The 53,915-nt window shown below is 67.7% G+C and carries 63 protein-coding genes and 2 tRNA genes (2 of these 65 running past the window's edge); 31 read left to right on the plus strand and 34 right to left on the minus strand.

Annotation, left to right across the window (positions count from 1 at the left end; all coding sequences use genetic code 11):
• The 3 genes from rpsA to FHY50_RS08115 all read left to right on the plus strand — a co-directional run.
• Positions 1-71: the 3' end of a 30S ribosomal protein S1 gene (gene rpsA / locus FHY50_RS08105; RefSeq protein WP_140047971.1), read on the plus strand. 1,639 nt of this gene lie to the left of the window's left edge; only the last 71 of its 1,710 coding nucleotides appear in the window; the start codon falls outside the window, past its left edge; it ends in the stop codon at positions 69-71.
• A gap of 196 nt (positions 72-267) precedes the next feature.
• On the plus strand, positions 268-546 hold the full coding sequence (locus FHY50_RS08110; RefSeq protein ID WP_140047972.1) for an integration host factor subunit beta: 279 nt from the start codon (positions 268-270) through the stop codon (positions 544-546).
• A 78-nt stretch (positions 547-624) separates the two neighbouring features.
• Positions 625-709 (plus strand) — tRNA-Leu (locus tag FHY50_RS08115).
• Positions 710-714: 5 nt separating this feature from the next.
• On the opposite strand, the gene FHY50_RS08120 is transcribed toward FHY50_RS08115, so the two are convergent.
• The 3 genes from FHY50_RS08120 to FHY50_RS08130 are packed head-to-tail and all read right to left on the minus strand — an operon-like array spanning position 715 to position 2,652.
• Positions 715-1,434, minus strand: coding sequence for a DUF1223 domain-containing protein (locus tag FHY50_RS08120; RefSeq protein ID WP_140047973.1), 720 nt, complete (start codon positions 1,432-1,434; stop codon positions 715-717).
• 56 nt (positions 1,435-1,490) lie between these two features.
• Positions 1,491-2,126: an NrsF family protein gene (locus FHY50_RS08125; RefSeq protein ID WP_140047974.1), complete on the minus strand. Its 636-nt coding sequence runs from the start codon at positions 2,124-2,126 to the stop codon at positions 1,491-1,493.
• A 1-nt stretch (position 2,127) separates the two neighbouring features.
• Positions 2,128-2,652, minus strand: coding sequence for a sigma-70 family RNA polymerase sigma factor (locus FHY50_RS08130; RefSeq protein WP_140047975.1), 525 nt, complete (start codon positions 2,650-2,652; stop codon positions 2,128-2,130).
• 149 nt (positions 2,653-2,801) lie between these two features.
• Between FHY50_RS08130 and FHY50_RS08135 the strand changes: the two genes are divergently transcribed.
• The 4 genes from FHY50_RS08135 to FHY50_RS08150 are packed head-to-tail and all read left to right on the plus strand — an operon-like array spanning position 2,802 to position 5,884.
• A complete protein-coding gene (locus FHY50_RS08135) occupies positions 2,802-3,200 on the plus strand; it encodes a thioredoxin family protein (protein WP_140047976.1) in 399 nt (132 codons plus the stop codon).
• Between the two features lie 3 nt (positions 3,201-3,203).
• Complete coding sequence (locus FHY50_RS08140; protein WP_140047977.1) at positions 3,204-3,929, plus strand: cytochrome c biogenesis CcdA family protein; 726 nt, start codon at positions 3,204-3,206, stop codon at positions 3,927-3,929.
• Between the two features lie 45 nt (positions 3,930-3,974).
• Positions 3,975-5,429 (plus strand): ABC transporter substrate-binding protein, encoded by a 1,455-nt coding sequence (locus FHY50_RS08145; protein WP_140047978.1) that lies wholly within the window; start codon positions 3,975-3,977, stop codon positions 5,427-5,429.
• A 5-nt stretch (positions 5,430-5,434) separates the two neighbouring features.
• Complete coding sequence (locus FHY50_RS08150) at positions 5,435-5,884, plus strand: DUF4112 domain-containing protein (RefSeq protein WP_140047979.1); 450 nt, start codon at positions 5,435-5,437, stop codon at positions 5,882-5,884.
• Here the strand turns inward: FHY50_RS08150 and FHY50_RS08155 are convergent.
• Both FHY50_RS08155 and nadC read right to left on the minus strand, forming a co-directional pair.
• Entirely contained in the window at positions 5,864-6,583 is a 720-nt protein-coding gene (locus tag FHY50_RS08155) for a ribonuclease T2 family protein (protein ID WP_243846600.1), read from the minus strand. The genes FHY50_RS08150 and FHY50_RS08155 overlap by 21 nt on opposite strands.
• A 38-nt stretch (positions 6,584-6,621) precedes the next feature.
• Complete coding sequence (nadC, locus tag FHY50_RS08160) at positions 6,622-7,467, minus strand: carboxylating nicotinate-nucleotide diphosphorylase (RefSeq protein ID WP_140047980.1); 846 nt, start codon at positions 7,465-7,467, stop codon at positions 6,622-6,624.
• A 324-nt stretch (positions 7,468-7,791) separates the two neighbouring features.
• On the opposite strand from nadC, the gene FHY50_RS08165 reads away from it, so the two are divergent.
• A complete protein-coding gene (locus tag FHY50_RS08165; RefSeq protein ID WP_140047981.1) occupies positions 7,792-10,017 on the plus strand; it encodes a M10 family metallopeptidase C-terminal domain-containing protein in 2,226 nt (741 codons plus the stop codon).
• Positions 10,018-10,083: 66 nt separating this feature from the next.
• Here FHY50_RS08165 and FHY50_RS08170 read toward each other — a convergent pair whose 3' ends face one another.
• The 7 genes from FHY50_RS08170 to ccmC are packed head-to-tail and all read right to left on the minus strand — an operon-like array spanning position 10,084 to position 14,840.
• A complete protein-coding gene (locus FHY50_RS08170; protein WP_140047982.1) occupies positions 10,084-10,722 on the minus strand; it encodes a tetratricopeptide repeat protein in 639 nt (212 codons plus the stop codon).
• Positions 10,722-11,129, minus strand: a complete 408-nt coding sequence (locus FHY50_RS08175; protein ID WP_140047983.1) for a cytochrome c-type biogenesis protein — start codon at positions 11,127-11,129, stop codon at positions 10,722-10,724. The genes FHY50_RS08170 and FHY50_RS08175 overlap by 1 nt, the downstream gene beginning before the upstream one ends.
• The gene (locus FHY50_RS08180) at positions 11,126-11,653 is read right to left on the minus strand and encodes a redoxin family protein (protein ID WP_140047984.1); all 528 of its coding nucleotides are present in this window, start codon (positions 11,651-11,653) and stop codon (positions 11,126-11,128) included. Before FHY50_RS08180 ends, FHY50_RS08175 begins: the two co-directional genes overlap by 4 nt.
• Complete coding sequence (locus FHY50_RS08185; protein ID WP_140047985.1) at positions 11,650-13,608, minus strand: heme lyase CcmF/NrfE family subunit; 1,959 nt, start codon at positions 13,606-13,608, stop codon at positions 11,650-11,652. The genes FHY50_RS08180 and FHY50_RS08185 overlap by 4 nt, the downstream gene beginning before the upstream one ends.
• Entirely contained in the window at positions 13,605-14,039 is a 435-nt protein-coding gene (gene ccmE, locus FHY50_RS08190; protein WP_140047986.1) for a cytochrome c maturation protein CcmE, read from the minus strand. The genes FHY50_RS08185 and ccmE overlap by 4 nt, the downstream gene beginning before the upstream one ends.
• The gene (locus FHY50_RS14470) at positions 14,036-14,164 is read right to left on the minus strand and encodes a hypothetical protein (protein WP_280524718.1); all 129 of its coding nucleotides are present in this window, start codon (positions 14,162-14,164) and stop codon (positions 14,036-14,038) included. Before FHY50_RS14470 ends, ccmE begins: the two co-directional genes overlap by 4 nt.
• Before the next feature lie 16 nt (positions 14,165-14,180).
• Positions 14,181-14,840, minus strand: coding sequence for a heme ABC transporter permease CcmC (ccmC, locus tag FHY50_RS08195; protein WP_243846784.1), 660 nt, complete (start codon positions 14,838-14,840; stop codon positions 14,181-14,183).
• A gap of 221 nt (positions 14,841-15,061) precedes the next feature.
• On the opposite strand from ccmC, the gene FHY50_RS08200 reads away from it, so the two are divergent.
• The 3 genes from FHY50_RS08200 (at position 15,062) to FHY50_RS08210 (ending at position 18,390) form a co-directional block, all read left to right on the plus strand.
• Positions 15,062-15,847 carry a DUF1206 domain-containing protein gene (locus tag FHY50_RS08200; protein WP_140047987.1) on the plus strand — a complete coding sequence of 262 codons (786 nt, stop codon included), beginning with the start codon at positions 15,062-15,064 and terminating at the stop codon, positions 15,845-15,847.
• A 111-nt stretch (positions 15,848-15,958) separates the two neighbouring features.
• Positions 15,959-16,291 (plus strand): DUF6481 family protein, encoded by a 333-nt coding sequence (locus FHY50_RS08205; protein ID WP_140047988.1) that lies wholly within the window; start codon positions 15,959-15,961, stop codon positions 16,289-16,291.
• A 71-nt stretch (positions 16,292-16,362) separates the two neighbouring features.
• Positions 16,363-18,390: a TonB-dependent receptor gene (locus FHY50_RS08210; protein WP_244935313.1), complete on the plus strand. Its 2,028-nt coding sequence runs from the start codon at positions 16,363-16,365 to the stop codon at positions 18,388-18,390.
• A 5-nt stretch (positions 18,391-18,395) separates the two neighbouring features.
• Here the strand turns inward: FHY50_RS08210 and FHY50_RS08215 are convergent.
• Positions 18,396-18,486 (minus strand) — tRNA-Ser (locus FHY50_RS08215).
• A 123-nt stretch (positions 18,487-18,609) separates the two neighbouring features.
• On the opposite strand from FHY50_RS08215, the gene hspQ reads away from it, so the two are divergent.
• The 4 genes from hspQ (at position 18,610) to FHY50_RS08235 (ending at position 20,520) form a co-directional block, all read left to right on the plus strand.
• Complete coding sequence (hspQ, locus tag FHY50_RS08220) at positions 18,610-18,990, plus strand: heat shock protein HspQ (protein ID WP_140047990.1); 381 nt, start codon at positions 18,610-18,612, stop codon at positions 18,988-18,990.
• Between the two features lie 138 nt (positions 18,991-19,128).
• Positions 19,129-19,506 carry a 50S ribosomal protein L21 gene (gene rplU, locus FHY50_RS08225; protein ID WP_140047991.1) on the plus strand — a complete coding sequence of 126 codons (378 nt, stop codon included), beginning with the start codon at positions 19,129-19,131 and terminating at the stop codon, positions 19,504-19,506.
• Between the two features lie 24 nt (positions 19,507-19,530).
• On the plus strand, positions 19,531-19,800 hold the full coding sequence (rpmA, locus tag FHY50_RS08230; protein WP_140047992.1) for a 50S ribosomal protein L27: 270 nt from the start codon (positions 19,531-19,533) through the stop codon (positions 19,798-19,800).
• A 168-nt stretch (positions 19,801-19,968) separates the two neighbouring features.
• Positions 19,969-20,520: a GNAT family N-acetyltransferase gene (locus tag FHY50_RS08235; protein WP_140047993.1), complete on the plus strand. Its 552-nt coding sequence runs from the start codon at positions 19,969-19,971 to the stop codon at positions 20,518-20,520.
• 37 nt (positions 20,521-20,557) lie between these two features.
• On the opposite strand, the gene FHY50_RS08240 is transcribed toward FHY50_RS08235, so the two are convergent.
• Positions 20,558-21,409 carry a metal-dependent hydrolase gene (locus FHY50_RS08240; RefSeq protein ID WP_180345100.1) on the minus strand — a complete coding sequence of 284 codons (852 nt, stop codon included), beginning with the start codon at positions 21,407-21,409 and terminating at the stop codon, positions 20,558-20,560.
• 65 nt (positions 21,410-21,474) lie between these two features.
• Between FHY50_RS08240 and FHY50_RS08245 the strand changes: the two genes are divergently transcribed.
• From FHY50_RS08245 to lptG, 9 genes are all read left to right on the plus strand, one after another.
• On the plus strand, positions 21,475-22,065 hold the full coding sequence (locus tag FHY50_RS08245) for a TetR family transcriptional regulator (RefSeq protein ID WP_140047994.1): 591 nt from the start codon (positions 21,475-21,477) through the stop codon (positions 22,063-22,065).
• 69 nt (positions 22,066-22,134) lie between these two features.
• Complete coding sequence (obgE, locus tag FHY50_RS08250) at positions 22,135-23,181, plus strand: GTPase ObgE (RefSeq protein WP_140047995.1); 1,047 nt, start codon at positions 22,135-22,137, stop codon at positions 23,179-23,181.
• A 150-nt stretch (positions 23,182-23,331) separates the two neighbouring features.
• Positions 23,332-24,438, plus strand: a complete 1,107-nt coding sequence (gene proB, locus FHY50_RS08255; RefSeq protein WP_140047996.1) for a glutamate 5-kinase — start codon at positions 23,332-23,334, stop codon at positions 24,436-24,438.
• Entirely contained in the window at positions 24,435-25,340 is a 906-nt protein-coding gene (locus FHY50_RS08260) for an NAD-dependent epimerase/dehydratase family protein (protein WP_140047997.1), read from the plus strand. The genes proB and FHY50_RS08260 overlap by 4 nt, the downstream gene beginning before the upstream one ends.
• Before the next feature lie 60 nt (positions 25,341-25,400).
• Positions 25,401-25,646 carry an acyl carrier protein gene (locus FHY50_RS08265; RefSeq protein ID WP_140047998.1) on the plus strand — a complete coding sequence of 82 codons (246 nt, stop codon included), beginning with the start codon at positions 25,401-25,403 and terminating at the stop codon, positions 25,644-25,646.
• A 7-nt stretch (positions 25,647-25,653) separates the two neighbouring features.
• Positions 25,654-26,922, plus strand: a complete 1,269-nt coding sequence (gene spt, locus FHY50_RS08270; protein ID WP_140047999.1) for a serine palmitoyltransferase — start codon at positions 25,654-25,656, stop codon at positions 26,920-26,922.
• 49 nt (positions 26,923-26,971) lie between these two features.
• Entirely contained in the window at positions 26,972-28,939 is a 1,968-nt protein-coding gene (locus FHY50_RS08275) for an ATP-binding protein (RefSeq protein WP_140048000.1), read from the plus strand.
• Between the two features lie 93 nt (positions 28,940-29,032).
• Entirely contained in the window at positions 29,033-30,226 is a 1,194-nt protein-coding gene (locus tag FHY50_RS08280; protein WP_180345101.1) for an LptF/LptG family permease, read from the plus strand.
• Positions 30,223-31,320, plus strand: a complete 1,098-nt coding sequence (gene lptG / locus FHY50_RS08285) for an LPS export ABC transporter permease LptG (RefSeq protein ID WP_140048001.1) — start codon at positions 30,223-30,225, stop codon at positions 31,318-31,320. The genes FHY50_RS08280 and lptG overlap by 4 nt, the downstream gene beginning before the upstream one ends.
• 4 nt (positions 31,321-31,324) lie before the next feature.
• Here the strand turns inward: lptG and FHY50_RS08290 are convergent, their stop codons facing one another.
• Positions 31,325-32,422: a fatty acid desaturase family protein gene (locus tag FHY50_RS08290; RefSeq protein WP_140048002.1), complete on the minus strand. Its 1,098-nt coding sequence runs from the start codon at positions 32,420-32,422 to the stop codon at positions 31,325-31,327.
• Between the two features lie 88 nt (positions 32,423-32,510).
• Between FHY50_RS08290 and FHY50_RS08295 the strand changes: the two genes are divergently transcribed.
• The gene (locus FHY50_RS08295; protein WP_140048003.1) at positions 32,511-33,656 is read left to right on the plus strand and encodes an N-acetyltransferase; all 1,146 of its coding nucleotides are present in this window, start codon (positions 32,511-32,513) and stop codon (positions 33,654-33,656) included.
• A gap of 86 nt (positions 33,657-33,742) precedes the next feature.
• Here FHY50_RS08295 and xth read toward each other — a convergent pair whose 3' ends face one another.
• The 5 genes from xth to FHY50_RS08320 all read right to left on the minus strand — a co-directional run bounded on the left by xth (position 33,743) and on the right by FHY50_RS08320 (position 39,535).
• A complete protein-coding gene (gene xth / locus FHY50_RS08300; protein ID WP_140048004.1) occupies positions 33,743-34,513 on the minus strand; it encodes an exodeoxyribonuclease III in 771 nt (256 codons plus the stop codon).
• A gap of 21 nt (positions 34,514-34,534) precedes the next feature.
• Positions 34,535-34,861 (minus strand): iron-sulfur cluster insertion protein ErpA, encoded by a 327-nt coding sequence (gene erpA / locus FHY50_RS08305; protein ID WP_140048005.1) that lies wholly within the window; start codon positions 34,859-34,861, stop codon positions 34,535-34,537.
• A gap of 73 nt (positions 34,862-34,934) precedes the next feature.
• Entirely contained in the window at positions 34,935-36,122 is a 1,188-nt protein-coding gene (locus FHY50_RS08310; protein ID WP_140048006.1) for a M23 family metallopeptidase, read from the minus strand.
• 258 nt (positions 36,123-36,380) lie between these two features.
• Positions 36,381-36,851: a peroxiredoxin gene (locus FHY50_RS08315; RefSeq protein ID WP_180345102.1), complete on the minus strand. Its 471-nt coding sequence runs from the start codon at positions 36,849-36,851 to the stop codon at positions 36,381-36,383.
• Positions 36,848-39,535, minus strand: coding sequence for a bifunctional [glutamine synthetase] adenylyltransferase/[glutamine synthetase]-adenylyl-L-tyrosine phosphorylase (locus FHY50_RS08320; protein ID WP_140048007.1), 2,688 nt, complete (start codon positions 39,533-39,535; stop codon positions 36,848-36,850). Before FHY50_RS08320 ends, FHY50_RS08315 begins: the two co-directional genes overlap by 4 nt.
• A gap of 71 nt (positions 39,536-39,606) precedes the next feature.
• Between FHY50_RS08320 and FHY50_RS14215 the strand changes: the two genes are divergently transcribed.
• Positions 39,607-39,783: a hypothetical protein gene (locus FHY50_RS14215; RefSeq protein ID WP_166745403.1), complete on the plus strand. Its 177-nt coding sequence runs from the start codon at positions 39,607-39,609 to the stop codon at positions 39,781-39,783.
• 25 nt (positions 39,784-39,808) lie between these two features.
• On the opposite strand, the gene FHY50_RS08325 is transcribed toward FHY50_RS14215, so the two are convergent.
• From FHY50_RS08325 to FHY50_RS08330, 3 genes are all read right to left on the minus strand, one after another.
• Positions 39,809-40,450, minus strand: a complete 642-nt coding sequence (locus tag FHY50_RS08325; protein WP_140048008.1) for a sigma-70 family RNA polymerase sigma factor — start codon at positions 40,448-40,450, stop codon at positions 39,809-39,811.
• A gap of 108 nt (positions 40,451-40,558) precedes the next feature.
• The gene (locus FHY50_RS14220) at positions 40,559-40,696 is read right to left on the minus strand and encodes a hypothetical protein (RefSeq protein ID WP_166745404.1); all 138 of its coding nucleotides are present in this window, start codon (positions 40,694-40,696) and stop codon (positions 40,559-40,561) included.
• A gap of 42 nt (positions 40,697-40,738) precedes the next feature.
• Positions 40,739-41,539 carry a response regulator gene (locus FHY50_RS08330; protein WP_140048009.1) on the minus strand — a complete coding sequence of 267 codons (801 nt, stop codon included), beginning with the start codon at positions 41,537-41,539 and terminating at the stop codon, positions 40,739-40,741.
• Positions 41,540-41,885: 346 nt separating this feature from the next.
• On the opposite strand from FHY50_RS08330, the gene FHY50_RS08335 reads away from it, so the two are divergent.
• The 3 genes from FHY50_RS08335 to FHY50_RS08345 all read left to right on the plus strand — a co-directional run bounded on the left by FHY50_RS08335 (position 41,886) and on the right by FHY50_RS08345 (position 44,040).
• The gene (locus FHY50_RS08335) at positions 41,886-42,050 is read left to right on the plus strand and encodes a NepR family anti-sigma factor (protein ID WP_244935314.1); all 165 of its coding nucleotides are present in this window, start codon (positions 41,886-41,888) and stop codon (positions 42,048-42,050) included.
• A gap of 38 nt (positions 42,051-42,088) precedes the next feature.
• Positions 42,089-43,639 (plus strand): sensor histidine kinase, encoded by a 1,551-nt coding sequence (locus FHY50_RS08340; protein WP_243846601.1) that lies wholly within the window; start codon positions 42,089-42,091, stop codon positions 43,637-43,639.
• 275 nt (positions 43,640-43,914) lie between these two features.
• Positions 43,915-44,040 (plus strand): entericidin A/B family lipoprotein, encoded by a 126-nt coding sequence (locus tag FHY50_RS08345; RefSeq protein WP_140048012.1) that lies wholly within the window; start codon positions 43,915-43,917, stop codon positions 44,038-44,040.
• A 67-nt stretch (positions 44,041-44,107) separates the two neighbouring features.
• Here FHY50_RS08345 and tatC read toward each other — a convergent pair whose 3' ends face one another.
• From tatC to FHY50_RS08395, 10 genes are all read right to left on the minus strand, one after another.
• Positions 44,108-44,872 (minus strand): twin-arginine translocase subunit TatC, encoded by a 765-nt coding sequence (gene tatC, locus FHY50_RS08350; protein WP_140048013.1) that lies wholly within the window; start codon positions 44,870-44,872, stop codon positions 44,108-44,110.
• Positions 44,869-45,276 carry a Sec-independent protein translocase protein TatB gene (gene tatB, locus FHY50_RS08355; RefSeq protein ID WP_140048014.1) on the minus strand — a complete coding sequence of 136 codons (408 nt, stop codon included), beginning with the start codon at positions 45,274-45,276 and terminating at the stop codon, positions 44,869-44,871. The genes tatC and tatB overlap by 4 nt, the downstream gene beginning before the upstream one ends.
• A gap of 59 nt (positions 45,277-45,335) precedes the next feature.
• Complete coding sequence (locus FHY50_RS08360) at positions 45,336-45,566, minus strand: twin-arginine translocase TatA/TatE family subunit (RefSeq protein ID WP_140048015.1); 231 nt, start codon at positions 45,564-45,566, stop codon at positions 45,336-45,338.
• Between the two features lie 28 nt (positions 45,567-45,594).
• On the minus strand, positions 45,595-46,173 hold the full coding sequence (gene scpB, locus FHY50_RS08365; RefSeq protein ID WP_140048016.1) for an SMC-Scp complex subunit ScpB: 579 nt from the start codon (positions 46,171-46,173) through the stop codon (positions 45,595-45,597).
• Complete coding sequence (locus FHY50_RS08370) at positions 46,170-46,904, minus strand: segregation and condensation protein A (RefSeq protein WP_140048017.1); 735 nt, start codon at positions 46,902-46,904, stop codon at positions 46,170-46,172. Before FHY50_RS08370 ends, scpB begins: the two co-directional genes overlap by 4 nt.
• A gap of 38 nt (positions 46,905-46,942) precedes the next feature.
• Entirely contained in the window at positions 46,943-47,947 is a 1,005-nt protein-coding gene (gene nagZ / locus FHY50_RS08375) for a beta-N-acetylhexosaminidase (RefSeq protein WP_140048018.1), read from the minus strand.
• Between the two features lie 44 nt (positions 47,948-47,991).
• Complete coding sequence (locus tag FHY50_RS08380) at positions 47,992-48,732, minus strand: SPOR domain-containing protein (protein WP_140048019.1); 741 nt, start codon at positions 48,730-48,732, stop codon at positions 47,992-47,994.
• A complete protein-coding gene (gene argS / locus FHY50_RS08385; RefSeq protein WP_140048020.1) occupies positions 48,732-50,459 on the minus strand; it encodes an arginine--tRNA ligase in 1,728 nt (575 codons plus the stop codon). Before argS ends, FHY50_RS08380 begins: the two co-directional genes overlap by 1 nt.
• Before the next feature lie 39 nt (positions 50,460-50,498).
• A complete protein-coding gene (gene rarD, locus FHY50_RS08390; protein ID WP_243846602.1) occupies positions 50,499-51,425 on the minus strand; it encodes an EamA family transporter RarD in 927 nt (308 codons plus the stop codon).
• 99 nt (positions 51,426-51,524) lie between these two features.
• Positions 51,525-51,695 carry a CsbD family protein gene (locus FHY50_RS08395; protein WP_140048021.1) on the minus strand — a complete coding sequence of 57 codons (171 nt, stop codon included), beginning with the start codon at positions 51,693-51,695 and terminating at the stop codon, positions 51,525-51,527.
• A 104-nt stretch (positions 51,696-51,799) separates the two neighbouring features.
• Between FHY50_RS08395 and FHY50_RS08400 the strand changes: the two genes are divergently transcribed.
• Positions 51,800-52,489 (plus strand): class I SAM-dependent DNA methyltransferase, encoded by a 690-nt coding sequence (locus FHY50_RS08400; protein WP_218975207.1) that lies wholly within the window; start codon positions 51,800-51,802, stop codon positions 52,487-52,489.
• On the opposite strand, the gene thiS is transcribed toward FHY50_RS08400, so the two are convergent.
• Entirely contained in the window at positions 52,450-53,457 is a 1,008-nt protein-coding gene (thiS, locus tag FHY50_RS08405) for a sulfur carrier protein ThiS (RefSeq protein ID WP_166745405.1), read from the minus strand. The genes FHY50_RS08400 and thiS overlap by 40 nt on opposite strands.
• 152 nt (positions 53,458-53,609) lie before the next feature.
• Between thiS and aroQ the strand changes: the two genes are divergently transcribed.
• Positions 53,610-53,915, plus strand: the 5' portion of a protein-coding gene (aroQ, locus tag FHY50_RS08410; protein WP_140048023.1) for a type II 3-dehydroquinate dehydratase. The gene runs 129 nt beyond the window's last position; 306 of the gene's 435 nt are visible here — the first part of the coding sequence; its start codon is at positions 53,610-53,612; its stop codon lies beyond the right edge, outside the window.

Raw genomic sequence — 53,915 nt, forward strand, 5'->3', positions numbered from 1 at the left:
CGTCGGATTCGGGAGCGTCGCTCGGCGACATCCTCGGCGAGGCGCTCAAGGCGCGCAACGAGCAGAAGTAATCGGATCGGCCGGGAGCGGCGACGACGCTGCCGCTCCCGGCCAGTTTCGACCCCGGCGCTGTCAAGTCGTTCTGTCTAATCGAAACTCCGTATGATTGCGGACTTGATGGAAGTTAAGCTTTGCGCGTAGAACGGAAGCGCGAGAGGGGACTCGCGGGGTGCCGTACTGGCCTTCGTCCATACTGGGGAAACGCCGATGATCCGTTCCGAACTCGTACAGATGCTGGTTCGCGACAATCCCGACCTTTCGGTGCGCGAAATCGAGCGCGTGGTCACGACCTTCTTCGACGAAATCTCCGGCCGTCTGAGCGCCGAGGGCCGGGTCGAGCTGCGCGGCTTCGGCGCGTTCTCGACACGGGCGCGCGACGCGCGTGTCGGGCGCAATCCGCGTACCGGCGAGCCGGTCGAAGTGACCGCCAAGCGCGTGCCCTATTTCAAGCCCGGCAAGGAAATGCGCATCCGCCTCAACGTATGAGCCGCGCTTGACGTAGCTGCCGCGATCCGCTTGTCGTTCGCAGATGCGGACGGCATCGGGCCTTGTCCGCCGGCCAGTGCGGACGTGGCGAAATCGGTAGACGCAGCGGACTTAAAATCCGCTTCCCCAGGGAGTGCGGGTTCAAGTCCCGCCGTCCGCACCAGCCCTTCAGATATAGCGCGCGGCGAGGATCGGTCCGGCTGCGCCTTGGCGAACCAGCACGGCGTAGCGGTCAGCGCCGGGGACCTTGATGGCGTCGGTCGGCACTGCCGCGCGCTGCGCGCCGCCGGTCCAGCGGCCGATCGGGCGCTCGTCAACGAAGACGTTGCTGTAGCGCAGCCTGCGCCCGCCATTCTCGCCCGTGCCTATCGCGACATCGACGCTGCGGCGCAGTGCCACCACGCTGACGCGGGCGTCGGCCGGAGCAGTGCCCGAGACGGCGACCGTGACCCCCGCCGAATCGCGCACGATTCCGACGCGCGGTTGCGGCAGGCGCGACGCCTGGTCGATCAGTGCGCGGATTGCCGGACCGCGCCCGCCGACCGTGCCGCTGCGCCCCTGCACCACCGATTGCGGCGTGTAGTTGCCGGCGCCGGGAATGCCGCGCGCGGAATAGGCGGCCTGCAGCGCGGTGTTGCGCGGGCTGGCGAGCGTATCCTTCCAGCCGAGCCGGTCCCAATAGGTCACCGGACGCGTGATCGCGACGACCCCGGGATCGGCGGCGAGCTGCGCCATGATCCTGTCGGCGGGCGGGCATGACGAACAGCCCTGGCTGGTGAACAGTTCGACGGCGACCGGGCGGGCCGGCGTCTGCGAGCTGCCGATGCCGTGCAGCGCGGCGGCGGCGGTGCCGGCGAGGATCAGGGCGACGAGCGGGCGACGGATCATGATGCAACTCCCGTGGTGATGCCCCGCGGTTCGCTCCGCCGCGGCCGCAGGTTACATCACCAGCGCAGCATCCGGGGCACCAGCAGGCGTCCGGCGATCGCGCTCAAGCCGATCGCCAGCGAATACCACACCGCGACATAATGCAGCGACAGGCTGGGACAGTGGAGATTATAGGCGAACGCGCCGAATGCGCCTGCGGCGAGGCCTACCAACAACCCGGCCCGGGGCAGTTCGGTGACCGCGCCGCGCCGCAGCCAGGCGGTCAGCACGCCGCCGATCACCCCCGCCCCCGCCAGGCTGATGCCGAGACACGCCAGCGGATCGGGCCCCATCACCAGATCGGCGGGAAGCTGGCCACTGCGCAGCATCAACACCGCGCTCGACAGCGGGAACAGCGCTCCCGCCGCGACTGCCCAGCGCCAGCCGTCGCGACGCTCGCCGATCGATGGCCGCACGCTGGCGGCGATCGCGGCGAGCGCCGCCGCCCCCAGCAGCAAGAGTGCACCCGAGCGCATCATCACCATTTCGGGCGGGCGCAGTTCGGTCACGTCGCCGCGCAGCCCGAACAGCGCCGCGACCGCGGCGATCGTCCCGGCCATCGCGGCCAGGACCAGCGCAATCCCGTGGCGCGGCGCGATCGGACGCACCGGCGAGCAATCCGCGACCAGCGCGTCGATGGTGGAAGAGGACATATCAGTCACTTTCGATCGAACTGGCGAGCCGCCTGAGCCCGCGATGGATGTTGACCTTGATCAGCGATTCGGACTGGCCCACGCGCTGCGAGGCCTCGGCGACGGAAAGCCCCTCAATCTTGACCAGGCGGATCGCATCCGCCTGCCCGGCCGGCAGCAATGCCAGCAAGCGGGCGATGCCCAGCCTCGCGCCGACCTCGTCCTCGAAGCCCGCGACCGCGTGATCGCCGCCCAGCGCATCCTCACGGCGGCGATATTCGGTGCGCAGCGCATCGACCCAGCGATAGCGTGCGATCGCCGCCAGCCACGGCAGGAACGGGCGCGCCGGATCATAGGTCGCGCGCTTGGCGTGGATCGAGGCGAGCGTTTCCTGGACGAGATCGTCGACGGCATGCGGCGCGATACGGCGCGCGAAATAGCGCGCCAGCCAGGTCTGGCTCGCGACCAGCACCGCGCGATAGGCGGCACCGTCGCCCGCCTGCGCCATCGCCATCAACTGGGCGAGCGATTGCTCGCTGGGCGTCATGGCTCCCCCTGACCGATTGCACGCATCGCGACCCATTCGCGCCATCTGGCGATTTGGTTACGACCGCCGCCTTTGTAACCGATCACAGCCGCATGGCGAACCGATGGCGCCGCGCCGATCCCGGCCGCGCCCCTCGATCGGAGCCCGCCATGCAACACCGTGTCCCAGCCTTCCTTGCCAGCGTTCTTGCCGCCAGCATGGCCGTCGTCGCCGCTCCCGCTTCGGCGACCGAGCGCGTCGCCTATAGCGACGCTGCGTTCGCCGCCGCGCAGCGCGCCGGGCGCCCGATCCTGGTCGAGGTCCACGCGCCATGGTGCCCGGTCTGTGCGGCGCAAGGACGAATGCTCGACAAGCTCACCGCCAAGGGCGACCGCGACCTGATCGTCTTTCGCATCGATTACGATTCGCAAAAGCCGCTGTGGAAGAAGTTTGGAGCGCAAAAGCAATCGACGATGATCGCGTTTCGCGGCGCCAAGGAAACCGGGCGGATCGCGTATGTCAGCGATGAAGCGTCGATGACGCGCCTGCTCGCCTCGATGCGAGGCTGATCGGTGAATCCCGCGCTCAACCCGCTGCTCGGCTATGTCGCAGGCGTGCTGACGATCCTGTCGCCGTGCGTGCTGCCGCTGGTGCCGATCGTGCTGGGCAGCGCGGCGCAGCGCAGCCGCTGGGGTCCCTTTGCGCTCGCGGCGGGCCTGGTGGCGGCGTTCACTGTCGCCGGCTTCGCGCTCGCCACGGTCGGCGTCGCGGTCGGACTCGATGCCGAGGCGCTGCGCATGGCCGGGGCCGCGATGCTGGCGCTGATCGGCATCGTCCTGCTGGTCCCCCGCGCGCAAGTCGTTGCCGAGCGCGTCGCTGCGCCAGCGGCGCGCTGGGCGGGGACGCGCCAAGCCGGTCTAGAACGACACGGACTGGCCGGGCAGGCGGCGATCGGGGCGCTGCTCGGGCTCGTGTGGGCACCCTGCGTCGGCCCCACGCTGGGCGCGGCCACGGTGCTCGCATCGCAAGGACAGGATCTCGGCGCCGCCGCTTCCGTGATGCTCGCGTTCGGAACCGGCATCGCCAGCGTATTGCTGGCCATCGCGCTGGCCGGGCGCAGGCTGATGACGCGCTGGCGCGCCCGGCTGCTGCGCACCGGCAGCGGTGGCCGCCAGTTGCTCGGCGCCCTGCTGCTTGCAGTGGGCGTCCTGATCGGCACCGGGGTGGACCGAATGCTGGAAGCGGCGATCGTCGCGGCGTCGCCCGACTGGCTGGTGGCGCTGACGACCTCGGTGTGACGGCGCGGGGTTGGCAGTCGCGGCGGCGCTGCATAGACCGGCGCGATGGTCCGTTCGCTGTTGCCGCTGCTGCTCGTCCTGTTCGTCGCAGGCTGCGAACGCCGTCCCGACGACGTTCCGGTGGTCGTCAGCGCGATCGGCGGCCCGGCACGGCTGGTCGATCCGGGACGCGGGCAGCCGTCGCTCGCCAGCCTGCTGCTCGCCGACGCGACGGCGCAGGGGCTGGTACGGTTCGATGCCAATGGCCAGGTCGAGCCCGGCCTTGCCGAGCGCTGGATCGTGATCGACGACGGCCGCAGCTATATCTTTCGCCTGCGCGCCGCCGAATGGGCCGATGGCAGCCCGGTAACCGCCGAGCAGGTCGTCGCCCGGCTGCGGCGCGCCACTGCGCCTGAAGCGCGCAACGCGGTATCGCCGTATCTGAGCGCGATCGACGAGATCGTGGCGATGACGCCGCAGGTGATCGAGGTGCGATTGTCGCGGCCGCGCCCCAACCTGCTGACGCTGTTCGCGCATCCGGCGCTGGCGATCTACGGAACCGGCCAGCGCGTCGGATCGGGACCGTTCCGCATCGCCGAGCGCGGCGCCGAGGACATCGTGCTGCAACCCGCCTTCGATCCCAGCCAGGCGAGTGACGAGGTCGAGGAACCGGCGCCTGAGGACTTCGTACGGCTGCGCGGCGAGCGCGCGGCGATGGCCATCCTGCGGTTTGCCGAGCGCGAATCGGACCTGGTGACGGGCGGCAGCTTCGCCGACTGGCCGCTGATCGAGATTGCCGATGTCGCGCCCAACACGCTGCGCATCGATCCGGCGATAGGACTGTTCGGGCTGGCGATCGTCGAGCGCACCGGATTTCTGGCAGACGCCGCCAACCGGGCCGCGATCGCGATGGCGATCGATCGCGGCACCCTGACCGCCGCGTTCCGGCAGGCCTGGACGCCGGTCCAGTCGGTGCTGCCCGACCAGCTCGATTCCGCCGACGTCCCGGCGCTGCCCGACTGGACCGCGTCCGACCTGACCGAGCGCCGGGCGGTTGCACAGGCGCGTGTCGCGATCTGGCGGGCACGCAATCCGGTCGCGCCGCCGCTGCGGGTGGCGCTGCCGCCGGGGCCGGGATCGAACCTGGTGTGGGGCAGCCTGGCCGAGGCGTTCGCCGCGATCGGGCTGCCGATCCGCCGTGTCGCGGTTCGCGAGGATGCCGACCTGCGCCTGATCGATGCGGTGGCGCCGTACGAAAGCGCGCGCTGGTTCCTGGTGACCGCCTGCCGCCTGTGCAGCGCCGAAACCATCGCGGCGATCGACGCCGCCCGCGATGCGCCCGATGCCGCGGCCCGGTCGGCCCTGCTGGCGCAGGCGGACATCGCCGTCGCGCGCGAAACCCCCTTCATCCCAATCGCGCCGCCGCTGCGCTGGTCGCTGGTGGCGCCGCGGCTGGCGCAGTGGCAGGCCAACCCCTATGCGTGGCATCCGTTGAATCGGCTGCGGCGCGAGCCCAATTAAGCGTCATGGCCAAACCTTCCCGCATCAATCCCGAGACCTTTGCGCGCATCGCCGACCAGTTGCCGATCGCCAAGGATGCCGCGTCGGTGCGGCAGCGCGTCGAACTCCTCGAACGCCTGCTCGAGCGCAGCCTAGTCATTCCCGGCATCAACCGGCCGATCGGGCTCGACGTGCTGCTCGGCCTGCTGCCGGTCGGCGGCAGCTTCGTCGGCGCGGCGTTCGGCGGCTATATGGTGTGGGAAGCGCGCAATCTGGGCATGTCGAAAGGCGCGATGGCGCGGATGGCGGGCAATGTCGGCTTCGACTGGCTGCTCGGGTTGATCCCCGGCATCGGCATCATCCCCGATTTCTTCTTCCGGTCGAACACGCGCAACCTGCGCATCATCCGGCGCCATCTCGACAAACACCACCCCGCGACCGTCACGCTGGAAGGGTCAGCGCCCGCCGCGCCATAATTTGAGGCGCGTGGCTGGCGCAAGGCTTGCCTGATGCGTCGGGCAGCGGCGGTATTTGAAGTTGGTGTCGAGGCAGATCCACACCTCGTCGAGCCAGCCGTCGCGCGTCGCGGTCAGTCGCAGCGAGCGAGGATTGAGCCCGCGATTGGCGCGCGCGAACGCGACCGCGAATTGCCCGGCGGTCAGGTTGGCGCGGCGCGACAGCGCGTCCATGTCGGGATAGCGCACCTGCGCGAACAGGCGCCCCGACTGCGCGAAATAGCGCGCGGGCGTCAGGTTCATGCAGGTACCATGCTTGGCATATTCGTGCTGGAGCAGTTGCGGCGACGGAGTCGTGCACAGGTTGCGGCGGATCACCGCCTGCGGAACGATCGCGGCGGGGCGGCAATATTGCGGCCAGGTCTTGCCGACGCCATCGGGCCACAAGCCGTGCAGCGTGAAGCCGAAGCGATTGCCGCCGCCGCATTGAAACCGCGCCGAGCGCGTGTCGCCGGCAGTGCGGCAATATTGCGGGCTCCACGTCAGCGCCAGCGTATAGCCGCCGGTGGCGACGCGGCGCACCGGATCGCGCGCATCGGGCGTGTCGGGGCGCGGGGTGTCGATCGCCTGCGGCACCGAACAGCGATAGGCCTGCGCCTGCGCCGCCAGCGGTGCGAGCATCGCCGCGCCTGCCACTATCACCCGCATTCCGATCCGCATTGCCGGCCCCCGCCCCCTGTCGCATCGCCAACCTGCCCTTAGCCGACCGTGAAATCCAGCCCGATATCGGCCGCGGGCGCCGACTGGGTGAGCCGGCCGACGCTGACATAGCTGACGCCGGTCCGGGCGATGTCACGGATCGTGTCGAGCCGCACGCCGCCCGAAGCCTCGGTTGGCACGCGCCCGGCCACGATGCCGACCGCCTCGCGCAGCACCGGCGGGGGCATGTTGTCGAGCAGCAGATGCGTCGCGCCCGCCGCCAGCGCCGGTTCGATCTGATCCAGCCGGTCGACCTCGACGATGATGCTGGCGATCCCCGCCGCCACTGCCCGTGCGGTCGCGGCCTCGACCGAGCCTGCCACCGCGACGTGGTTGTCCTTGATCATCGCGGCGTCCCACAGTCCCATGCGGTGATTGGTCGCGCCACCCATGCGCGTCGCGTATTTCTCGAGCGCGCGTAGCCCCGGGATCGTCTTGCGCGTATCGAGCAGCACCGCGCCGGTGCCGGCAATGGCATCGACATAGGCGCGCGTCAGGGTGGCGACCCCCGACAGGTGCTGGACGGTGTTGAGCGCCGAACGCTCGGCAGTGAGCAGCGCGCGCGCCGATCCGCGCAGGCGCATCAGGTCGGTGCCGGGCAGGACGCTGGCCCCCTCCTCCACCAGCACCTCGATCGTGGCGGCGGGATCGAGGGTACGGAAGAATTGCGCGGCGACGTGAAGCCCCGCGACGACGATCGCGTCGCGGCTGTCCATCACCCCGGCAAAGCGCGCATCCGCCGGTATCACCGCCGCCGAGGTGACATCGCCGCCATCGCCGAGGTCCTCGGCAAGCGTTGCGGCGACGAAGGCGTCGAGATCGAAGCGGTCCAGGGAAAAGCGCATCCCGCTCCCCTATCGTGTCGCGGCGCCGCCGCCAATTGTGCAGGCATTTCGCAAAAAGGTTCCACACCGTACGAAAACACCCCTTGCGGATCGCCCCGGATGTGGCATGCTACCCCCTTGGGGAGAGTGCAAGTTGTTGCAGTGTTATGGTTTTTCGGGTGTGGCGCCCGCAGGCTCCGGCCCGCGGGGGGATGCATCCACTCCGACCACGATCGTATCCTTTGGCGATCGGCTGCAATTGCAGGTCCATAGCGGTATCGAAGGCCAACCGGCCCGCCGCTGACAATCTCGCCTCAATCGTTACAATTCGGGGAAGGTCGCATCATGGCAAGAATGATTGAATATGGTACCGGCATGGCATCGACGGGTGGGCTTCGGCCGTCGCCGTTCACGGTCGATGTTTCGACGCATGCGATGGGCTGCGCCTGCGGCGCGCATGGCTTCGACGGCGAAAATGACGTGCGCGATCCGCGCCTGTTCGTCGAGATCGGCGACGCGTCGGTCGACGATCAGGCCGGCACCGTCGCGGGCAACGGCAAGGACATCTGGAGCGAGGACGAAATCGCTGCCTATCTGAACCGCAGCGACACCAGCTGGGTACCGGGTCCGGGCCACACGCCGCAGACCGACAACGTCGCCGATGTGATCAACTTCGGTTTTCACGAGAGCCTGACCGAGCTCGAGAACAACGGCTATGTGTTCGAATATCAGGGCGGCTATTACGGCGCCCAGGAATATTTCAATTTCGCCCCGTTCGAAGCCGAACAGCGCGAAGCCGCGCGCGACGCGATGGAATATTGGGATGACCTGGTCGCCGTGTCGTTCCAGGAAACCGCGAGCGGCGATGCCGATATCAATCTCGCCAATCTCGCCGACGCGCCCCAGACGCAGGCCTATGCCTATCTGCCCGGCGACACGCTGTACGGCATCCCCGAAATCGACGCGCAGACCGTCGGCGTGCTCGGCGACGTGTGGGTTTCGGCCAGCCAGGCGAGCAACTTCCAGCTCGAGGTCGGCGGCTACGGCCTCAACACGCTGACCCACGAAATCGGCCACGCTATCGGCTTGTCGCATCCGGGCAACTATAATTTCGGCCCGGGCTTTGCAGTCAACTATGCCAACGGCGCGGAATATTTCCAGGACGCGCGCAACTACACGATCATGTCGTACTGGAACCCGCGCGACATCGGCGCACGCGATTTCGACTTCAACATCATGACGATCTCGTACGGCGGCACGCCGATGGTGCATGACATCCTGGCGGTCCAGAACATGTACGGCGCCGATACGACGACGCGTACCGGCAACACCACCTATGGCTTCAACAGCAACGCCGGCCGCGACGCGCTCGACTTCACGATCAATACCGCGCCGACCACGGCGATCTGGGATGCCGGCGGCAACGACACGCTCGACGTGTCGGGCTACAACACCGACCAGATCATCGATCTCAACCCGGGCTCGCTGTCGAGCATCGGCGGCGTCACGGTCGAGGAGGCACGCGCCGAGCTGACCTTCGAGCAGGTCAACGCCAACCGCGCTGCGGCCGGCTATGCGCCGACGCTGCTGGCGACCTATCTCGCCAACATGGCCGCGCTCGAAGCCAACCCGCTGCTGGGCCGGATGACCGACAATGTCGGCATCGCCTATGGCGCGTGGATCGAGAATGCGGTCGGCGGCGGCGGCGACGACGTCATCGTCGCCAATGCGGTCGCCAACCGCATCAACGGCGGTGCCGGCAACGACGTCGTCAGCTATGAATCGGCGACGTCGGGCGTGCTGATCAGCCTGCTCGCCAACTCCGCGTCGGGCGGTGCCGCTGGCGATCGTCTGACCTCGATCGAGGGTCTGATCGGCGGTGCGTACGACGACACGCTGATCGGCAACAACGCCGACAACGTCATCGGCGGCGGCAGCGGCGGGCGCGATACGCTGCTCGGCAATGGCGGCATCGACACCGTGACCTATTTCGACGCCACCGGCGGCGTGCAGGTCAATCTGGCGACCAACGTCGTCGGCGGTGCCGCGGCGGGCGACCGCATCAACGGGTTCGAGAACGCCACGGGATCGGCGTTCAACGACACGCTGCGCGGGTCGACGCTGGGCAACGAGCTGCGCGGGATGGACGGCAACGACACGCTGCTGGGCCTGAACGGCAACGACACGCTGTACGGCGATGCCGGCAACGACACGCTCGACGGCGGCGCCAACAACGACTGGCTCGACGGCGGCGCGGGTGCCGACATGCTGACCGGCGGGCTGGGCATCGATGTCTTCGCCTTCTCGGTGGCCGATGGCAGCACCGACCGGGTCGTCGATTTCCAGCGCGGCGTCGATGATCTCGACCTGTCGGCGATCGACGCCGACACGACGGTGCTCGGCAACGACAGCTTCACGCTGATCAACGGCGCCGCATTCTCCGGCAGCGCCGGTGAATTGCGGATCGCGGGCAACATGATGCAGGGCGATGTCAACGGCGACGGCGCCGCGGACTTCTCGATCCTGTTCGAGAACAACGCCGTGCCGCTGGCGAACGACATCATCCTCTGATCGTTCGATAGCGACGCATTGGGGGTCGGTCGGCATCTGCCGGCCGGCCCCTTTGCTTGTCCGCGGTTAAGGCCGGGAGGGCGGCGTGCCGGCCATCATCGCGATGAAGCGATCCGCCATCAGCACGCGCGTGGCGACGTCGTCGCGATACGGCGCGTCGGCCGGGACGAGCGCCAGTGCCCGGTGCCACGCGGTTCGCGCGGGTTCGAGCTCGCCGCTGTTGAGCAGCGCCAGCCCGAGGAAGAAAGGCGGCCCCGGCGCGTGCGGGTCGAGCCGGATCGCCTGCGCAAAGGCGAACCGGGCCGAAGGCGAGAGCTGCTGGCCGTCATGGATGGCGAGCCCGGTGCCGAGCGCGGTCCATGCCGAAGCGTCGCGCGGCGCGCGGCGTACGGTATCGATCAGGATCGCCACCGATTCGCGGGCATCGCCCCGGGCCAGCGCAGCATCGGCGAGCGACCAGGGCGCGCGATGCGCATCGCCCAGGATCGCCGACCGGAACGCGACCATGCCGGGTTCGATCGTGAGGCCTTGCGCCGCGGAGGTGGCAGGCTGTCCGGCAAGGCGCGGCCTGCCCTGCAGCGCATAGCCCGTCGCCCCGAGCATCAACGCCGCCGCCGCGATCGCCGCCAGTCCGCGCGGCATGCGGCCGAGCCACAATGCTGCGCCTGCCGCCGCCCCGACCAGCGCCAACGCCAGCCACCCCATCAGCGGCGGCGCCGACGAAAGCTGCGCGCCGCGATCGCGCCGCCGATCAGCAACAGCGCAAGCGGTGCGATCCACAGCGGCGCGGTCGCCGTGCTCATCGGCGGATCGTAGCTGACATAGTCGCCATAACGCGCGATCAGCCACGCGCGGATCTGGTCGGCACTCTCGCCCGCGGCGATACGCTCGCGCACCAGCGCGCGCATATCGCCCGCCATCTCCGCGTCCGAATCGGAAATCGCCTGGCCCTGGCAGACGATGCAGCGCAGCGTCGCCATCAGCTCCGCCGCTTCCGCCTCCTTGGCGGGATCGGCAAGCTGCTTGTTGGCATATTCGGCGGGCGGCAATTGCGACTGCGCGGCCAGCGGGCTCGCCGCAGCCAACGCCAGCAATGCTGCCGTCCGCCTCACCGCGCGTCCCTGAGCGCCTCCAGCAGATCGGCGACGTCATCCTCGCGGATGTCGCCGATATGCTGCGCGACGATGCGGCCCTTGCCGTCGATCACGAAGGTTTCCGGCACGCCCGACGAACCGAGCGCGAGCTGCACCGAGCTTTGCCGATCGTCGCCGATCCGTTCATAGGGATCGCCGTTGCGCGCCAGGAATTGCCGGATCGCCGGCGCGGTGTCGCGGATCGCGATCGCGTCGATCTTCGCGCCCGCTGCTTTCAGCCGCAGCAGCTGCGGCGCTTCGGCGATGCAGGGAATGCACCAGCTGGCAAAGACGTTGAGGAGCCGCGGCTCGCCGGTCCTGAACGCGGCGGTGTCGAGCCCCGGCTTGCCCGGCACGATCGGCTTGAGCGCGAATTGCGGGAGCGGCTTGCCGACCAGCGCCGACCGCACTGTCGGATCATTGGGGCGATAGAGGCCGTGCAATGCGATCCCGGCGAGCAAGGCGAACACCGCCAGCGGCAGCCAGAGCAGCCAACGCTTCATGCCCATGCCTCGCGCAGCGCCGCCTTGCGCTCCCGCCGGACGCGGCCGACCAGCGCCAGCATGCCGCCCAGCGCGATCAGCACCCCGCCTGCCCAGATCAGCGTCACCAGCGGCTTCCACCACAGTCGCAATTGCCACCGGCCATTGCCGTCGGGCTGGCCGAGCACGGTGTAGAGCTGGCCGTCGAATACCGTGTCGATCGCCGCTTCGCTGGTCACCGTCGGCGGCGCGGAGAAATAGCGGCTCTGCGGCAGCATGACGAAGGGTGCGTCGTCGCCACGCTGCACCCGCAGCCGCGCTTCCAGCGCCGACCAGTTGGGGCCGATGCGCGGGGCGATGCCCTCCAGCGTGACGGTAAACGGCCCGATCTGCGTCGGCTGACCGACCCCGACCGCGACCAGGCGCTCCCTGGTGAACGCGCTTTCACTGGCCATGCCGGCGAGGCTGACGGCGATGCCGAGATGCGCGAGCACCATGCCATAGGTGAATAGCGGCGTGCGCAGCAGGTTGCGCTTCCACAAGGGTGCGACGCTGGCGACCGCGAGCGCGATCGCCAATGCCAGGCCGAGCAGCGGCAGGATGCCGGTGCCCGGCGCGAGCAGCAGGATCGCCAGCATGGCGAGCAGCGCGACCGCGATCGGCGCGCGCAGCTTGACCGCCAGCGGCCCGAGATCGTCGCGCCGCCAGCGCAGCAGCGGCCCCGCCGCCATCGCCGCGACCAGCGCCAGCGCGATCGGCCCGGCGGTCTTGTTGAAGAACGGCGGCCCGACCGACAATTGCGTGCCCATCGCCTGCGCGACGATCGGATAGAGCGTGCCGATCAGGACGATGCCGAGAATCACGGACAGCAGCAGGTTGTTGAGCACCAGCCCGCCCTCGCGGCTGACCAGTTCGAAGGTCGTGCCCTGCTTGACGCTGCCGATGCGCCAGCCGAACAGCGCGAGCGCGCCGCCGATGTAGAAGATCAGCAGGCCGAGGATGAAGCTGCCGCGTTCGGGGTCTACCGCAAAGGCGTGGACGCTGGTGAGGATGCCCGAGCGGACAAGGAAGGTGCCGATCATCGACATGCTGAACGCGACCACCGCGAGCATGATCGTCCATGATCGCAGGCCGTCGCGGGTCGCCAGCACCGTCACCGAATGAAGCAATGCGGTCGCCGCCAGCCACGGCATCAGCGACGCGTTCTCGACCGGATCCCAGAACCACCAGCCGCCCCAGCCCAGCTCGTAATAGGCCCAGTAGCTGCCCGCGGTGATGCCGAGCGTCAGGAAGATCCAGCTGCCCAATACCCACGGCCGCATCGCGCGGGCGAACGCCGGACCGACGTCGCGCATCACCAGCGCGCCGACCGCGAACGAAAACGCCACCGACAGCCCGACATAGCCGAAATAGAGCGTCGGCGGGTGGAAGGCGAGACCGGGGTCCTGCAGCAGCGGGTTGAGCCCCTGCCCCTCCGCCGCGGCGGGCACCAGCCGCGCGAACGGGTTCGAGGACAAGAGCAGGAAGCCATAGAAGCCAAGCGCGATCAGAGCCTGCGCACCCATCGTCGCGATCAGCGTGGCTTCGTTCAGCCGCCTCTCGATCAGCGCGATCGCCCCGCCGGCAATGGCGAGCACCGTCACCCACAGCAGCATCGACCCTTCGTGATTGCCCCATGCGCCGGCGATCTTGTACATCAGCGGCTTGGCCGAATGGCTGTTGGAGGCGACCAGCAGCACCGACATGTCGGAGCGTACGAACACCAGGATCAGCATCGCGAACGCGAACGCAACCAGCAGTCCCTGGACGATCGCGACCGGGCGCACGCCGGCGATCAGCTGCGCGGCGGTGGCGATGCGTTCGTCCGTCCGGCGCGCGTCCCGCCCCAGCCACAATCCGCCTGCGCTGAGCACCAGTTGCAGCAGCGCCAGCGCCGCGGCGAGCCACAGCGCCGCCAATCCGGCTTCGGCAATCATTGCTCGAGCGTCTTTGCGGCAGCCATCTTACCCGCCATTTCGGGAGGCATGTAGCGTTCGTCATGCTTGGCGAGCAGATTGTCGGCGACGAAGCTGCCGTCGGGCTGGAACCGCCCTTCGGCGACGACGCCCGAATTTTCCTTGAACAGATCGGGCGCGATGCCGGAGAAGCGCACCGGTACCTGCGCCTTGCCGTCGGTGACGGTAAACGCGATCGACACGCCGTCGCCCTGCGGCACGATCGAGCCGCCCGCGACCATACCGCCCAGCCGCACCGCCTTGCCGAGCGGCGGCGGTTTGCCGGCGACATCTGCGGGGGCGTAGAAAAACGCCGCCTCGTCCTTCAATGCGGACAGCGCGAGGCCGCTGGCGCCGAGCACCGCGACGAGTGCCAGCGCGGCGAGACCGAGCCGTTGGTGCTTTGGCTTCATCGGCGGGTCAGTTCCTCGGCAGCGCGTTCGGCGCGGCGCATCGCGGCATAGCTGCCCCACGCGATCGCGCCGGTCGCGGCAAGGGTCACGGCATAGGCCGCGATCACGAACGCCCATTGGTTCACGTCGACACCCGGTGTTTCATGCCGCCGCGATCCGGCGCATCCGTGCCTCGACCTTGGCACTGGCGAGCAGCGCGCGCATCCGCATCAGCACGATCCCGGCGAACAGAAGGGTAAAGCCCGACAGCGTGAATGCCAGCGGCCACAGGATGGCATTGTCGATCGTCGATTTGGTCAGCGTCAGGCTCTGCCCCTGGTGCAGCGTATTCCACCAGATCACCGAATAGCGGATGATCGGCAGCAGTACCGTTCCGGCGATTCCGAACAATGCCGGGATGCGGCCGTCGCCGCCGCGCTGCGCATCGGCGCGGCCGAGCGCGATATAGGCGAGATAGACGAAGAACAGCAGCAGCATCGACGTCAGCCGGCCGTCCCATTGCCACCACGTTCCCCAGGTCGGACGTCCCCAGATCGATCCGGTGGCGAGACACACCGCAGCGAACAATGCGCCGGGCACCGCGCAGGCGCGTGCCGCCACCGCTGCCAGCGGATGTCGCCAGACGAGATAGGCGATGCTGGAGATGGCGATGCCGCTCCACCCGCCCATCCCCAGCCAGGCGGCGGGGACGTGGATGTAGAGGATGCGCACCGTTTCGCCCTGCAGATAATCGGGCGGCGTCTGGGTCAGCCCCGCCCACCCGCCGAACAGCGCAAGCGCGATCCCGCCGAGCACCAGCATCGGGGTGAGCGGCCGGGCGATCCTGAGGAAACGGGCTGGATTGGCGAGCGCGTGGATCACGATTGCCCGACAATAGGCGATTGATCGGCGAAATCCACCGATCGTTTGCGCTGCGCCTGCGAAGGTCTCTGCCATCTCGGTTCGGCGCTTCGCCATCACGGCCCCGCAACGAAATCGCCGATCGTCCGTTCGGTGCCGCAACGAAAACAAGGGGGAACGCCATGCCGGATATCGGCAAACTCGAAGCGATGACACGGCTGGGCTTCGCCGCACGCGGCCTGCTCTATTGCTTGATCGGCTATCTGGCGATCCGTGTCGGCCGCACCGAAGACGCCGCAGGCGCACTGGAATTCGTCGAGAGCGGGGCCGGTCGCGTGCTGCTGGTGGCGCTGGCGATCGGGCTGCTCGGCTACAGCATCTGGAGGATTTCCGAAGCGTTCATCGATACCGAAGGGCATGGCAGCGATGCCAAGGGCTATGCCGTGCGCGGCGGCGGTGTCGCCAGCGGACTGTTCCATTTGGGGCTGTTCTTCGCCGCCTGCCAATTGATCGTCGGCATCGACCCCAGCGACGACAGCGCTGTCACCGGGGCGCGCACTGCGCTTGAGTTTCCTGGCGGGGCGAGCGCGCTGATGCTGTTCGCGGTGATCCTGGTCGGCACCGGGGCGTATCAGGCGATCAAGGCGGTCAAGCTCGGCTTTCTGCGCTACCTCGACCCCGAGGCTGCGCGGATGGAGTGGGTGCGCTGGGCCGGGCGGCTCGGCTATCTGGCGCGCGGCACGGTGTTCGTGCTGATGGGATATTTCCTGTGGCAGGCCGGCATGGCGGCGCAAGCGAGCGAGGCGGGCAGCATGGACAAGGCGCTCGACGCGCTGCCGCCGACCGCGCAGGTCGTCGTCGCGGCGGGGCTGTTCGCCTTCGGCATCTTCAGCTTCGTCGAAGCGCGCTATCGGCGCATCACCGATCAGAAGGTGGTCGAGCGGCTCAAGCGGCTGGCTCCGGGATGAGCACCTCGCGCCCATTCGACTGCCCCGCTTTGCGTCGATCGCGATGCATCGCTACAGGGGCGGCGGATCGCGCCGATGACGGCGCCGCCATCAATGGAGATTCGCACTCGCATGTCAGCCTATAAGGCCCCCGATTTCAAGGAGCGCGCCGCGCTCGCGCAGCAGGCCAAGCAAAAGGCGCTCGACCGGCTCAAGGCCAAGCCCCCGATCGATCCCGCCGTCGTCGCCGAACGTGCCGCGGCGCGAGTACGGCGCGAAGAAGCCGCCGCTGCCAAGCGCGTCGCCAAGCGCGAAGCCGAGGAAGCTGCGCGCCTCGCCAAGATCGAGGCCGCTCGCCTCGCGGCAGAACAGGAAGAACAGGCGGCCAAGGCCGCCGAGCAGAGCGAAGCCGAGAAGAAAGCGGCGCGCGACGCCCGCTACGCCGCGCGCAAGAAGCGGAAATAGCTTTGCCCAGTGCGGGGCGCCGCCGGGGCCCGCGCCTCTGCCCTTTGGCCGGGTTGGGAATCGGCGCCGCGTTGATCGCGCATCCGGGGGTGGCGCAGGACAGCGCCGATCCGAGCGGCGACATCGTCGTCACCGGCCGCGGCCTCGCCGATCCCGAGCCGCGATCGACGGGCATCGCCGTGATCGATCTCGACCGGCTGACCGCCACCGCCAGCAACCGGCTGGAGGATGCGCTGGCCGATATCGCCGGGCTGCAATCGTTTCGCCGCGCCGATTCGCGTTCGGCCAATCCGACCAGCCAGGGCATCACCCTGCGCGGCATCGGCGGCAGCGCGTCGAGCCGCGCGCTGTTGATCCTCGACGGCGTTCCGCAGGCCGATCCGTTCGCCGGCTGGGTGGCGTTCCCCGCCTATTCGGTCGCGCGGCTGGGCCAGGTCCGCGTCGCCCGCGGCGGCGGTGGCGTGCGCTGGGGTTCGGGCGCTTTGGCGGGAGTGATCGACCTGCGCAGCGCGACGCCGGATCAACTGCCGCCACTGTCGGCGAGTATCGCCTATGGCAGCCGTAACAGCGTCGATGCGCAGGCCAGCGCCACGTTCGAGCGCGGCAGCGGCTTCGCAACGCTCGACGCCGGCTATGCCCGCGGCGACGGCTTCGTGCCGATCGTCGCGGAAGATCGCGGCCCGGCCGATCGCGCCGCGCCGTACGAACAGTTCAACGCCTCGGCGCGCGCCGTCGTACGCGTCGCCCCCCACACCGAGCTCCAGGCGACGGTGCAGGGCTTTTCCGACCGGCGGGAGCGCGGACTGGCGAGCACGGCGATCGCCAGCGACGGTGCGGATGCCAGCCTGCGCGTCGTCGGCAACGGTGCGTGGCGCTATTCCGCGCTCGCCTATGTCCAGGCGCGGCAGTTCGCCAGCCAATTCGCCAGCATCGACGATGCCCGCACCGTCGCGAGTCAGGTGCTCGACCAGTACAGCGTTCCTGCGATCGGGCTGGGCGGGCGCCTCGAAGTGGCTCCGCCGATCGGCGAAGCGATCGAGCTTCGCTTCGGCAGCGACGTGCGATCGACCGGAGGGACGACGCACGAGTTCTACAGCTATGTTGACGGGGCACCGACCCGGCGGCGCGAGGCGGGAGGAACGACTCGCACGCTGGGCGGATTCGCCGATCTCACCTGGTCTCCGGGCGCGATCCGCCTCGACGCCAGCGCGCGCATCGACCGCTGGTGGATCGAGGATGGCCGCCTGTTCGAACAGATGCTCGGCGGCGGAGCGCCCATCACCGACACCGGCTTTGCCGATCGCAGCGGCACCGAGCCGACCGGACGGATCGGCGCGGCCTGGTCGCTTGCCGCCGCGGTCACGCTGCGCGGCGCGGCGTATCGCGCGTGGCGATTGCCCACCCCCAACGAGCTGTACCGGCCGTTTCGTGTCGGTGCCGACGCGGTCGCGGCCAATGCCGAGCTGCGCCCCGAAACGCTGGACGGCGTCGAGGCGGGCGTCGATCTCGCGCTGGGGGAGCGGATGACGCTGGGGGCGACGCTGTTCGCCAATCGCCTGAACGACGCCATCGCCAATGTCACGATCGCGCGCGGGCCGGGCAACTTCCCGGGTGTCGGGTTCGTGTCGGCAGCAGGCTTCTATCGCCAGCGCCGCAACCTGGGCGCGATCGATGCGCGCGGGATCGAGGTCGATGGGGAGGCGCGGCTCGGTGCGGTGCGGATGGCGCTGTCCTATGCCTATGCCGACCCGGTCGTGCGGGCGGCCGAGGCGGCGCCAGCGCTCGACGGCCTGCGTCCGGCGCAGGTTCCGCAGCATCAGGCTTCGGCGACATTGGCCTGGCAGCGCGGTGCGTGGCGCGCCGGCACGACACTGCGCTACGCGTCGCGGCAATATGAGGACGACCAGAACAGCCGTTCGCTGGCGCAGGCGCTGACGCTGGACGCGATCGCCGCGCTGCCGTTGACCAAAGCGGTCGCGATCGAGGCGCGCGCCGAGAATCTGTTCGATGCCCGCGTCGAAACCGGGTTCAGCGGCGATGCGATCGAGCGCGCCCGTCCCCGCCAGCTATGGATCGGCCTACGCGCGTCGCTGGAGTGAGCGAATGGCGGAGAGGGTGGGATTCGAACCCACGGTGCCCGCTAGGGCACGCCGCATTTCGAGTGCGGTACAATCGACCAACTCTGCCACCTCTCCGCGGGCCATCCGGTTGGCCGCAAGCGGCCCGGTCGATCGGATGAGGGGGCGCGGGTAGCCCAAAGGCACAGTGTCCGCAAGCCCCGCCTTGCACGGCCGCGAATTGCCACTAGGTTCATCGCCATGCACCGTCTTTCCGCCACTCCCGACGCGCACGAAACCGGCATCCCCATGCCGCCCGTCGCGCATGCCCGCTTCGATGTCGGCGCGGTGGTCCGGCACCGGCTGTTTGATTTCCGCGGCGTCGTGTTCGATGTCGATCCGGTGTTCGCGAACACCGACGAATGGTATGAGGCGATCCCCGAAGGCGTGCGTCCGGCCAAGGACCAGCCCTTCTATCACCTGCTCGCCGAGAATGCCGAATCGACCTATGTCGCCTATGTCAGCCAGCAGAACCTGATCCCCGACGACAGCGAGGAGCCGGTCGATCATCCGGCGATCGGCGGGCTGTTTGATCAATATATCGACGGCCGCTATCGGCTCAAGCGCGAGCATCGGCACTGATCGCCCGGTGTAGCCGCGTCGTCCCGCTCCCCCGCCCCGTACGGTTGACACCTCGGCGATTTTGACCTAGCTGCGCCATTCCTTCCCGCAGGGCTCACGCCTTTGCGGGATATCGCATTTGAAAGAGTTGACAGGGCCATGTTCGCAGTCGTGCGCACGGGCGGCAAGCAGTACCGCGTTGCCGCCGGAGACAAGATCGTCGTCGAGAAGATCGACGGAGCAGCCGGTGATTCGGTCACGCTGGGCGACATCCTGCTCGCGGGCGAGGGCAGCGACCTCAAGCCGACCGACGGGCTGACCGTCGCGGCAGAGATCATCGCGCAGGCGAAGGGTGACAAGGTCATCGTCTTCAAGAAGCGCCGCCGTCACAATTATCGCCGCAAGAACGGCCACCGCCAGAACCACACGATCCTGAAGATCGTGGCGATCGGCGGCGAAGAGAAGAAGAAGGCCACGCGCGCCAAGAAGGCCGACGCCGCCCCCGCCGGGGACGACGCCGCAGCCGCTACCGCGTAAGCCCGAATTCGAGGAGCATAGACAATGGCACATAAGAAAGCAGGCGGTTCGTCGCGCAACGGTCGCGATTCGGTCGGCCGTCGCCTGGGCGTCAAGAAGTTCGGCGGCGAAGCCGTCATTCCGGGCAACATCATCGTGCGCCAGCGCGGGACCAAATTCTATCCGGGCACCAATGTCGGGATGGGCAAGGACCACACGCTGTTCGCGCTGACCGAAGGCCGCGTGGCGTTTCACGAAGGCAAGCTCGGACGCAAGTTCGCATCGGTCGAGATGCTGGCGCAAGCCGCAGAATAACGGGCAACCGGCCGGGTTGCCCACCAGGGTGACCCGGGTTCCGCTACGGAACCAGCTCAACAGGGAGACGGGTCGCCCCGGCTCCCTTTTTTCTTGCTCCCTCCATGCGGCTGTCGCCGGATCGTCACTGCGATCCGGCACTGCGCGATCAGGATGAGGAGCGTAGCGATGTTCGTGCGTACGAGGCGGCTGACATTGCGGCCGGGATGGATTGAGGATGCCCCCGCGCTGGCGCAGGCGGTCGGGCATCGCGCGGTGGTCGAGAAGCTCGCCTCGCTGCCCTTCCCCTATACCATCGCCGATGCCGAGGCGTTCCTGACCGCACCGCGTGCGATCGACACGCCCAGTTTCCTGATGTTCGAGCATAGGGGCGATACCGTGCGCCTGGTCGGCGGTATCGGCGTCGATCGCCGCGGCGTGCATGGCGCCGCAGGCGACCTCGACCTTGGCTATTGGGTGACGCCCGATGCCTGGGGCCGCGGTCTGGCCACCGAGGCGGGCCTTGCCGTCGTGGCGACGCTGCGCGCAACGCTGAGGGTGACGCGCCTGGTATCGGGGCATTTCGCGGATAACCCGGCGTCCGGCAGGGTGCTTGCCAAGATCGGCTTTCGGCCGACCGGGCTCAGCGAAAAGCGGTGGTCGCAGGCGCGCGGGTGCGAGGCCGACTGCGTGTTGTTCGAACTGGACGACGGCGCGGGCGATACGCGATTGGCGGCATGATCAGGCCCCTCCCCCAAAAGGGGGAGGCTAGCTTGGGTCATGCTACGGCGGGCAATCGCGCCGCCGCGTATTCGCTGTCGACCAGCCCGATCAGCGACCGGTCGTCATGGTTCCAGGGGTGAAAGCCGGGCAGGAAGAACGATGCCCATGCGCCCAGCACCTTGCGCGCCATGCCGGGGCGGCCGAACGCATATTTGAATAGCCGCCATTTGACCCCTGCCCCGCGCAGCCCGTCCTGCTCCAACAGGTCGAGCATGCCTTCGGTGCGCCCGGAAAAGAACTTTTTGGTGGTGATCACCATCACCAGCGCCTTGACCCACCAGCGTCGGAACCGCGTCCAGTCGCGGGTGGCATGCAGCCAGGTGTCATAGGCGACACCCTTGTGCTCGATCTCCTCGATCGCATGCCAGCGCCACAGATCGGCGGCCTGCTGGTCGCCGCCCGCCAGATGCGCCGGATTTGCGACCAGCTCGTGCGCGATGATTGCGGTGAAATGCTCCAGGCACATCGTCGCCGCCAGCTTGCCGATCGCGGGCCGGTCCCTGGTCAGAGCCAGTTCGCGGTCGACCCGCGCTTCGAGGCGGCTGATGTCATAGCCCTGATCGACGACATGCCGGTTGAACGCGACATGCTCGCGGGTGTGGATGACCTCCTGCTTGACGAAGGCGCCGATCTCGGCATGCAGCCGCGGCGGCGTGCCTTCGCGAAAGCGGCGCACGCTGTCGACGAAAAAGCCTTCGCCCTTGGGAAACGTCACCGACAGCGCATTGTAGAAGGCCGTCGCAATCGGATCGTCGTTGAGCCACCAGCGGCGATAGCGCGTATCGCGACCGAAGCGCACGTCGCGCGGGGTGATCGTCAAATCGGCGGGAGTCTTTGCTTTCGCCACGCTTTCCTCCACAACATCACGTCGCACTTGTTTACAGCTTTGTCAGTTGGCAGTTACTTACATCAATGTCAATAATCCGAAAACGCCTCAGCCCCGAAGAGTCCCGTATCGCCGCGTTGCAGGCGGCTCGCGCACTGCTGATCGAGGCCGGACCGCAGGCGGTGACGCTGAAGGCGGTAGCCGGGCGGATCGGGCGGACGCACGCCAATTTGCTCCATCATTTCGGTTCGGCGGCGGGGCTGCAACGCGCGCTTGCCGAGAGCATGGCCGATACCATCACCGCGACGATCGGCGCAGCGGCGATGCGCGCGCGCGAGCAGGGCGGCGATCCCGGCGAAGTGGTCGACCTGACCTTCGACGCGTTCGACAAGGAAGGCGCGGGCGCACTGGCGAGCTGGATGATCCTGTCGGGCAACGAGGATGCGCTCGACCCGATCCTCGAGGCGATCCACCGGCTGGTCGACGACCTGTCCCAAGCCGGGCATGGCGACCGTCCGATCCATGAGGATACGCTGCAACTGGTGCTGCTGGCGCTGGGCGACGCTCTGATGGGCGGCCCGATGGCCAAGGCGCTCGGCCTGCCGCGGAATTCCGCACGCCGCATCGCGGTGCGATCGCTGGCGGCGTCGCATGCCAAGCGCGAGCCCGCTGAATAGTTCGCCTTGCGGTGCGGAGCGGTTCGCGCCCCTTCGACTTTCCCCGACAACTGAGCTATCGGCCGCGCCATGCATTTTCTTGACCAAGCAAAGATCTTCGTCCGATCGGGCGCGGGCGGCGGCGGGGCGGTCGGTTTCCGCCGCGAGAAGTTCGTCGAATATGGCGGTCCCGACGGCGGCGACGGCGGCAAGGGCGGCGACATAATCTTCGAGGCGGTCGCGGGGCTCAATACCCTGATCGATTTCCGCTACACCCAGCATTTTCGCGCCATGCGAGGCAAGGGCGGCGCGGGCAGCAACCGTACCGGTGCGGGCGGCGACGATCTGGTCATCCAGGTTCCCGTCGGCACCCAGATCCTCAGCGAGGACAAGGAGCATGTCCTGCTCGACTTCACCCGCCCCGGCCAGCGCGAGGTCTTCCTGCGCGGCGGCGACGGCGGGCGCGGCAATGCCAGTTACAAGACCTCGACCAATCGCGCGCCGCGTCAGCACGGGTCCGGCTGGCCGGGTGACGAGGCGTGGGTGTGGCTGCGGCTGAAGCTGCTTGCCGATGCCGGGCTGGTCGGGCTGCCCAATGCCGGCAAGTCGACCTTCATCAACGCCGTCACCAACGCCCAGGCCAAGGTCGGCGCCTATGCCTTCACTACGCTGCGCCCGCAACTGGGCGTGGTGCGGCACAAGAATCGCGAATTCGTCGTCGCCGACATTCCCGGGCTGATCGAGGGCGCCGCAGAGGGGGCCGGGGTCGGCGACCGCTTCCTTGGCCATATCGAGCGCTGCCGGGTGCTGCTGCACCTGATCGATGCCAACGATGCCGACGTCGCAGAGAGCTATCGCATCGTGCGCGACGAACTCGACGCCTATGGCGCCGGGCTGACCGACAAGCAGGTGGTGGTCGCGCTCAACAAGATCGACACGCTCGACGACGAACTGATCGAAGCGCTTTCCGCCGAGCTGGAAGCAGCGAGCGGCGCTGAGGTCATCCCGATCTCGGGCGCGAGCGGCGTCGGTGTCGATTGGGTGCTCGACAAGCTGATCGAGGCGATCGGCCCGGAAGGCGCCGCCGTCGCTGCCGACGACGAAGGCGAGGACGCGATCGAGTGGTCGCCGGTGTGACCCGCTGGAAAGGTGCCCGCCGCTGCGGTTTTATCCGCATGACGGCGGGCGGCAGCGCTCGGCATGCGCGGGGCCAGGACGAGATCTTCACCCGCGACTGAAACGCCGCCATTGGCGCGACGGTGGATGCGCGGTACGGCGCGGACCGATATGACCCTGTTCCCGCCCTCCGCCTGCCCACGGATCGTCGTCAAAATCGGATCGGCGCTGCTCATCGCTGCCGATGGCGGGGTGCGGCGCGACTGGCTTGCGGAGATCGTTACCGACATCGCCGAACGCACGCGCGCGGGGCAGCAGGTCGCGATCGTGTCGTCGGGCGCGATCGCGCTCGGGGCGCGACGGCTGGGGCTCGTCAAAGGTGGACGCGCCAGCCTCGAGGACGCACAGGCCGCGGCGGCGGTCGGGCAGATCGCGCTCAGCCAGATCTGGGCGGAAACGCTCGCAGCGGAGGGACTGATCGCCGCGCAGATGCTGGTGACGCTGGGCGATCTCGAGGATCGGCGCCGTTATCTGAACGCTGCGGCGACGCTGGACCGACTGCTCGGGCTGGGCGCCGTGCCGGTGCTCAACGAGAATGACAGCGTCGCCACCGAGGAGATCCGCTTCGGCGACAATGACCGCCTGGCCGCCCGCGTGGCGCAGGCTGCGGGCGCCAAGGGCGTCATCCTGCTGTCGGACATTGACGGGCTGTACGATCGCAATCCGGCGCTGGCTGGAGCGGTCCATATCCCGCTGGTCGAGCGGATCGATGCACGGATTGAAGCGATGGCCGATAGCGGATCGGCGTCGGGAATGGGATCGGGCGGGATGATCTCGAAGATCGCCGCCGCGCGCATCGCCAATGCGGCGGGGGCGCAACTGGCGATCGCCAATGGCCGGGCGGACCGGCCGCTGTCGGCGGACGCCCGGCACACGATATTCCTTGCCGAAAAGGGCGCATCGGCGCGCAAGGCGTGGCTGGCGGGCGGCCTCACCGCGCGCGGGACGATCCATATCGATGCGGGAGCCGTCCGGGCGCTGGCAGGCGGCGCCAGCCTGCTGGCGGCCGGCGCACTGCGCGTCGAGGGAGAGTTCGCGCGCGGCGACCTGGTGGTGCTGGCCGGCCCGGGCGGTGCCCCGGTTGCGCGCGGGTTGAGCGAATACGACCATGCCGACGCCGCGCGCATCGTCGGTCAGCGCCGCGACGCGCTGGCGGGCATCCTGGGGCATAGTCCACGCGCGGCGCTGGTCCATCGCAGCCATATGGCGCTGCTGTGAGCGTGCTGGCGATCACCGGCGGCACCGGTTTCGTCGGCAGCGCGGTGCTGCGGCTCGCGGTCGAGGCCGGACACCGCGTCCGCGCGCTGACCCGGCGCGCGCAACCTGCGCAGGAGGGTGTCGAGTGGCTTGCCGGAACGCTGGAGGACGCGCCTGCCCTCGCCCGGCTTGCCGGCGGCGCGGATGCCGTCGTGCACATCGCCGGCGTGGTCAATGCGCCGACGCGCGACGGCTTCCTCCGCGGCAATATCGACGGCACCCGCGCCATGCTCGCCGCGGCGCGATCGGCGGGAGTGGCGCGCTTCGTTCACGTCTCGTCGCTGTCGGCGCGCGAGCCGCAGCTCTCGCACTATGGCTGGTCGAAGGCGCAGGGCGACCTGCTGGTCGAACAGTCGGGACTCGACTGGACGATCGTGCGCCCACCGGCAATCTACGGCCCGGGCGACCACGACATGCTCGAGCTGTTCCGCATGGCGCAGAAGGGCGTGGTCGCGCTGCCTCCGCCGGGGCGGTTCTCGATCGTGCATGTCGAGGACCTCGCGCGACTGCTGATCGCGCTGGCGCAGGCGACGGGCGACCACAGCATGTACGAAGCCGACGACGGCACACCCGGTGGCTGGACGCATGTCGATTTCGCGCGCGCGCTCGGCCGCGCGGTCGGACAGCGCGTGCTGCCGCTGTCGCTGCCGCGGGCAATTCTGGCGCTGGGCGCGAGGCTCGACCGGATGGCGCGCGGCGACAAGGCCAGGCTGACGCCCGACCGGGTCGGCTATCTCGCGCATCCCGACTGGGCGATCGACCCCGCGCATCGCCCGCCGCCGTCGCTATGGACCCCGCAGGTCGGCACGCCGCAAGGTCTGGCCGCCACGGCGATGTGGTATCGCGCGCACGGCTTGCTATAGCAGCGCCGAACTGGCGCCGCATTTCGGTGCCACGGCAACGCCCAATTGCAGAGGATTCCGATGAGCGACCGCCAAGCCGTCTTCGACACCGTCACCGGGCTGATCGAACCGTTCAACAAAAAGGGCGTCGCGCTGACCGAGACGACCACCTTCGCCGGCGATCTCGAATGGGACAGCCTGACGGTGATGGATTTCGTCGCGGCGGTCGAGGACGAATTCGACATCATGATCACCATGAACATGCAGGCCGAGATCGAGACGGTCGGTCAATTGGTCGATGCCGTCGAGAAGCTCAAGAACGTCTGAGGACCGCATGACCGAAGCTCCCGCCTCCGCGCACGCCCTGCCCGCCGATGCCGTCGCCGCGGCGCCCGCGCGCGATCTGTTCAGCAAGTTCGATCCGTTGATCGCCGAGCGCCAGGCGCTGCTCGACAGCGGCGTGCGCGATCCGTTCGCGATCGTGATGGAAGCGGTGAAATCGCCCACCGAGGCAGTCATCAAGGGCAAGGAGACCATCCTGCTCGGCACCTATAATTATATGGGCATGACCTTCGACGCCGACGTGATCGCGGCGGGCAAGGCGGCGCTCGACCAATTCGGATCGGGCACCAACGGCAGCCGCATGCTCAACGGCACGTTCCGCGACCATGTCGATGCGGAAGACGCGCTGAAGCAATTCTACGGCGCCGATCACGCGATGGTGTTCTCGACCGGCTATCAGGCCAATCTCGGCATCATCTCGACCATCGCGGCCAAGGGCGAATACATCATCCTCGATGCCGACAGCCATGCGTCGATCTATGACGGCTGTGCGCTCGGCAATGCCGAGATCGTGCGTTTCCGCCACAATTCGGTCGATGATCTGGACAAAAGGCTGGGGCGACTGCCCGACGGCGTCGGCAAGCTGGTCGTGCTCGAGGGCGTCTATTCGATGCTTGGCGACATCGCGCCTCTGCGCGAAATGGTCGAGGTGGCTAAGAAGCACGGCGCGATGGTGCTGGTCGACGAAGCGCATTCGATGGGCTTTTTCGGCGAGCATGGCCGCGGCGTCTACGAAGATGTCGGGCTCGAACTCGGCCGCGACGTCGATTTCGTGATCGGCACTTTTTCCAAGTCGGTCGGCACGGTCGGCGGTTTCTGCGTCTCGAACCATCCCAAGTTCGAAGTGATGCGGCTCGCCTGCCGCCCCTATATCTTCACCGCCTCGCTGCCGCCATCGGTCGTCGCGACCGCGGCGACCTCTATCCGCAAGCTGATGACCGCGCACGACAAGCGGACGCGGCTGTGGGACAACAGCCGCACCCTGCATCGCGGCCTGACCGACATGGGGTTCGAGCTGGGCACCGACAGCCCGCAATCGGCGATCATCGCGGTGATCCTCAAGGATCAGCAACAGGCGGTTGTGATGTGGCAGGCGCTGCTCGAGGCCGGGCTGTACGTGAACATGGCGCGCCCGCCCGCGACCCCCTCGGGCGTGTTCCTGCTGCGCTGCTCTTTGTGCGCGGAACACAGCCCGGAGCAGATCGCCGCGATCCTGACGATGTTCGCCGCGGCCGGCCGGGCGGCGGGCGTGCTCGCCTGATCCTGGCGGCTGGCGTTGGATCGCGGCCGCGCCTAGGGTCCGACCGGCAATGAGCGGCGAACTCGAACGATTGATGGCGCGCAGCGTTGCCTCGGCGCGCTGGCGCGGCATCGCGGCGCTGCTGGTCGGGCTGGCGGGCATCGCCGTCGCCATCGCGCTCGGATCGACCATGGGCGAAGCCAGCCGCCAGCGCGATGCGGCGATCGCGCGTCAGTCGCACAGCTATGAAGTGATGATCCTGACTCAGTCGCTGGCCGCGACGATGGCGCGGGCGGAAGCGACGCTGGGGCGGTTCGTCATTTCCGGCGACAAGGCGATCGGGCGTATCTATGTCGAGGATTGGCGGCTCGCGGCCAGCCAGATCGATCGGCTCGACCGGGTCACCGGTGACAATCCGACACAGCGATCGCCCATCGCGGCACTGCGCGCTGCTTATCGCGAGCGCGGCACGGAATTGTCGCGGATCGCGCTAAACACCAATTTCGCGCGCAACGACGTCGCGCTGTCGCGATACTATGCGGCGCGCAATTCGCCGTCGCTGGGCCGCGTCCAGGATGCGATGGAGGCGATCGCCGCGACCGAGCGCAGGTTGCTCGATCAGCGCCAGCAGGCGGCACGCGCGACGATCGCGCGATCGAACCTGATCGCCGCGATCCTCGCCGGGTTTGGGGTGGTGCTGGTGCTCGGCGGGATCGTGCTCGGCTGGATCACCGTACGCACCGAATCGGCGCGGGCGATCGCCGATGCCGAGGCGGAGATCGAGCGTGCCCGCGCCGTCGAACTCGAGGCCGCGGTCGCCGCAGCCACGGCCGAATTGCAGCAGGAAGCGCGCGACCGCGAAGCGGCCGAAGCGCAACTGCGCCAGGTGCAGAAGATGGAAGCAGTCGGCCAGTTGACCGGCGGAATCGCGCATGATTTCAACAATATGCTGGCAGTGGTGCTCGGCGGGCTCGAACTGGCGCGGCGCAATGTCGAAGGCACGTCCGATGCCGTCCGCCATCTCGACAACGCCACCGAAGGCGCGAATCGGGCGGCTGCGCTCACCCGGCGGCTGCTCGCCTTCGCGCGCGCCGAGCCGCTGCTGCCCGAAGCGGTCGAGGCGGGGCATCTGATCCACGGCATGTCGGACCTGCTCGATCGCACCCTGGGTGACGCCATTACCGTCGAGGCGCGCGACGCCGGGTTGGGCTGGCACATCTGGGTCGATCGCCACCAGCTCGAAAACGCGCTGCTCAACCTAGCCGTCAATGCGCGCGACGCGATGGACGGGCGCGGCACGCTGACGATCGAGACCGGCGGTTGTCCGCTCGGCGCGCGCGCCGTTGGTGAATGTCCGCCGGGCGAATATGTCACGATATCGGTCAGCGACACCGGCTGCGGCATGTCGCAGGACGTGCTGGAGCGGGTGTTCGAGCCCTTCTTTACTACCAAGCCCGTCGGCAAGGGCACCGGGCTCGGCCTCAGCCAGATCTTCGGCTTCGTACGGCAATCGCAGGGCGAAATCGCGATCCGATCGGTGGTCGGCGAGGGATCGGTCGTGACGCTTTACCTGCCGCGCCACGTGGGCGCGGTCGTCGCGGCGACAGCCACGCCGATCGACGCCGCCATACCCGCCGCCACCGGCCGAACCATCCTGGTCGTCGAGGATGATCCACGGGTGCTGGCATCGACGGTCGATGTCATCGGCGAGCTCGGACATGTCGCGATCGCCTGCGACGATCCGCTGGCCGCGCCCGCGATACTCGCGGAGCATCCCGCAATCGATCTGGTGGTCTCCGACGTGCTGATGCCGGGCCAGTCGGGACCCGAGATGGTCGCCGGCCTGGTCGCCGATCGCCCCGACGTGGCGGTCGTCTTCGTGACCGGCTTCGCTGCCGATATCGAGGATCGCGCAGCATTCGGCGGCCATGCCGTATTGCGCAAGCCGTTCACCTTTGCCGCGCTGGCGCGCGCGATCGACGAGGCTGGGGGCGACTCTGCGCCGCTGCGAGCGGCGCGGCGGACGGCGACCGGCTGACGCTTCCCCGCCGCTTCGCTTTGCGATAGGGCGGGTGCTTCGCGGCGAACGCCGTCCCGTCCACCTGCCGCCCCGAGGATCGCCCCCCGCCCCATGCAGTCGATCGATCGCTACATGGCGCGGCTGATCGCGGTGCCCCTGTTCTCGACGCTCGTGATCTCGGCGATGCTGCTGGTGCTCGACCGGATGCTGCGCCTGTTCGACTTCGTCGCGACCGAGGGTGGGCCGATCGGCGTGGTATGGCAGATGCTCGCCAACCTCCTGCCCGAATATCTCGGCCTGGGCATCCCGATCGGGCTGCTGCTCGGCTGCCTGCTCGCCTTTCGCAAGCTGGCGACGACGTCGGAGTTCGACGTGCTGCGCGGCGTCGGCATGAGCTATGGCCGGTTGCTGCGGGTGCCCTATTTCTATGCCATCGTGCTCGCCGCGCTGAACCTGGCGATCGTCGGCTATGTCCAGCCCAAGGCGCGCTACGCATATGAAGGCCTGCGCTTCGAGCTGCGCTCGGGCGCGCTGGGTGCGTCGATCAAGGTCGGCGAGTTCACCAGCTTCGGCGACGAAATGACGCTCAGGATCGAGGACAGCCAGGACAATGGCACCGACCTGTCGGGCATCTTCGTGCATTTTCGGAGCGGGCCCGGCACCTGGTACGCGGCGACGGCGGAAAAAGGGCAGTTCCTGGCGACCGACGATCCCAACACGATCATTTTTCGCCTGACGCGAGGGGCGCTGGTCCACGACGCGCCCGGCTTCACCGAGCCGCGCGTGTTGACCTTTACCAGCCACGACCTGCCGATTCCGTTGCCCGAGTTCGGCAGTTTCCGTCCGCGCGGCGGGCGCAACCTCGAACGTACCCTGCCCGAGCTGGTGGTCCTGGGTCGCGATCCGCGCGCCAGCGAGGAAGTTCGCGACACCAGCCGCGCCGCATTCCACTTCCGCATGGTCGAGGTGGCGACGATGTTCCTGCTGCCACTGCTCGCGCTCGCGCTTGGCGTGCCGCCGAAGCGATCGACCTCGGCGCTCGGCGTATTCCTGTCGATCGTGATGATCGTCACCTATCACAAGGTGAACGAATATGGCGAAGCGATCGGTGGGCTTGGCCGGATCGATCCGATCATCGCGCTGTGGGGGCCGTTCGCGATCTTCGCCGCGCTGGTCGGATGGATGTTCTACACCGTCGCGTTCGTCCCCGGCGGACAGCCGATCGGCGCGCTCGAGCGCAGCTTCACCAAGGGGCTGCGGGCGATCACCCGGCGCCTGCCCGGCCGGCGGAGGGCACCTGCATGAGCCAGACCTCGTTCTTTCCGTCGCGCACCACCGCGATCTACATGGGTAAGATGTTCCTGGTGCGCACCTTCGCGATCCTCGCGGTGCTGGTGCTGGTGCTGCAGGCGCTCGACCTCCTCGCCGAAAGCGGGCGCATCCTTGCCTATGACGGCAACGGGCAGGCGGAGGTGTGGCGCTATGCGTCGCTGCGTACGCCGCAGATCATCCAGCGCTTCCTTCCGTTCGCGGTCCTGCTCGGCACAATCATCACGCTGACCACGCTCAACCAGAACAGCGAAGTCGTCGCACTCAAGGCATCGGGGCTGTCGGCGCATCAGGTGCTGGCACCGCTGATCGTTACCGCCTTGGCAGTGGCGATCGGTTCGTTCGCGTTCAACGAGCGCATCGTCACCCGCGCGACAGCCACGCTCGAGCGGTGGGAGAGCGTCGAGTTCGGACCGATGCCGGTCGATCGCGGCGATCGCGGCAATGTCTGGGTGCGCGACGGCGCCAACCTGATCCAGGCACAGCAGGTACGCGGTCGCGGAGAGGCCGTGCAGCTGGGCGGGATCACCGTCTACGAACGCGACGGCGGCACGCTGCGCTCGGTCGTCACCGCCGCCAGCGGACGCCGCGAAGGGGACGGCTGGCGCATCACCGGAGCGCGCCGCTTCGACGTAGCCAGCGGCGAGACGCGCGACCTTGGCACCATTCGCGTCGCCGGCGGGGTGCGGCCCGATCAGTTCACGCTGACCACGGTCAATCCCGACGGCCTGCCGTTCGACCAGCTCAACGCCGCGATCGACGACCTGAACGTCGCGGGACGTCCGACCAAGGCGCTGGAGGGCGCGTTGTGGCACAAATTGTCGGGGCCGCTGTCGGCGATCCTGATGCCGCTGCTCGGCGCCGTGGCTGCGTTCGGCATCGCGCGGTCGGGCAAGCTGTTCCTGCGCGCGGTGATCGGCATGGGGCTGGGCTTTGCCTATTTCGTCGCCGATAATTTCGCTCTGGCGATGGGCAATCTCGGCGCCTATCCGCCCTTCCTTGCCGCGTGGGCGCCGTTCCTGCTGTTCTTCCTGATCGGCGAAGCGGTGCTGATCCGCAGCGAGGAATGATGGCTCAGCGGTTGCCGAACGTGCCGCGCACCAATCGCCTGAGCAATCCCGGCAACCCGGCATAGCTGGCCTTGTGATAGGTGGAGTGCGGATCGAGTGCCCCGCTCAGCCGCCGATGCGCCTCGCCAAGTGCGTGATAGGGCAAGCCGGGCAGCAGGTGATGCAGCGCGTGATAGCGCAGCCCCACCGGCGCCCATAGCACCGGCAGCATGGCCGGCGGCGGCACGTTGACCGAATCGAGATACTGCGCGGTCACCGACATCGCTTCGCCGTCATTCTCCCACAGATGCGCGACCAGCGTACGGACCTGGTTGATGACCATCAGCCCGGAAATGGTGGCGAGCAGGATCGCGAATGCCTTGATCGGAACGATACCCGCGGCCGTCGCGGCGATCAGTGCGATGGTCCATGCACTGGTGGCGATCTCAAGCTTCCACCACAGCGCCTTGGCAGCCCCTTCGGCGGGGCGGCGGCGGAAATCGGGATTGATCGCCAGCGCCGAAAAGCGCGCTTCGACCATCGGACGCAGCGACGGCATCAGCACACTGAGCGGCGTCAGAATGCCGAACCGGATCAGGAACCCGATCGGCGCCAGCGCGGAAATCAGCACGAATGCCGGGACGCTCCACGGCTTCATATGCGCCAGCGGCAGATATTCGGGATCGTCGGCGGTGCCGTAGCGCGTGCGCGCGTGATGGAGGTTGTGAACGCCCTCGTACATGAACGACGGTGCCATCAGCGGAATGCCGACCAGCGCGTTCCAGCCGGCGCGGAAGCCCGGCAGCGCCGCGTGCTTAATATGGCTGATCTCGTGGATGAAGCTCGCCGCGCGATACAGCGCGAGCACTGCAACCACCCATGCCGCCACCGCCCAACCAACGGGCTCAACGACGATCGCCGCTGCCATCGCGGCATAGCCGATCGCGCATGACAGCAGCAGGTCGGTCCAGTAGATCACAGGGCGCGCGCCGTTGAGATCGCGCGTCAAATCGGCCGCCATCCGCAGCATCGACTTGTCCTCTGCCGCGCGATCACGCGGCACGGCCGCGCGGGGCGTGGCGAGGCCCGCAGCGGCGAGCCGTTCGAGAGAAAGCGTGTTCATTGCGGCGGTCATTACAAAAAGATAGTGGCGATACGGTGGCACGCAATGCGCTTGACAGCGCGCGGACGACGCAGGACGTGCCAAAGCCATGATAACCGTCCGCCCCGTCGCCACCAAGGCCGACCGCCGCGCCTTCATCGACCTGCCCTATCGGCTCTACGCCGACGATCCCAACTGGGTCGCGCCGCTGCGCAGCGAAGTCGCCGAAAAGCTCGATCCCAAGCGCAACGGCTGGTTCAGCCATGGCGAGGCGCAGCTGTTCCTTGCCGAGCGTGATGGCCGCGTCGTCGGCACGATCTCGGCACATATCGACACGCTCGCGCTGACCATGCCGGCAGAGCAGGGTTTCGGCCCGGGCGCGGGGCAATGGGGAATGTTCGAGGCGCAGGACGCCGAGACGGCAAGTGCCCTCATCGCCGCAGCCGAGGCATGGCTGCGCGGGCGCGGCATGACGCGCGCATTGGGGCCGATCAGCCTGTCGATCTGGGAGGAGCCGGGGCTGCTGGTCCAGGGGCACGACCATCCGCCGACGGTGATGATGGGGCATCATGCCGCCGCCTATCAGGCGTGGATCGAGACGGCGGGGTACAGCGTCGCCAAGCAGCTGGTCACCTATGACCTCGACATCACCCAGAGCTTCCCGCCGCTGGTCAACCGCATCGTCGCAGCGGGCGAGAAGAATGCGCGCATCGTCGTGCGCCGCGTCGACAAGTCGAAATTCGCCGACGAAGCGGCGATCATCCTCGGCATCCTCAACGATGCGTGGAGCGACAATTGGGGTTTCGTCCCGCTGACCCAGCCCGAGATCGACGATGTCGGCCGCAAGCTCAAGCCGATCGTGTTCGAGGATCTGATCCGCATCGCCGAGGTCGATGGCGAGCCGGTGGCGTTCATGATCACCCTGCCCGACCTCAACGAGGTGATCGCGCCGCTGAAGGGATCTCTGCTGCCGCTGGGCTGGGCGAAGCTGCTGCTGTGGCTGCGCCGTCCCAAGGCGCGGACGATGCGCGTACCGCTGATGGGCGTGGTCAAGCGGCTGCAGGCGTCACGGCTAGCCAGCCAGCTCGCCTTCATGATGATCGAGCTGATCCGCCGCGACGCGGTGGCGAAATACGGCGCCAGCCGCGGCGAGATCGGCTGGATCCTCGACGATAACCAGGGAATGGTCGCGATCGCAGAGACCATCCAGAGCCGGATCAACCGCGTGTATAATGTTTATCAGCGCACGCTGTGACCGCAGCGCCTAGCGCAGGCACCTTCGCTTCAGGCGCGATTTAAAACGAAACTAGCATATCCCGGCATGCCAAGGGTTGGCCGGTCTCAGCGCAGCCGCACCCATGTGGGGGCGTGGTCGCTCGCTTTTTCGCGGCCGCGAAACTGCTTGTCGACGCCGGCATCGACGAACCTATCTGCCGCCTGCGGGCTGAGCAGCAGATGATCGATGCGAAATCCAGCGTCGCGCTGCCAAGCGCCTGCCTGATAGTCCCAGAAGGTCCACACCCCGCCGCCGGGAAAGCGCGTGCGCAGGCTGTCGGTCCAGCCCTGCGCGAGCAACCGGCGATAGGCCTGCCGCGATTCGGGCTGCATCAGCGCGTCACTGTCCATGGCCCGGACCGAATAGACATCGTCGTCGTTGGCGATGACGTTGTAATCGCCCGCCAAGACGACCGGCCGCTCCTCCGCCAGCAACGTGCGCGCGCGGGCGGCGAGGCGTTCGAACCAGCGCAGCTTGTAGTCGAATTTGGGACCCGGGACAGGATTGCCGTTGGGCAGATAGATCGACGCGACCGTCAACCCGCCGACATCGGCTTCGAGATAGCGGCTGTGGACATCGTCGTCCTCGCCGTCGAGCCCGCGGCGCCGCTCGACCGGGTCTTCGCCGCGCGCCAGAATCGCGACGCCGTTGAACCCCTTCTGGCCGTGCCAGACCGCGCCATAGCCCGCATCGCGCACGTCCTTTTCGGGAAACGTCTCATCGGAGGATTTCAATTCCTGAAGGCACACCACATCAGGCGCTTCCTCGGCGAGATACTCGATCAACCGCGGCAGTCGCGCCTTGATGCCGTTGACGTTGTAGCTGACGATCTTCAAGCGATCACACCCTTCGATCGGTCAAACGGCGAAGCTCGACCCGCAGCCGCAGCCAGCGGCCGCGTTGGGATTATCGACCTTGAAGGCCGCGCCGCCCAGCGATTCGACGAAATCCACCGAAGCGCCACGTACCAGATCGAGGCTGACCGGATCGACGATCAGCGCGACCCCGGCGGTTTCCGCGACGACATCGTCGCTTGCCGCTGCATCGGCGAGCCCGAAGCGGTACTGAAAGCCCGAACAGCCACCTCCCTCGACCGAAAGTCGCAGGATCGCCGGCTTGGCCTGCCTGGCGGCGATCGCCGCGACGCGTGCCGCCGCCGAGGGCGTCAGGGTAATGTCGTTCATGGGAACAGAGATAGGCGACGGGAGCGCAACCGGCAATGGATGGCCCTCCACCCCCCGGTCGGGCCGCCCGGACTCAGTTGGCGGCGAGCGGACCGCCGACCTGGCGTGCGCGGGTCGCGCGATCCTGGATCGCAAGCAGCGAGTCGGCCGTCTGCATGTATGGGATCGGATTGACGGCGCGGCCGTCGATACGAACCTCGTAGTGGAGATGGCTGCCGGTCGAACGACCGGTCGAGCCCATCAGGCCGATCAACTGGCCGCGGCGAACGCGCTGGTTGGCCGGCACCAGGATCTTGGACATGTGGCCGTAGCGGGTCTGGATACCCTTGCCATGATTGATCTCGACAAGGTTGCCATAGCCGCCGGCGCGACCCGAGCGTGCGACGATGCCGTCGGCGGTGGCGTAGATCGGGGTGCCGAGCGGCCCCGGAATATCGAGCCCGGCATGCATCGCGGCAGTGCCGCGGAACGGATCGGAACGAACGCCGAAGCTGCTGGTCAGCGTCAGGTTCTCTACGGGCTGCAACGATGGGATCGCGATCACCGCCTGCTCCAGCGTGTCGAGCTTCTTCCACGTCTGAAACAGCGAGCGGAACTGCGAATCGGCTTCCGATACGGTTTCGGTGGCGGATCCGGGAACGGCGCCCTCCACCGGCTCGAACGGACCGCCCATTGCGGTGGATGAGGTTTTGGCGATGCGGCTGGGGTTGATGCCGAGCTTGCGCACCTGCCGAACCATCGCGGCGTAGCGGGCGCGGGTGGTCGCTTCGGCAGTCTCGGCCAGCGCGACCTGGCGCGCCTCGACGCGGTGCAGCGGTTGCAGGATGCTGGCGGTACGTGCGTCCTGCTCGGCCGCAGGTCTGATCAGGACGGCAAGCTGCTCCGGGTCGCCCTTGCCGCTCAGCACGGCTGCGATGAATGCCTGACGCTGCTCGACGCGCTTGGCCTGCTGCGTGGCGGCGACTTTGATCCGAGCGACATCGCCCTGCATCTTGGCAACCTTGGCGCGCATCGCGTCGACTTCGCTCGAGACGGCGACATCGGCCGCCATACCCGACGCGGCGACCATCGCCTGCCCGGCGCCATACGCCGAAAATCCGAGCGTTACCGCAGCGGCACCCGCCAGCAGAGCCTGAGTGCGACCTGCGATCGAAAAGCGGCGAAGCGCGCGCCCGTCGTGGAACAGGAAATCCCGGGTTCTGAAAAAAGTACGGAACTGATTGAAAATGGCGACGTTTGACGGATTGAAAGTGGTTTGCATTTTTCCCCGGCGACCCAGATGCACGGACGTCGTTTTCGCTCGTCCGAGTATATGATGTCCCGACTGCAGCCCCTCCGCGCCGTGGACGTGCAGCTTTGTGTCCCGGCAATCGTTAACGGGCAAGCACGATCACGGCGATGCGGGGCAGACCGGCTGAGTCGTGCGCCGAGTCGTTGAACCTGCGGTGAATCTCGGCCGCAACCTCGCAATTTTGCGGATATCAGCGGCTTTCAGAAGCGCCGGAATTGTTCGCGCCTGTCAGCTGGCGGGTAGCGCACGCACCGCTTCGAGCACCGACTGCGCATGTCCCGGCACCTTTACCTTGCGCCAGATTTGCACCAGCGCCCCTCCCGCATCGAACAGAAACGTCGCGCGCTCGATGCCCATATAGCTGCGCCCGTACATCGATTTTTCGATCCAGACGCCGAACGCGTCGAGCACGGCACCGTCCTCATCGCTGGCCAGGGAAAGCTGGAGGTCATGCTTGGCGATAAACTTGCGATGCTTTGCGGGCGGGTCCTTCGATATTCCCAGGATCGCCGCCCCCGCCGCAGCGAAGTCGTCAGAGAGCGCGGAGAAATCCTGCGCTTCGCGAGTGCATCCCGGCGTGTCGTCCTTCGGATAGAAGTACAGCACCAGCGGCCGACCGACGAACGACCGCAGCGCGATCGGGGCGCCGTCGGCGTCGGTCATGCCGACATCGGGGAGCATATCGCCCTGATCGATCATTGCGGCGCACCTTTCGAAATCTTCTGCCAAGTCGCCAGCACCTCTTGGCGGGTCGCGGCGAACGTCGCAACCACGGCAGGCCAATCGGGCAAAGACAGCGCGCGCGCCACCAGCAGCCGCGTCGATTCGGGCGGTTCGCCGGCATCGGGCGCCACCAGCCGCAGCGTGACCAGCAAGCGGGTGAGGAAATCATGCGCCGCGACGAACTCCTGGGGTAGCAGGCCATGCGCCGCCAGCGCCGCGATCGCGCGATCGAGGCGCGGGTTGAAGCCGGTGCGCGCGATCAGCTGGACGGTGTGAACCGCGAATTCGAGATCGACCAGCCCGCCGGGCGACAGCTTGGCGTCGAGCGGTCCGGTCGGCGGCTTGTGCGCCGCCATCTCGTCGCGCATCGCCGCCGCTTCCGACCGCACGTCGCGCTGCGGGCGATCTCCTTCCAGCACCGCCGCGATGATCGCGCCCGCCTGCGCCCGCGCCGACGGCGATCCGAACACCGGACGCGCGCGGGTCAGCGCCATATGCTCCCATGTCCACGCCTGCTCACGCTGATACTGCGCGAACCCGTCAAGCGATACGGCGAGCGGCCCCTGCGTCCCCGAAGGACGCAGGCGGGTATCGACGTCGTAGAGCGGTCCCGATGCCGTCGCTACCGACAGCGCCGCCGTCACCCGCTGTGCCAGCCGATTATAGTAATGCACTGCGCCGAGCGGCCTGGCGCCGTCCGATTCGGCCGCATAATCGCCGCTGAAGCAGTAGATCAGGTCGAGGTCGGACGCGTGGGTGAGCGCGCCTCCCCCGAGCCTGCCCAGCGCGAGGATGACGAGTTCCCCATCGGGCAATTTGCCGTGCGCGCGCGCGAATTCGGTGACGGTGGCGCGCGCGAGCACCTCGACCGCCGCCTCCGCGACGCGTGCATAGCCGCGCGCGACGTCGAGCGGATCGGCGGCGCCCGCGACAATCTGCGCTCCCAGCGCGAACCGCCGTTCGTTGACAACACGCCGGACGTGATCGAGCAGTGCCTGATAGTCGGCCCCCGCCTCGCCGCGCGCCATGTCTGCCGCCAATTGCTCGACCGTACCGACCGCATCGAACGCCGACGCGTCGATCAGCCCGTCGAGCAGGTCGGCGCGGCGGCCCAGTTGTTCGGCCAGTGTCGGCGCGTGGCTGAGGATCGCGCTGAGCAGCCGGGCGAGCCCGGGCTCCGCCTCGATCAGGCGGAAGAAGTTGATCGCGCTGGGCAATCGCGCCAGCATGGCGTCGAGGCGGACGATCGCGGCCGCGGGCTGCGGCGCCCCGCCCAGCGCCGCCATCAGCCCCGGCAGCACTGCTTCCAGCGCCGCCTGCGCCGCGGCACTGCGCAGTGCCGGATAGCGCGCCTGGCGCCACACGGCGATGCGCTGCGCGGCGGACTCCGGGTCATCGTCGAACCCGATCGCCTCGAGCCGGGCGAGCAGCGCGGCATCGTCGCCGGGCAGCCGATCGCTCGCCTCGGGCTCGATCGCGTCGTAGAGGCGGCCGACACAATCGACGTGCGGGCGCAGCCACGCCAGCAGCGCCGCGCCGTCGCCGACCCCGTCGAGCGCCGCGACCCGGTCGAGCGCCGCCTGGTCCTCAGGCAGGCAGTGCGTCTGGCGGTCGTCGATCATCTGCACGCGATGCTCGGCGGTGCGCAGCGCGACATAGGCGTCGCCCAGCGCCCGGGCGGTTTCAGGCTCGACCCACCCCGCCTCGCTCAGCCGTTCGAGCGCGTCGAGCGTCGCGGGCGCGCGCAATTCCGGGTCGCGGCCGCCATGGATCAGTTGGTGGACCTGCGTGAAGAATTCGACCTCGCGAATGCCGCCGCGGCCGCGCTTGAGGTCATAGCCGGGGCCGAATGCCTGGCCTTGCGCATAATGGTCGCGAATGCGGCTGGTGATCTCCCGCAATTCGCCGATCGCGCCGAAATCGAGCGAGCGCCGCCAGATGAACGGCCGGATCGCGTCGAGGAACCGCTGCCCCAGGGCGATGTCGCCCGCCGCCGCACGCGCGCGAATATAGGCGGCGCGTTCCCATGGCAGGGCCTGCGATTCATAATAGCCGATCGCGGCATCGACCGGCAGCGCGATCGGCGTGGCTTCCGGCGAAGGCCGCAGCCGCAGATCGACGCGCAGCACGTAGCCGTCGCCATCGCGCGTCTGCAACAGGTCGACGACGCGCTTGCCGATGCGCACCGCGGCCTCGTCGGCGGCCTCGCGCGGGCGGCACGGCAGCGTTTGCGGATCGAAGATCAGCACCGGATCGATGTCCGACGAATAGTTGAGTTCAAAACTTCCCTGCTTGCCGAGCGCGATCGCCGCGAACCCGCCGGGCTCGGCGTCGGGGGTACGCTCGAGCATCGCGGTGCGGATGGCGCGATCGAGCGCCATGTCTGCAAAACGCGTCAGGATGGCCGTCACCCGGCGAAAGTCATAGCTGCCCGACAGGTCGCCGATCGCGACCAGCCATGCCAGTCTGCGCCGCGCGAGGCGCAGTGCCTTGCCTTCAGCGAAGTCCTGCGTGCCCGCGAACGCCGCGGCAATCGGATCTGCGAGCAGAGCAAGAGGATCGTCGAGCAGATCGGGAAACCGCCGAGCCGCCATGCCGAGAAAGTCGGAATGACGCTGCGCGCGCGCCATCGCATCAAATATTGCCGCCGTGGTCACCATGTGAACACTGCGAGATCAAAAGTTTTCGCGCTGTCAAGCAACAATTCGCGGTCGTCGCCGTTTATAAAGGCATGAATGTCGATTTCGCCTCTTCCACCAAGCGCAATGCGCCGAACGCGGTAATCGTGCGGCGGCCGCGTAGTGGTGACGGCGTTGGGTCTGCATTGCGCGACGCGTTCGGACCGAAACCGGATGCCATGCCCGACGAATGGTCGCTGCTGATCAAGCGCATCGACCGCCGCCACTGAGCGGCAGGTATTGCGCATCAGGCAGTCAGCGATCGCGGCTTAGCTGCTCGACATCGCCCATGATCGTATCGAGCGCACTCTTGCCATCCTCGAAACTGTGCTCGCGCCGCGACGGCAGCGACCCATCGCTGAGGATGGCCTCCAGCGCGACGCGTCCCCGCGCCACGCGGCTCTTGATTGTGCCGACCGCGACATGGCAGATTTCGGCCGCTTCCTCATAGGCAAAGCCTCCGGCTCCCACCAGAATAAGCGCCTCGCGCTGCGGTTGCGGCAGGTGCATCAGCGCGCGTTGCATGTCGGTCAGCTCGACATGACGATCCTGACTGGCAGGTGCGGCAAGCAGCCGATCGGCGACGAGATCGTCCCACTCGCCCTTGAACCGCGCCCTGCGCATCTGCGAGAGATAGAGATTGCGCAGGATGATGAAGGTCCAGGCACGCATGTTGGTGCCCGCCTGAAACCGCTTGCGCGCAGCCCATGCCTTTAGCAGCGTTTCCTGCACGAGATCGTCGGCGAGGTCGCGGCTACCCGACAGCGACCGCCCGAAGGCGCGCAGGTGCGGAATGACCAGCGCAAGCTGCTGCTTGAAGTCGCCGTCCGACAGCGACACGTGCTCGACCGGCTCGACGCGTTCTTCCTGCGCATTGGAATCGTCGCTGTCGCTCATGCCGCCCCGTGAAAAAAATGATGCATCCGCAATGCGTCCGCTACGCAGCAGATAAGGAGGTTCGTCCGATCGCGCCAGTACCGCGCGACCTGACTCAGCCCGATCGTATCAGGCCAGCAGGAGGAAAGCGAAGATCGCCACTACCAGCACCAGTGAAATGCCGAGGATATATCGCGTCATGTGCGGCGTCGCGCCAGCGCGTGCGCCGTCGGTCGAGACATGCGTTTCTTTGTTTGAATCGTCCATGAACGTTAGAACCCCCAACTTCCTGTTTGTGTCCAAGCCTTCTTACGCAACCGGAACGGTCGATTGGTCGAAGAACAGCGCCTGGCTGATCGCCGCCTTGACCGTCGAGCGCTGGAACGGCTTAGTGATGAGAAACGTCGGCTCGGGCCGCTCGCCGGTCAGCAGGCGCTCGGGGAAGGCGGTGATGAAGATCACTGGCACGTTGAACTTGGCCAGGATATCCTTGACCGCGTCGATCCCCGAGCTGTCGTCGGCGAGCTGGATGTCGGCCAGCACCAGCCCCGGGCGATCTTCCATCGCAAGCGCCACCGCCTCGTCGCGCGTGACAGCGACTCCGGTCACGTCATGTCCGACATCGCGCACGATCGCTTCGAGATCCATGGCGATGATCGGCTCATCCTCGATGATCAGCACTCGTGCGCGCGTCTGCTGCTCGATCTCGGCCAACGCATCGCTGACCAGCCGATCGACCTCTTCGCTGTCGCGATCGATCAGATAGGCCGTGTCCTCGACGGTGAAACCCTCCATCGCGGTCAGCAACAGCGCCTGGCGCGATACCGGCGCAATCCGCGCCAGCCGGGCGCGCGCGATCGCCTCTGCATCATCGCCCCCGATTTCCTCGAGGTCGTCCCCGTCGGTATTGGTCGATCCCCAGATCGCCTGGAAGGTGCGGTACAGGCCCAGACGCGGATCGACGTCGCGCGGAAATTGATCCGGCGCCTCGACAATCGCCTCCAGCGTCGCACGGACATAGCGATCGCCATGCGTCTGGCTGCCGGTGAGAGCGCGGCCGTAGCGGCGCAAAAAGGGGAGGTGCGGCGCAAGCTGCTGACCAAGCGACATAATCGTTACATTCTCCTTCGATGCTCGCGCGCCGTGGCGCACGCGCGAACACAATGCAATCCGCGGCGCGCCCGCGGCGACAAACATGCGGCATTTGAACGACGAAGAGCCCCTCCCCGTTTTTGCGCCAAGACATGGAACCATCGACGCCGTTTTTGGTTTCACGAAATAAGGCGCGATTGCACCTCAGAGCGGTCCGGTGTCGTAAGCCGGGACGTCCTGTGGCAATCGCCTTTGGGTATTGCGGCTTCGGGTTATGCGATTACGACGCGCCTCGCCGACAATTGGTTTTCGCGCCAATGCGGCGATGGAGCGGTACGAGTGCTAAGGTATGTTGGGGGACCAGGTGGAGCCGGCTAAAAACAAGGCGATCGAGCCGCGCAAGACTGCCAGTGCCAAGGTGCATCGCAAGGACAAGGATGTCGGCGACGCGCTGCGGGCGGTGTATCGCGAAGCAATCGACGAGACGATCCCCGACGAGATGATGACCCTGCTCGACAAGCTCGGGTGACACCGGACACGATGAATGAATTTACTTCCGGGCAGCAAATGAGTGCGGCCCGGCCGATGGCGCTGACCCGGCTGCCGACCGGCGCCAAGATGTTCCTGATCCTCAGCGGCGCGTTGCTTCCGCTGGCGTTGATCGCCATCTTCGCCACTCTCCAGACGACCCGGATTGCCGACCAGGAAACCCGCGCGCGGCTGCGCGTGGCGACGGTCGAGGTCTCGCGCACCCTGTCGATCCAGTTGGGCGGCGACATCGCCGCAGTGCGCGACGCCGTCGATGCACTGGCGGCCGATCCGAACGACGCCTTGGCATGCGCGCGCGTGACGGGTGCATTCGCGCCGCTTGCCGATGCCGCGCAATTCGCAATTCGCGATCGTGGAGGCCGGCTGTTGTGCGGCGGCGGGCTGGCGGCGTCCGCGCCGGTCCCGGCGCCGGGCGTTCCGATCGCCATCGAGTTCCGGGACGGCCGGGGCATGCTGGTCGGCATTTCCGGCCGCGGTGGTACGGCGACAGGCGGCGTGTTCTTTCCCGTGCAGGCGCTGGGGGAACTCGCGGAACCGAGCGGGTTCGCATCGGTCTATGGCGTCGACCTGCTGAGCGACGGCAACACGCTGTCGCTTCGCAGGGATGCTGCGGTCGGTGCCTTCGCGCGTGTCGAGCGCGCCCGCGCGCCCGTGGCGATTGCCGACCTCGTCGTCGAGCTGACCGTGCCGAGCGCGGCGATCACGTCGCCACTGATCGTCGCTATGCTGTTGCCGCTGCTGATGTGGGCGGCGGCGGCCAGCATCGGCTGGTTCGTGGTCGACCGGCTGCTGATCCGCCCGCTGCGGCGGTTGCGCGCGCAGGTCGGCGCCTATGCTCCCGGTCGCGATTTCGAACCGGCGCCCTATCGCCGCGCCCCCGCGCAGGAGATCGCCGAACTCGGCGATACGTTCGGCGACATTACGCGCACCGTGCGCTTGCATGAGGCCGATCTTGCCGACGGGCTGGTTCGCCAGACCAAGCTGACGCGCGAAGTCCATCACCGCGTCAAGAACAACCTCCAGGTTATCGCCAGCCTGATCAACTTTCATTCGCGCAGTGCGACCACGCCGGAAGCCGCCGAAGCCTATGCGTCGATCCAGCGCCGCGTCGATGCGCTGGCGGTGGTGCATCGGTACCACTTCGCCGAAATGGAAGTCAGCCGAGGACTCGAATTGCGTCCGGTGCTCGGCGAGCTGGCGTCGAATATCCGCGCCACCGCACCCGAGGAAGCCGCGAGACTGGCGATCGCGCTGGAAGTCGAGCCGGTGCTGGTCAATCAGGACGTCGCGGTCGCGGTGGCATTTCTGGTGACCGAACTGGTCGAGCTGGCCATGCTGATCAACCCGGTCAGCCAGATCCGCATCGCCGTTCGGTCGACCGAGGACGGCCGCGCGACGCTGCGGGTGGTATCGACCTCGCTGATCGAAAGCGATGCGCTTGAGCATCTGCTCGCCACCCGCTACGGCCGCGTCATCACCGGCCTGGGACGGCAGCTGCGGTCGGCGCTGCACCACGATCCGCTGACCGGCGCCTATGACATCACGATCCCGATCACCGGCAAAACCTGAGCGTTCGGAAAAAATCGACATCGGCCCGGAACCCTATTTCGCGCGCCACGTTCTACAGTTCGGACAGCGACCTTTTGCCCCCCCGCTCTCGCTGTCCACGTTATAGGCCCGAAAACATCCACCCTCCCCCCCCGGTGATGTTTTCGGGCCTAATTATTTTCGGGGGTCGAGCCGGTTCGCTGCGACGGCATTGTCCACAATTTGAAACGTTGTCCTTGTGGAACGAAGTTTCCGCGAGCGCATTATCCGCTGGCTAGGTTTTGATGGAGGTTAGTATGCGCAAGTTTCTGGGTCTCGCGATGGTTGCCGGTGCGCTGATGGTAAGCGCGTGCAACACGGTCGAAGGTGTCGGCGAAGACGTGCAATCGGCAGGCTCGGCAGTCGAGGACGCCGCCAACTAAAGCGGTCCGGCAACTACCGAAAACAAGGGCCGCTCGGCGACGGGCGGCCCTTTTTTCGTGCGCAGGATCATTCGGCCGGTTCGGCCTCGGCAGTCTGCGCCCGCTTGCGCTCGGTGAACCAGATGCCGATGATCGCCACTTCGTAGAGCAGCATCAGCGGGATCGCGAGCAGGAACTGCGAACCGATGTCGGGCGGCGTCAGCACCGCCGAGATCGCGAATGCGGCGACGACCGAATAGCGCCGGAAGTCCTTCAGTCCCTGCCGGGTGATGATCCCCGCCCGCTCGAGCAGCATCAGCAGCACCGGCAGCAGGAAGGCGATCCCGAACGCGAACAGGAACTGCATGACGAACGACAGGTAGTTTCCGACGGCGGGCAGCGCCTCCTGCTGGATACCGCCGTAATTTCCCTGGAAACCGAGCAGGAAGCGCAGCGCCACAGGGATGGTGACATAATAGGCAAGCGCGGCGCCAGCGGTGAACAGCACCGGCGTGGCGAGGAGGAACGGCAGCAATGCCTGCCTCTCCTTGCGATACAGGCCGGGCGCGACGAATTGCCACATCTGGTTGGCGATCACCGGGAACGAGATCATCATCGCCGCGAAGAAAGCAACCTTCACCTGTACGAAGAACGCCTCGAAAATCTGGGTGAAGACTACCTTGCCCTGCCCCGCCCGGATCAGCGGCTGCACCAGGAAGCTGAAGATGTGTTCGGCAACGGCATAGCAGGCACCGAACGCAATCAGGATCGCGACGACGCTGAACAGCAGCCGCCTGCGCAATTCGATCAGATGGTCGAGCAGCGGCGCCTGGCTCTGGTCGATCTCGCTCATTTCTGCGGCTTGTCCCCGGCGGCGGGCGCAGCGGTGGCGTCGTGGATCACCGGACGTTCGACCGAATCGGCCGGGCGGGCGTCATCGGCGAGCGGCGGAGCGGCGCGCTCGGCCGCGGGTGCTTCGAGCGCTGCCTGCTTCGGCGCAGGCGCGAGCGGATCGGACGTCTGCGGGAAATCGCGCATGATCCGCGCATTTTCCTCGGCCCATTTCTTTTCCATCTCGGCAAGTTCGGCTTCGCGCATCATCGAATCGAACCCCGACCGAAACTGCCGCGCGATGCCGCGCGCCTTCCCGACCCACTGCCCGACGAAGCGCATCGCCTTGGGCAGGTCTTTCGGCCCGATCACCAGCAACGCGACGATGCCGACGACCAGAAACTCGGTAGGGTTAAAGTCGAGCATTCGCCAACGCCTTTGGGCGCACCGCGCGGGCGCGCCGGGAACACGGCACGATCAAGCGATCAGCGCTCTTCGCGGACCCGGTCCGCGTCATGATCGAATGCCGGTTTGGCGGCAGGCTGGGCGTCGATGCGGCTCGGCTCGGCCGGCTTGTCGTCGTCTTCCATGCCCTTCTTGAAGTTCTTGATGCCCTTGGCGACGTCACCCATCATGTTCGAAAAACGCGCCCCGCCGAACAGCAGGATCACGAGGACCCCGACCACCAGCCAATGCATCAGGCTGAAACCACCCATCACGAATCTCCCAGAGTTCCCACCCTATCTAGGCGTCATCGCCGGAATTTGCCACCTCCGCCTGTTCGAACGCCAGATCGACCGGGTCGAGCAGCCCGGCCGCGCGCAGATCGTCGATGCCGGGCAGGTCGCGGCGGCTCGACAGGCCGAAATGCTGGAGAAAACCCGGCGTCGTCGCATAGATCAGCGGGCGGCCGGGAACTTCGCGCCGCCCGGCGGGCCGCACCCAGCCCGCTTCCATGAGGACGTCCAGCGTACCCTTCGATATCTGCACGCCGCGGATCGCCTCGATCTCTGCGCGGCTGACCGGTTCGTGATAGGCGATGATCGCCAGCGTCTCGATCGCCGCGCGACTGAGCCTGCGGCTGTCGGCGCGCTCGCGGCGCAGCAGATGCGCGAGATCGGCGGCGGTCTGGAAATGCCAGCGATCGCCGCGCCGCACCAGCTCGACGCCGCGCCCGGCATACGCCGCTTCGAGTCGCGCCAGCGCGCGCGTCAGGTCGATGTCCTCGCCCAGATACAGCCGCATCTCGCTTGTCGTCATCGGCGCCTCGGCAGCGAACAGCAGCGCCTCGATCGCGCGCACCTCCTCGTCGGGTGGGGTCATGGCGCACCGCGCAGGTAGAGGGGCGCGAACGCCGCCTGTTGCCGCATCTCGATCCGTCCCTGCCGCGCCAGTTCCAGCGCAGCGACGAAGCTCGATGCCAGCGCCGACCTGCGATAGCCCGGGTCGGTCTCGCCCGGCAGGAAGCGCTCGATCGCCGTCCACTCGATCGCCGCGCCCACCAGCCGGGAAATCCGCTCGATCGCGACTTCGAGCGTCATCACCGGCCGCACCGCCACGATATGCATCACCGGCCGGGTGCGCGCGCTGATCCGGCCATAGGCAGCGAGGATGTCGTACAGCTCGGCGTGCCATGCAGTCGCCCGGATCGTCCGCAGCCCCTCTGGCGCGCCGCGCGCGAATACGTCGCGGCCGAGACGATCGCGGGCCACCAGCCGTGCCCCCGCCTCCCGCATCGCGTCGAGGCGTTCGAGCCGGAGTTGCAGCCGCAGCGCGAGTTCCTCCGGGCTCGGCGTCTCCAGCGGATCGCGCGGCAGCAGCAAGGCCGATTTGAGATAGGCGAGCCATGCGGCCATCACCAGATAATCGGCAGCGACCTCGAGCCGGACGGCGCGTGCCGAATCGAGAAAGCCCAGATACTGCTCGACCAGGTCGAGGATCGAGATCGCCTTGAGATCGACCTTTTGCGTCCGCGCCAGTGCCAGCAGCAGGTCGAGCGGCCCCTCCCACCCGTCGAGGTCGAGCGTCAGCGTGTCGGGATCGGCGGGCGGCATCGGGCGATGCTAGCCGATCCTGCGCGCCGCGGGGAGGATCAAACCAGCGCCAGCAGCGCGTCGCGCGTGGCGATCAACGCATCGAAGTCGCCATCGCCGCCGCCTGCTGCCGATGCCATCGCCGCGTCGAGCCGCTCTCGCCCGCGCGGGCCGAGGGCGCCGATGCGTCCGGCAATGTCGGTCATCTCGTCCATCCGTCCCCAGCAATCGAGCACGACGTCGCATCCGGCCGCCAGCGCGGCCACCGCCTTGTCGCCGGCGGTTCCAGACAGCGCCTTCATGTCGATGTCGTCGGTCATCAGCAGACCATCGAACCCGATCCGCCCGCGGATGACGTCGCCGATCACCGTCGGCGACAGCGTCGCCGGGCGATCGGCGTCCCACGCCCGGAACACGCAGTGGCAGGTCATTCCCATCGGCGCCGACGCGAGCGTGCGGAACGGTTCCAGATCGACCTTGAGCGCGGCGGCGTCGGCATCGACGAACGGCACTTCGTGATGGCTGTCGACCACTGCCCGGCCATGCCCCGGCATGTGCTTGACCACGCCGACCACCCCGCCGCGCGCCAGCCCGTCGAGCACCGCGCGCCCCAGCGCGGCGACGCGCATCGGATCGCTGCCATAGGCCCGCTCGGCGATCATCGCCGTAGTATCGGGCTGGACCACGTCGAGCAGGGGCAGCAGATCGACGCTGATCCCGACTTCGCGCAGCATCAGTGCCAGCGCATGGGCGTTGGCGCGCGCCGCCTCGATCGCCGACGCGGGTGCGACCTCGTACAGCGCATCGAAGCGCGGTCCGGCGGGGAAGGCCGGCCATTCGGGCGGCTGCATCCGCGCGACCCGCCCGCCTTCCTGGTCGATCGCGATCGGCAGGTCGTCGCGCCCGGCCAGGCTGCGTAGATCGTCGGTGAGCGCGCGCAGCTGAGTGCGATCGACGCAATTGCGCTTGAACAGGATATAGCCGACCGGATCGGCCTCACGGAACAAGGCGCGCTCGTCGTCGGTGAGCACCGGCCCGGACAGGCCGAAGATGACAGGCTTCATCCCTGCCCCCTATCGCCAGCGGTGCCGGCGATCAATCGAGCGGGTCAGCGCACCACGAAGCAGGCCTCGCCCGCAACCTTCAGCCGGGCGCACAGATCGCGTGCCTGCGCATTGCTGCCGCCGCCGACGCGGAGGCGATACACCGTCGCACCGTTGACCTCGGCGCGCTCGACCGATTTCGTCAGCGGGGCAAGATAGCCGAAGCGCTTCGACAGCATCGTCCATTCGGCATTGGCCCCGCCTTCGGACGGGAACGAACCCAATTGGACCAGCGTGCCGTCGCTCGCTGTCTCCGGCCGGTTGGCGCCGCCCGCGCGCGCCGGCGCCGCTGCGGTCAGCGCGCCCTTCGATGCCGGCACCGGCGCAACCACGCGGGTGCCGCCCTTGCCCTGCACAGGCGCCGCCGCCGCGCCGGCCGTGCCCTTGACCGCCGCGATCGGCGCCTCGGGGATGGCGCTCAGGTCAACGCGGCCTTTTGGCGCGCCGCCTTCGCTGGTGGCGAACACCGTGTCGCCTTCGCCCTGGGCCTTCATCCCGCCGGGTTCATCCGGCTTGACCTTGTAGTCGCCTTCCTGCGCTTCGATCAGCTCGCCGGTGCCGCTCGCCGTCGGGCGCGACTGGAGCCAGCCGAACGCATAGATCGCCGCCGCGATGAGGCCGAGCGCGAGCAGCACGAGCAGGATCACGCGGCCGAACGACCCGCGCCGCGAATAGTCGCCATCGGCGCTTTCCAGCCAGGGCAGTCGGTCCTCGCTGCGCCCCTCGGTCCATTGCGACCCGCTCATCAGTGCATCTCCTCGACCGCCTCCACTCCCATGATGGCGAGGCCGTTGCGAATGATCTGCCCGATCGCGTCCGCCAAGAAAAGCCGCGCGCAGGTGAGCGCAGGATCGTCCGGCACCAGAAAGCGACGAGCGGGATCGTCGTTACCGGCATTCCATGCGGCATGGAACTCCGCAGCCAAGTCGTAGAGATAAAAGGCTATTCTATGCGGCTCCCGCGCAAAGGCAGCAGCCTCCACGACGCGCGGGAACTGTGCGGCGCGCTGCACCAGCGCCAGATCTGCTGTATCAAGCAGAGACAGGTCGGCGTCGGGGCACGCAATCTGTGCCTCGCTGGCACGGCGATGGAGCGACGCGACTCGGGCGTGCGCATATTGGACGTAGAAGACCGGATTGTCCTTCGACGCCTCGACCACCTTGGCGAAATCGAAATCCATCTGCGCATCTGCCTTGCGCGTCAGCATGGTGAAGCGGACCACGTCCTTGCCAACTTCGCCCACCATGTCGGCGATGGTGACGAAATTGCCCGACCGCTTCGACATCTTGATCGGATCGCCGGCGCGCATCAGCCGCACCATCTGCACCAGCTTGACGTCGAAGCGGGTCCTGCCCTCGGTCAGCGCGGTGACCGCGGCGACGATCCGCTTGACGGTGCCGGCATGGTCGGCGCCCCAGATGTCGATCAGCTGGTCGGCACGCTCGGCTTTCTGGAAATGATAGGCGAGATCGGCGCCGAAATAGGTCCATTGCCCGTTCGATTTCCGGATCGGCCGGTCCTGATCGTCGCCGAACCGGGTCGATCGGAACAGCGGCAGCGGCGTCGGTTCCCAGTCCTCGGGCGTCTCGCCCTTGGGCGCTTCGAGCACGCCGTCATAGACGAGATCGCGTGCGCGCAACCACGCTTCGGCCGCCTCGGGCTTGCCCGCCGCCTGCAATTCCGCTTCCGATGCGAACACGTCGTGATGGATGCCGAGCAGTGCGAGGTCGGCGCGGATCAACTCCAGCATCGCCGCGACCGCAGCCTGCCGGAACGGGACCAGCCATTCCTGCTCGGGCTCCTTCACGAACCGGTCGCCATGCTCCGCCGCGAGCTGAGCCCCGATCGGCTTGAGATACTCGCCGGGATAAAGTCCCTCGGCGATCTCGCCAATGTCCTCGCCAAGCGCCTCGCGGTAGCGCAGATGCACCGAGCGCGCGAGCGTATCGACCTGGCCACCGGCATCGTTGACGTAATATTCGCGGATGACGCGGTGCCCGACCGCCTCGAGCAGGCTGGCAAGCGCGTCGCCCACCACAGCGCCGCGACAATGCCCCATGTGCATCGGCCCCGTCGGGTTGGCCGAGACATATTCGATGTTGACCGTCGTGCCCACGCCGGCATCGGAGCGGCCGAACGCATCGCCGGCGTCGCGGATCGCCTGCAGCTCGCCGCGCCAGGTCGCGTCGGTCAGGGTGAGGTTGATGAAACCCGGCCCGGCCACCGACACGCTCTCGACTTCCTCCAGCGCGCGCAATTCGGCGGCGATCGCTTCGGCGAGCGCGCGCGGATTGGTGCCCGCGGGCTTGGCGAGCACCATCGCGGCGTTGGTGGCGAGGTCGCCGTGGCTCGGGTCGCGCGGCGGCTCGACCGTGATCGCGCGGCGTTCGAGCCCGGCGGGCAGCGTGCCCTGTTCGATCAGCCTGTCGAGAACGGCGCCGAGATGCGCGGCAAAGCGGGGATAAAGCGTCATGCCGCGGCGCTTAGCCCAAGCGCCCGGCGCGCGAAAGCCTCAGGCAGGGCGCACCCTGCGCGGCGCACGCACCGTGCTGGTCACGTACAGCGCGATCCCGCTCCAGATACAGGCGAAGCAAAGGATATGCGCCGCCGTCAGGCTCTCGCCGAGCACCAGCACCGCGAGCAGGAATTGGAGAGTCGGCGCGATATATTGCAGCAGGCCGACCGTCGCCAGCGGCAGCCGCCGCGCGGAAGCGGCGAACAGCAGCAGCGGCACCGCAGTGATCACGCCCGAGGCGACCAGCAGCGCAGTCAGCTGTGTGTCGTCCCCCAGGGCGATCCCCGGACCCTGCGCCAGCCAGCCGAGATAGGCGAGCGCGATCGGCGTCAGGATCGCGGTTTCGATCGCCAGCCCTTCGAGCGCTTCCACCCGGACCGTCTTGCGCACCAGCCCGTACAGCCCAAACGACAAGGCGAGCGTCAGGCTGATCCACAGGCCATCGGCAGCCGACAGGGCCAGCACTGCGACGCCGACCGCGGCGATCGCGACGGCTACGACCTGAAGCCGCGTCAGCCTCTCCTTGAGCACCACGACGCCGAGCAGCACGCTGACCAGCGGATTGAGGAAATAGCCCATGCTCCCGGCGACGACCTGATGATGCTGGACTGCCCAGATATAGACCAGCCAGTTGATGGAGATCAGCGCCGCGCTGAGCGCGAGCATCGCGACAACCGTGCGATCGCGCATCGCCGCGCGGAATTTCGCACCGCGCTGCGCGAGGGCGAGGATGGCTGCCAGGAACAGCAGCGAAAACAGGATGCGGCTCGCCACCACTTCGCCCGACCCGACCCCGCGCAGCAGGATGAAATAGAGCGGCAGCAGACCCCAGATGAGATAGGCGCCGATGCCCTGCAGCAGGCCGGTGCGGTCGATCGCGGGACGGGACAGCGGCGCGTGCATGCGCGGCAGATAGGGTGTCATGCTGCGCTGCAAAAGAGCATGAATCGGTCGACACGAAAAAGGGGCTCCCGGTTTTCCGGAAGCCCCTGCTCATCCCGTAGTGACTACGAGAGGAAGTCGTCAGATATCGTCGCCGAGCGCGCCCTTGACCTTGCCGCCGAGCTGCTGAGCCTTGCCCTTGCCCTCCTGAGCGGCGCCTTCGGCGCGCGTATCGGGATTGTCGCTCTGCTGCTTGGCCTTGCCGATGGCTTCGTTGACGTTGCCTTTGATCTTGTCGACGAGTTCGCCCATGGTTAATCTCCTCAAATCTCGCGCAAAAGCGGCGATCGGGGGTCGATCCGCCTGGCGTTTCGCGTTCGCAATATGAACGGTTGGGTCGCTGGAAAAGTTCCGGTATGATGGCCGATCGGCATGGCGGATCGAGGGCGATCCGCACCGACGGGTTCGCGCGCATGCCCGATCGCATCGTCTCGCTCTACGACCGCACCGCAGCCGCATGGGATGCCGCGCGCCAGCGGGCGGGGCTCGAGGATGCGTGGCTCGATCAATTCCGGCTGGGGCTGCCCGACGGGGCGGAAGTGCTCGACATCGGCTGCGGGTCGGGCGTGCCGATTGCCGAGATGCTGATCGAGCGCGGCGTCGCCATGACCGGGCTCGACGCATCTCCGAGCCTGATCGCCATCGCCGCGCGGCGCTTTGCCAAGGCGGCATGGATCACCGGCGACATGCGCGGCATGGCGCTGCATCGCACCTTCGACGGCCTGATCGCGTGGCACAGCTTGTTCCACCTCCCTGCCGACGACCAGCGCGCGATGTTCCCGCGCTTCGCGCTCCACGCCCGCGCAGGCACCATGCTGCTGTTCACCTCCGGACTGCGCGAAGGCGTGACCTGGGGCGAATGGCAGGGCGAGCCGCTGTACCACGCCAGCCTCGACAGCGCGGAATATGCGGGCCTGCTCGCAGCCAGTGGCTTCGAAATCGTCGCGCATCAGGTCGATGACCGCCAGGCCGGCGGCGCCAATGTCTGGCTGGCGCGATATGCCCCTCAGATCAGCCCGGCGAGCGGGCTCGACGGGTCGGCATAGCGGCGCTTGCCCATCCGCCCGGCGCGGTACGACATGCGCCCGGCCTCGACCGCGGCCTTCATCGCGGCCGCCATCAGCACCGGGTCCTTGGCCTCGGCGATCGCGGTGTTCATCAGCACGCCGTCGCAGCCCAGTTCCATCGCCACCGCCGCGTCGGACGCGCAGCCGACGCCGGCATCGACCAGCACCGGCACGCCCGCGCCCTCGACGATCAGGCGGATGGTGACGCGGTTCTGGATGCCCAGCCCCGAGCCGATCGGCGCGCCCAGCGGCATGATCGCCACCGCGCCCGCTTCCTCCAGCTGCTTCGCCGCGATCGGATCGTCGGTGCAATAGACCATCGGCTTGAACCCTTCGCGCACCAGCACTTCGGTCGCCTTCAAGGTCTCGCGCATGTCGGGATAGAGGGTGCGCGCCTCGCCCAGCACTTCCAGCTTGACCAGATCCCAGCCGCCTGCCTCGCGCGCGAGCCTGAGCGTGCGCACCGCGCTGTCGGCGTCGAAACAGCCGGCGGTGTTGGGGAGGTAGGTGACCTTTTTGGGATCGATAAAGTCGGTCAGCATCGGCGCATTGGGGTCGGACACGTTGACCCGGCGCACCGCGACGGTGACGATCTCCGCACCCGACGCCTCTAGCGCGGCGGCGTTCTGCGCGAAATCCTTGTACTTGCCGGTGCCGACGATCAGCCGCGAGCGGAAGGTCCGCCCGGCGACGCTCCAGCTGTCAGCATCGACCGGCGCGGCATGGTCGCCGCCGCCGACGAAATGCACGATCTCCAGCTCGTCGCCATCCTCGACCATCACGCTGGCCAGTGTCGAGCGCGGCACGACCTCCAGGTTGCGCTCGACCGCCAGCTTTTCTGGCACGAGCCCCATGTCGGTGGCGAGCTGGGCAAGGCTGAGGCCGGCCTTGACGCGCTTGTGCTCGCCATTGACCACGATCGATACGGTTCCGTCGGTATGGGCCATCATCTCTCCACCCGCCCGCTTCGAGCGAAGTCGAGAAGCGCCGGCTGCCATGCTGCCCGCCTGGAACACGTGTCTCGACTTCGCTCGACACGAACGGGTAAGGATGACGGCCAGATATGGGGTCCGCTTCCCCGTCGCAACCTGGGAACGCAATGACCGACACGATCTTCGTCCTCAACGGCCCCAATCTCAACCTGCTCGGAACGCGCGAGCCAGAGATTTACGGCTCCGACACGCTCGACGACATCGCGGGGATGCTGGAGGATCGCGCGCGCGAGCTCGATCTCGAGGTCGAGGTGCGGCAGTCGAACCACGAAGGCCATCTGATCGATTGGCTGCACGAGGCGCAGGCCGATGGCGCGAAGGCGGTTCTGCTCAACGCGGGTGCGTTCACCCACACGTCGGTGGCGCTGCACGACGCGATCAAGGCGATCGCGACGCCGGTGATCGAGGTGCAT

Source organism: Sphingomonas japonica (genome assembly GCF_006346325.1).
GTDB classification, from domain to species: domain Bacteria; phylum Pseudomonadota; class Alphaproteobacteria; order Sphingomonadales; family Sphingomonadaceae; genus Sphingomonas; species Sphingomonas japonica.

Bases quoted from the DNA above. Each gene is read 5' to 3' on its own strand.
- FHY50_RS08135 (WP_140047976.1), top strand. From the start codon at position 2,802: ATGCAACACCGTGTCCCAGCCTTCCTTGCCAGCGTTCTTGCCGCCAGC.
- FHY50_RS08325 (WP_140048008.1), bottom strand. From the start codon at position 40,450: ATGAGCGACAGCGACGATTCCAATGCGCAGGAAGAACGCGTCGAGCCG.
- nagZ (WP_140048018.1), bottom strand. From the start codon at position 47,947: ATGAAGCCTGTCATCTTCGGCCTGTCCGGGCCGGTGCTCACCGACGAC.
- FHY50_RS08400 (WP_218975207.1), top strand. From the start codon at position 51,800: ATGATGGCCGATCGGCATGGCGGATCGAGGGCGATCCGCACCGACGGG.
- rarD (WP_243846602.1), bottom strand. From the start codon at position 51,425: ATGACACCCTATCTGCCGCGCATGCACGCGCCGCTGTCCCGTCCCGCG.
- tatB (WP_140048014.1), bottom strand. From the start codon at position 45,276: ATGCTCGACTTTAACCCTACCGAGTTTCTGGTCGTCGGCATCGTCGCG.
- FHY50_RS08200 (WP_140047987.1), top strand. From the start codon at position 15,062: ATGCCGGATATCGGCAAACTCGAAGCGATGACACGGCTGGGCTTCGCC.
- FHY50_RS08315 (WP_180345102.1), bottom strand. From the start codon at position 36,851: ATGATCGATCAGGGCGATATGCTCCCCGATGTCGGCATGACCGACGCC.
- obgE (WP_140047995.1), top strand. From the start codon at position 22,135: ATGCATTTTCTTGACCAAGCAAAGATCTTCGTCCGATCGGGCGCGGGC.
- FHY50_RS08120 (WP_140047973.1), bottom strand. From the start codon at position 1,434: ATGATCCGTCGCCCGCTCGTCGCCCTGATCCTCGCCGGCACCGCCGCC.
- ccmC (WP_243846784.1), bottom strand. From the start codon at position 14,840: ATGCTGGTGCTCGGCGGGATCGCGCTTGCGCTGTTCGGCGGGTGGGCG.
- scpB (WP_140048016.1), bottom strand. From the start codon at position 46,173: ATGACCCCACCCGACGAGGAGGTGCGCGCGATCGAGGCGCTGCTGTTC.
- hspQ (WP_140047990.1), top strand. From the start codon at position 18,610: ATGCACCGTCTTTCCGCCACTCCCGACGCGCACGAAACCGGCATCCCC.
- FHY50_RS08380 (WP_140048019.1), bottom strand. From the start codon at position 48,732: ATGAGCGGGTCGCAATGGACCGAGGGGCGCAGCGAGGACCGACTGCCC.
- FHY50_RS08245 (WP_140047994.1), top strand. From the start codon at position 21,475: ATGTCAATAATCCGAAAACGCCTCAGCCCCGAAGAGTCCCGTATCGCC.
- FHY50_RS08345 (WP_140048012.1), top strand. From the start codon at position 43,915: ATGCGCAAGTTTCTGGGTCTCGCGATGGTTGCCGGTGCGCTGATGGTA.
- FHY50_RS08130 (WP_140047975.1), bottom strand. From the start codon at position 2,652: ATGACGCCCAGCGAGCAATCGCTCGCCCAGTTGATGGCGATGGCGCAG.
- FHY50_RS08310 (WP_140048006.1), bottom strand. From the start codon at position 36,122: ATGCAAACCACTTTCAATCCGTCAAACGTCGCCATTTTCAATCAGTTC.
- FHY50_RS08155 (WP_243846600.1), bottom strand. From the start codon at position 6,583: ATGCGGATCGGAATGCGGGTGATAGTGGCAGGCGCGGCGATGCTCGCA.
- spt (WP_140047999.1), top strand. From the start codon at position 25,654: ATGACCGAAGCTCCCGCCTCCGCGCACGCCCTGCCCGCCGATGCCGTC.
- erpA (WP_140048005.1), bottom strand. From the start codon at position 34,861: ATGAACGACATTACCCTGACGCCCTCGGCGGCGGCACGCGTCGCGGCG.
- proB (WP_140047996.1), top strand. From the start codon at position 23,332: ATGACCCTGTTCCCGCCCTCCGCCTGCCCACGGATCGTCGTCAAAATC.
- FHY50_RS14220 (WP_166745404.1), bottom strand. From the start codon at position 40,696: ATGGACGATTCAAACAAAGAAACGCATGTCTCGACCGACGGCGCACGC.
- FHY50_RS14215 (WP_166745403.1), top strand. From the start codon at position 39,607: ATGAATGTCGATTTCGCCTCTTCCACCAAGCGCAATGCGCCGAACGCG.
- FHY50_RS08370 (WP_140048017.1), bottom strand. From the start codon at position 46,904: ATGCCGCCCGCCGATCCCGACACGCTGACGCTCGACCTCGACGGGTGG.
- rpmA (WP_140047992.1), top strand. From the start codon at position 19,531: ATGGCACATAAGAAAGCAGGCGGTTCGTCGCGCAACGGTCGCGATTCG.
- FHY50_RS08320 (WP_140048007.1), bottom strand. From the start codon at position 39,535: ATGGTGACCACGGCGGCAATATTTGATGCGATGGCGCGCGCGCAGCGT.
- FHY50_RS08330 (WP_140048009.1), bottom strand. From the start codon at position 41,539: ATGTCGCTTGGTCAGCAGCTTGCGCCGCACCTCCCCTTTTTGCGCCGC.
- FHY50_RS08145 (WP_140047978.1), top strand. From the start codon at position 3,975: ATGGTCCGTTCGCTGTTGCCGCTGCTGCTCGTCCTGTTCGTCGCAGGC.
- FHY50_RS08340 (WP_243846601.1), top strand. From the start codon at position 42,089: ATGAGTGCGGCCCGGCCGATGGCGCTGACCCGGCTGCCGACCGGCGCC.
- rplU (WP_140047991.1), top strand. From the start codon at position 19,129: ATGTTCGCAGTCGTGCGCACGGGCGGCAAGCAGTACCGCGTTGCCGCC.
- FHY50_RS08205 (WP_140047988.1), top strand. From the start codon at position 15,959: ATGTCAGCCTATAAGGCCCCCGATTTCAAGGAGCGCGCCGCGCTCGCG.
- lptG (WP_140048001.1), top strand. From the start codon at position 30,223: ATGAGCCAGACCTCGTTCTTTCCGTCGCGCACCACCGCGATCTACATG.
- FHY50_RS08290 (WP_140048002.1), bottom strand. From the start codon at position 32,422: ATGAACACGCTTTCTCTCGAACGGCTCGCCGCTGCGGGCCTCGCCACG.
- FHY50_RS08280 (WP_180345101.1), top strand. From the start codon at position 29,033: ATGCAGTCGATCGATCGCTACATGGCGCGGCTGATCGCGGTGCCCCTG.
- FHY50_RS08185 (WP_140047985.1), bottom strand. From the start codon at position 13,608: ATGATTGCCGAAGCCGGATTGGCGGCGCTGTGGCTCGCCGCGGCGCTG.
- FHY50_RS08170 (WP_140047982.1), bottom strand. From the start codon at position 10,722: ATGGGGTGGCTGGCGTTGGCGCTGGTCGGGGCGGCGGCAGGCGCAGCA.
- nadC (WP_140047980.1), bottom strand. From the start codon at position 7,467: ATGCGCTTTTCCCTGGACCGCTTCGATCTCGACGCCTTCGTCGCCGCA.
- FHY50_RS08150 (WP_140047979.1), top strand. From the start codon at position 5,435: ATGGCCAAACCTTCCCGCATCAATCCCGAGACCTTTGCGCGCATCGCC.
- FHY50_RS08275 (WP_140048000.1), top strand. From the start codon at position 26,972: ATGAGCGGCGAACTCGAACGATTGATGGCGCGCAGCGTTGCCTCGGCG.
- FHY50_RS08180 (WP_140047984.1), bottom strand. From the start codon at position 11,653: ATGAAGCGTTGGCTGCTCTGGCTGCCGCTGGCGGTGTTCGCCTTGCTC.
- FHY50_RS08125 (WP_140047974.1), bottom strand. From the start codon at position 2,126: ATGTCCTCTTCCACCATCGACGCGCTGGTCGCGGATTGCTCGCCGGTG.
- FHY50_RS08110 (WP_140047972.1), top strand. From the start codon at position 268: ATGATCCGTTCCGAACTCGTACAGATGCTGGTTCGCGACAATCCCGAC.
- tatC (WP_140048013.1), bottom strand. From the start codon at position 44,872: ATGAGCGAGATCGACCAGAGCCAGGCGCCGCTGCTCGACCATCTGATC.
- thiS (WP_166745405.1), bottom strand. From the start codon at position 53,457: ATGGCCCATACCGACGGAACCGTATCGATCGTGGTCAATGGCGAGCAC.
- ccmE (WP_140047986.1), bottom strand. From the start codon at position 14,039: ATGAAGCCAAAGCACCAACGGCTCGGTCTCGCCGCGCTGGCACTCGTC.
- FHY50_RS08165 (WP_140047981.1), top strand. From the start codon at position 7,792: ATGGCAAGAATGATTGAATATGGTACCGGCATGGCATCGACGGGTGGG.
- argS (WP_140048020.1), bottom strand. From the start codon at position 50,459: ATGACGCTTTATCCCCGCTTTGCCGCGCATCTCGGCGCCGTTCTCGAC.
- FHY50_RS08235 (WP_140047993.1), top strand. From the start codon at position 19,969: ATGTTCGTGCGTACGAGGCGGCTGACATTGCGGCCGGGATGGATTGAG.
- FHY50_RS08395 (WP_140048021.1), bottom strand. From the start codon at position 51,695: ATGGGCGAACTCGTCGACAAGATCAAAGGCAACGTCAACGAAGCCATC.
- FHY50_RS08295 (WP_140048003.1), top strand. From the start codon at position 32,511: ATGATAACCGTCCGCCCCGTCGCCACCAAGGCCGACCGCCGCGCCTTC.
- FHY50_RS08265 (WP_140047998.1), top strand. From the start codon at position 25,401: ATGAGCGACCGCCAAGCCGTCTTCGACACCGTCACCGGGCTGATCGAA.
- FHY50_RS08360 (WP_140048015.1), bottom strand. From the start codon at position 45,566: ATGGGTGGTTTCAGCCTGATGCATTGGCTGGTGGTCGGGGTCCTCGTG.